Genomic DNA, 47,497 nt, shown 5'->3' with positions numbered 1-47,497 from the left:
GGACCCCAACGTCATGTACTACATCACCGTCTACAACGAGCCGATCCTGCAACCGGCCGAACCGAAGGACCTGGACGTCGAGGGCCTGCTCAAGGGCATCTACCTCCTCTCCCCGGCCACGGTCGACGGGCCCCGCACCCAACTACTGGCCTCCGGCGTCTCGGTCCCCTGGGCACTGGAAGCCCAGCAGATCCTCGCCGACGAGTGGGGGGTCTCCGCCGACGTCTGGTCCGTCACCAGCTGGACCGAACTACGCCGAGACGGCGTGGCCGCCGAGCGGGAGGCATTCCTGGATCCGGGAGCACCTGTGCGGCGCGCCTATCTCACCGAAAAGCTGGCCGATGCCCCCGGGCCGGTGATAGCCGTCTGCGATTACGCGAGCCAGGTCCCGGACCAGATCCGGCAGTTCGTCCCGAACGACTTCGCCACCCTCGGCGCGGACGGCTTCGGCTTCTCCGACACCCGCGCGGCGGCCCGTCGGTTCTTTGCCATCGACGCGCAGTCGATGGTCGTCCGCGCACTGCAGATGCTGGCGGCCCGCGGGGAGGTTGAGCATTCGATAGCTGTGGAGGCTTTCAAGAAATACCGGATCGACGACGTCAACGCGGCCGGATAGTTCCCACGCGCCAGCGGCGGCGGGTGCCGTCGCTGGCAGGGGGCGGAAGTGGGGGTCCCGCGCGGGTGTGTGCCCCCACGTCCGTGGCCACCAGAGAACACCACGGGCCGGCGAAGCGTTGGCTTCGCCGGCCCGTGGCGGCAGGTGGCCCGTGATGATTCCCGCGGCCGGCGCGGGGTGGCCGCTGGCTGCGGCTGGCGGTTCGGGCACCTTGGCCGCAGCCGGGCATCACCAGGGTGCATGCGTCGGCAGCAGGTCCGGGACAGGCCCGGACGGCGGGTGCGCCGAGGGCTACTTTCGGCGTGCGGAGGAGAAGAGGCGCGCCCAGAAGCTCCCTGGCGCGCGTTCACCACGCGTTGGCAGGACGAAATCGGGGTCGGCGCCGCCGACCGCGTAGAACGGCGCGGTCGTGTCATGCGGTGGCGTGGTCGCTGCGGGCCGGCCGTCGGCGTCTGGACGGGGTGCCTTGTCGAGAGTCGTCATGATGAATATCCTGTCTCGTTCTCTCGCATGGCGAGAAAACTTTATTGAGCTATGGAATTTAGTGTGACGTCTGGTTGCATCAAATACAAGGCCCCCTGGTGCTATTTTCCGGCCGGGGTGAATTCCGCCCGCCTCTTGACAGGTCCGGTGTGAGGTGGCTTACAGTGTGTCTGGAACAAAGATTCCACGATACAGAAGCATCGAATCAAGTTGGCGCGTCCCGCCGATGGTCAAGGGTGTCAGGCACTGCGGAAACGCAGCAGCGTGAAGGAGATGACCGCCATGGATTTGATGGATTTCAACCAGGCGACCGCACAGCGGGCCTCGGAGGCCATCCGTCCCTGCGTGGACATCGACCGCTGGGTCGACACCATTGTCGAATCCCGCCCGTATGGGACGGTCGAGGAGCTGCTGGCGACCGCACACTCTGCCGCGGCACCCTTTGAGGGCCATGAGGTCGACGCCGCACTGTCCCACCATCCCCGCATCGGCGAGAAGGCGGCCGGCCACTCCGCCGAGGCCGGCCTAAGCCGCGGGGAACAGTCCGGGCTGGCCGTTGACGCGGACATCACCGCCCGGCTCGCAGCGGCCAACGCCGACTATGAGGCCCGGTTCAACCGCGTCTTCCTCATTCGTGCCGCCGGGAGGACCTCGGCCGAGATCCTCGCCGAGCTCGACCGGCGCATGGAGAACACCCCGGAGCGGGAAGCGCAGGAGGTCGCCACCCAGCTGCGCGAAATCGCCCTGCTGCGCCTGCGCGGGATGCTCGCCGGCACCTGAGCAGCATCGCCGTCGTACTTTCTGATTTCCCGCGGGCAGAGCCGCGAACCACGCCACCATCCCAGGAGCAGCAGATGAACGCACCGCAACATCGCAGCCACATCACCACCCATGTACTCGACACCGGGACCGGGAGGCCCGCCTCCGGTGTCAAGGCCACGCTGGAGGCCAAGACGGCCACCGGCTGGCAGGAACTCGGATCAGGCACCACCGACGGCGATGGCCGGATCGGCGGCCTGGGCCCGACACAGGTTGAACCAGGCCACTACCGGATCACTTTCGACACCGGTGCCTATTTCGGGACGAAGGGCACGGAAACCTTCTTCCCCGAGGTCGTACTCGGCTTCAGCGTCGCCGACGCCAGCGAGCACTACCACGTACCTCTGCTCATCAGCCCGTTTGCATATTCCACCTACCGAGGGAGCTAGAACCATGACCGCCACCGCAGCCGATACCGGCACGACGACGAACCACGGAACCAAGATCGTGCTGGCCAAGAACCAGTACGGCAAGGCCGAGGTCCGCCTGGTGAAGATCACCCGCGACACCGCACGCCACCAGATCGAGGACCTCAACGTCACCTCCCAGCTGCACGGCGACTTCGAGGCCGCGCACACCGAGGGCGACAACGCCCACGTGGTGCCCACCGACACCCAGAAGAACACCGTCTTCGGGCTGGCCCGTGAGGGCGTCGGTTCGCCCGAGGCGTTCCTGGTCCGCCTGGGTGAGCACTTCACCGGCAGCTTCGACTGGGTCACCGGGGGCCGCTGGGCCGCCGAACAGTACACCTGGGACCGCATCGAGGACCACGACCACGCCTTCTCGCGGAACATGAGCGAGGTCCGGACCGCCGTCCTGGAGATTGCCGATGGGCGCCAGGACATCCTGGCCGGGCTCAGCGGACTGACCGTGCTGAAATCCACCGGCAGCGAGTTCCACGGCTTCCCGGTCGACCAGTACACGACCCTGCAGGAAACCACCGAGCGGATCCTGGCCACCGACGTCAATGCCCGGTGGCGCTACAACTCCGATGCCGTGGCCGCCGGGGACCTGGACTACAACGCCATCTACGCCTCGGTGCGCACCCAGCTGCTCCGTGGCTTCGCGAACACGCATTCGCTGGCCCTGCAGCAGACGATGTTCGAAATGGGCCGGCTGGTCCTGGAGGCGCATCCGGAGATCGAGGAGATCCGGATGTCCCTGCCGAACAAGCACCACTTCCTGGTGGACCTGGAGCCGTTCGGGCAGGACAACCCGCATGAGGTGTTCTTCGCCGCCGACCGCCCGTACGGGCTGATCGAGGCGACCATCCAGCGCGAGGGCGTGGCGCCTACGCATCCGATCTGGGAGAACGCCGCAGGCTTCTGCTAGGCCGCACCCCCGGGGCGCCCGCGCGAGAGCGCGGGCGTCCTCTTTCCCCCACCGTCCCTTGAGGAGGTCGGCCGTGAAGGCTGCACAACGTCGAAACCGTCGAACCACCGGCACCCCGCCACGTCCCGAGGACGAGCGCCTCCCGTGGGGCAAGACCCTGGCCTACGGGTTCCAGCATGTCCTGACCATGTATGGCGGCATCATCGCGCCGCCGCTGATCATCGGAGCCGCGGCGGGCCTGGACACCGCAGACCAGGCGATGCTGGTGGCCTGTTGCCTGTTTGTCGGTGGGCTGGCCACCATCCTGCAAACGCTGGGTATCCCGTTCTTCGGTGCCCAACTCCCGCTGATCCAGGGGACCTCGTTCGCCTCGGTGGCCACCCTGGTGGCCATCGTCAACGGCGACGGCGGCATCCAGGCCGTGTTCGGCTCCGTCCTGGCCGCCGCCGTCATCGGATTCCTGGTCGCCCCGTTCTTCGCCCGGATCGTCCGCTTCTTCCCGCCGGTGGTCACCGGGATCGTCATCACCATGATCGGCCTGTCCCTGACCCCGGTGGCCGCCAACTGGGCCATGGGCGGTGACGAAAAGGCCGACGGGTACGGGGGACTGGCGAACATCGGGCTGGCCGCCTTCACGCTGGTGCTGGTGCTGCTGCTGAGCAAGGTCGGCAACGCCGCGATCTCCCGCCTGTCCATCCTGCTGGCCATCGTCATCGGCACGCTCGTCGCCTGGGCGTTGGGCATGGCCGACTTCTCCTCGGTGGGCCACGGTCCGATCTTCGCTCTGCCCCAACCCCTGGCGTTCGGGGCCCCGGTCTTCGAGATCGGCGGCATCATCTCCATGACGATCGTCGTGATGGTCATCCTCACCGAGACGACTGCCGACATCCTGGCCATCGGCGAGATCTCCGGGAGCAAAGTCGACAAGAAACGCATCGCCAACGGACTGCGCGCCGACATGGTCTCCAGCATCGCCGCTCCGCTGCTGAACACCTTCACGCAAAGCGCCTTCGCCCAGAACGTCGGCCTCGTGGCCATCACCGGCATCAAGAGCCGCTTCGTGGTCACCGCCGGCGGAGGGATCCTCGTGGTGCTGGGACTGCTGCCCATCCTCGGCCGCGTCGTCGCCGCTGTGCCCACACCCGTGCTGGGCGGCGCAGGCATCGTGCTGTTCGGGACCGTCGCCGCCAGCGGCATCCGCACGCTGTCCAAGGTCAGGTACGACCAGGGCATGAACATGATCATCGTCTCGGCATCGTTGGCCTTCGGCATGGTCCCGATCGTCATGCCCGAGTTCTACTCCGGATTCCCCGTCTGGCTCTCGACGATCCTGCACTCGGGCATCAGCTCGGCCGCCATCATGGCCGTTGCCCTGAACCTGCTCTTCAACGAGCTGAAATTCGGCAACCCCAAGAAGCACGCTTCGGTCTTCGTGGCCTCGCCGCCGCGGATGGTGCGCCGGGACCAGCTGTGGGGATTGCGTGACGGCGACCGTCTGGATGACGGCAAGGTCGTGGACGCCGATGGCGAGGAGGTTCCGGTGGTCACCGCGGAGCAGTACACCGTGGCCCTGGCCGAACACGTCAAGGCCTGCGAAGCCGCCGGCATCTGCGCCGAACTGCCGGAGGGCCTGGAGCCCCACGCCGTGCTGCAGGCTGCGCAATCGGTCCCGTCTGCCGCGAAGGACTGAACGGCGTTCCCGTGGGCCCGGGGGCTCCCGGATGCAGCGAACGGCTCCCCGGACAACCGGGGAGCCGTTCGCATCGCCTGGATCCGCGCGGCGGCCCCTACTCCTGGGCTCCGGTCAGCGCCTCGGAGATGATGCGGGTGGCTTCGGTCAGCGCGGGGATCGCCCGCTCGGCCAACGAGTCGTCCACCCGGGTGACCGGGCCGGAGATGGAGACCGCCATGGGGGTCGGCGCTCCGGGAACGGCCATGGCAAAGCACCGCACGCCCACTTCCTGTTCCTCCTCGTCCACGGCGAAACCCACGCTGCGGATCTTCTCGATTTCATCATGCAGGGCGGGCAACGAGGTGATCGCATTCGGGGTCGGCCCGGGCATGCCAGCCTGTCCGACGAGCCGATCGATGCGTGCATCGTCCAAGACCGAGAGGATGGCCTTGCCGGCACCCGTATTGTGCAGACCGGCCCGGCGCCCGACCTCGGTGAACATGCGCATGCTGTGGGGGGAGGGGGCCTGGCTGACGTAGGTGATCTTGTCGCCGTCGAGCACCGCCAGGTTGGCCGACTCGCCGAGCTGCTGCACCAGCTGGCGCAGCAACGGCGAGGCCACCGCGCCGAGCTGGCGGTTCGCCACCTCGCCCAGGCGGATCAGGCGCGGCCCGAGGGCGTAGCGGCGGTTCGGCAGCTGGCGGACGTAGCCAATCCCCACGAGCGTGCGCAGCAACCGGTGGATCGTCGGCAGCGGCAGTGGCGTCTCCTGGGACAGCTCGCTCAGCGTGCATTCCCCACCGGCCCGTGCAATGAGTTCGAGCAGCTCGAAGGCGCGCTCGACGGACTGGACGCCGTTGGCGGGTTTGGCAGGCATGGGATCTCCTGGGTTCGGACGACGACTGCGGTCGTCGGCGGTTCGTGAAGGGGCAATTGCTCGCCACACTACCGGAATCGGGGAACGCTTTTCCGTCAGGCGAGAACAGCGCATGAAAAATTGTCGAAATTTCTCGCGCTGAGCGGTTGCTTTTCCATTCTTCAAATAATAATGTCCACTATACGGAAACAAAATCTCACGACGACGGCCCGCCGTTCACCGATCAACAGGAGGAATCGCATGGCGAATCCCAGCCCCGGATATTCACTGACACTTCGCGTCGAGACCCCGGCGACGTTCACGGCAACCAGTGAACTGGCCGCTGCCGTCGGGGCGGCCGGCGGATCCATCACGGCACTGGATGTCACCGAATCGACCCACCTTTCGATGGTCGTGGACGTCAGCTGTAACACCACCGACGCAGCCCACGGGGAACGGGTCCGCACCGCACTGGACGCCCTCGAGGACGTCACGGTCCGCAAGGTCAGCGACCGCACCTTCCTGATGCACCTCGGCGGCAAGCTCGAGGTCACCCCCAAGGTCCCGCTGCGCAACCGCGACGACCTCTCCCGTGCCTACACCCCCGGCGTCGCCCGCGTCTGCCAGGCGATCGCCGAGAACCCGGCCGACGCCCGGCGCCTGACCATCAAGCGCAACACCATCGCCGTCGTCACCGACGGATCCGCGGTGCTCGGCCTGGGCAACATCGGCCCGGAAGCGGCGTTGCCGGTCATGGAAGGCAAGGCGGCACTGTTCAAGCAATTCGCCGACGTCGACGCCTGGCCCGTCTGCCTCGCGACCCAGGACACCGACGCGATCGTGGACATCGTCAAGGCGATCGCCCCCGTCTACGGTGGCGTCAACCTCGAGGACATCGCGGCACCGCGCTGTTTCGAGATCGAGGCCCGGCTGCGTGAGGAACTGGACATCCCCGTCTTCCACGATGACCAGCACGGCACCGCGATCGTGACCCTGGCCGCCTTGGAGAACGCGCTGAAGGTCGTGGGCAAGACCATGGACCAGGTCCGCATCGTCGTCTCCGGCGTCGGCGCCGCCGGCAACGCGATCGTGCAGTTGCTGCTGGCCCGCGGAGCCACCAACATCATCGCCTGCGGACGCAACGGGGCGATCTCGCGTGCGGACGCGCACACCGAAGGCCACCGTGCCTGGCTGGCCGAGAACACCAACCCCGACAACTTCAGCGGAACGCTGCACGAGGCCCTGGTCGGCAGCGATGTCTTCATCGGCGTCTCGGCGCCGGGGATCATCACGGGTGAGCACGTCGCGACCATGGCCGATGACGCCATCGTCTTCGCCATGGCCAATCCCGACCCCGAGGTCGATCCGATCGAGGCCGGCCGCCACGCTGCCGTGGTCGCCACCGGACGCAGCGACTTCCCCAACCAGATCAACAACGTCCTGGCCTTCCCCGGGTTCTTCCGTGGCCTGCTCGACGCCGGAGCCGTGGACATCATCCCGGAGATGCTGGTCGCCGCCGCCGAGGCCATTGCCGCCCGCGTCTCGCCGGAGGAACTGAACCCCGGCTACATCATCCCGAGCGTCTTCGACCCGCACGTCGCCGCAGACGTCGCCGAGGCCGTTGCCGCCGCCGCCCGCACCAGCACGAAGTAAGGACAGCCACCATGAGCATCACCCTGACCCACACGCCCCGCGTCGCCGGGGCCGAAGAGATCCTCACCGACGAGGCCCTGGCCTTCGTCGAGCGGCTGCACCAGCGGTTCACGGGCACCCGTGACGCCCTGCTCGCGGCCCGTGCCTCAAGCCGCCGCGCCGCATCGGCCAGCGGCACCATGGACTTCCAGCCCGAGACCGCCGACGTGCGCTCCGGCGACTGGAGGGTCGCCGAGGCCCCGGAGAAGCTGCGCGACCGCCGCGTGGAGATCACCGGCCCCGCCAGCCCGGCCAAGATGGCGATCAACGCCCTGAACTCCGGCGCCAAGGTCTGGCTGGCCGACCTGGAGGACGCTTCCACCCCGACCTGGCACAACGTGGTCGACGCCCTGGCCAACCTGGGTGCGGCGGCACGCGGCACGCTGTCCTTCCGGTCCCCGGAGGGCAAGGAATACACGCTGCGCCAGGATGCGCCACTGGCCACCGTCGTCGTGCGGCCCCGAGGCTGGCACCTGCCCGAGGCCAACGTGCTCATCGACGGCAAGCCCGCCGTCGGGGCGCTGGTGGACTTCGGCCTGCACTTCTTCCACAACGCGGCCCACCTGGCCGCCTCGGGTGACGGCCCCTTCTACTACCTGCCGAAGCTGGAATCACACCTCGAGGCCCGATTGTGGAACAACGTGTTCACCTTCGCGCAGAACGAATTGGGCATCCCGCACGGCACCGTCCGCGCCACGGTGCTCATCGAGACCATCCCCGCCGCCTTCGAGATGGACGAGATCCTCTACGAGCTGCGCGAGCACGCCTCCGGCCTGAACGCCGGCCGCTGGGACTACCTGTTCAGCATGATCAAGTACTTCCGCGAGGCCGGGCCGAAGTTCACGATGCCCGACCGCGCCGACGTCGCCATGACGGCCCCCATGATGCGCGCGTACACCGATCTGCTGGTGGCTACATGCCACAAGCGCGGTGCGTTCGCCATGGGCGGCATGGCCGCGGTGATCCCCAACCGCCGCGAACCCGAGGTCACCGCGGCTGCCTTCGAGAAGGTCCACGCCGACAAGGCGCGTGAGGCAGGCGACGGGTTCGACGGCTCCTGGGTCGCCCACCCGGACCTGGTCTCGGTCTGCGAGGAGGAATTCACTGCAGTGCTGGGCGAGAAGCCCAACCAGCTGGAGAGGCAGCGCCCGGAGGTCGCCGTGACCTCGCAGATGCTCCTCGACGTCGAGTCGGCCCCCGGGGCCGTCACCGAGGCCGGCGTGCACGCCAACCTCTATGTCGCCGTCGCCTACACCGCCGTCTGGCTCTCCGGCAACGGCGCCGTGGCGATCCACAACCTCATGGAGGACGCCGCCACCGCCGAGATCTCCCGCTCGCAGGTCTGGCAGCAGATCCGCAACCAGGTCGTCGCCGAGGACACCGGCAACACGATCACCGCCGAGCTCGCCGCCACCATCCTGGCCGAGGAGGTCGAGCGGCTGCGCGCCGAGGTCGACAATGCGGAGGCGTTCGCCAGCTACTACCAGCCGGCCGCCGAGCTGATCGGGCGTCTGGTCACCGGCCGCGAGGAGGACTTCGAGGATTTCCTGACCCTGCCCGCCTACCGGCTGCTCTCCACCGAACTGGTGAAGCCATGAGTGGCGGGACCGTGCTCGACGACGGGGCCCGCTCCGCCGTGGAGGTGCGGCTGGCCGCCACCGACCGGCTGCTCGCCCGCGCCTACCCCGGCGCGTCGCCGGCCCGCCAGCCGATCCACACCGCCTACGTCCCCGCCGACGCCTTCACCGCCGACCTGGCCGCCGACTGGGGCCGCCGGGCCCTGGAGGCCGCCGCGGCCGCCGGTGGCGTGGCAGCCCTGGCCCGCGAGATCGGCGTCGACGTCGCCGCCGACCTGGTCGAGGCCAAGCTCGCCGCCGAACCGATCGAGGACCTGCGCCTGGACTTCGAGGACGGCTACGGCAACCGTCCCGACGCGGAGGAGGACGCCGACGCCGTCCGCGTCGGCCACGAGGTCAACCGCGCCGTCGCCGCCGGCACCGCCCCGCCGTTCATCGGGATCCGGTTCAAGTGCCTCGAGGCGCCCACCCGGGCCCGCGGCCTGCGCACGCTGGACCTGTTCATCGGCGCCCTAATGGAGAGCGGTGGCCTGCCCGACGGGCTCGTCCTCACCCTGCCCAAGGTCAGCACCGTCGCCCAGGTCGAGGCCATGGTCTACGTCTGCGAACGCCTCGAGGCGGCGCACCGGCTCGCGCCGAAGCGGCTGCGCTTCGAGGTCCAGATGGAGACCCCGCAGCTGATTCTCGGCGCCGACGGCACGGTGCCCTGTGCGCAGGTCATCCACGCCGGTGCGGGCCGGGTGACGTCGCTGCACTACGGCACCTACGACTACTCGGCCTCCCTGGGCATCGCCGCCGCCTACCAGTCCATGGAGCACCCCGCCGCCGACTACGCAAAGTCGGTCATGCAGGTCGCCGTGGCCGGGACCGGCGTCCACCTCTCCGACGGATCCACCAACATCCTGCCGGTGGGGGATCCGGAGCACGTGTTGGAGGCCTGGAAGCTCCACGCTCGGCTGGTCCGCCGCCATCTGGAACGCGGGATCTACCAGGGCTGGGATCTGCATCCGGCCCAGCTGCCGACCCGCTACCTGGCCACGTACGCGTTCTACCGCGACGGATTCGCCGCAGCGGCGGCCCGCCTGCGCAACTACGTGCACCGCATCGAATCCTCGATCATGGACGAACCCGCCACCGCGAAGGCGCTTGCCGACTTCATCCACCGGGGCCTGGCCTGCGGCGCCCTGACGGCGCCGGAGGTCGAATCCGCGGTGCAGATCGACGTCGAGGCGCTGCGCACCCTGGCCCTCGGCCGCCCCATGCAACCAGCAAAGGAATCCCATGTCTGAGACCAGCGTTGCCCGCGCAACGGCAGCATCGTCGTCGTACTCCGGGGCCCAGGGTGGACACCCGCCGCAGACGGACCTGCTCACCGACCGGGCCGTCGTCACCGAGGCCTACACTGTCATCCCGCGCGGTGTCCTGCGGGACATCGTCACCTCGGTGTTGCCCGAATGGACCGGAACGCGGGCGTGGGTGCTCAACCGCCCGGTCGCCGGCGGCGCCACCACGTTCTCCCAGACGATCCTGGAGGTCGCGGCCGGCGGGGGATCCGGGCATCCTGAACCGCAGCCGGAGGTGGAGGGCTTCCTGTTCGTGATGGAGGGCGAGCTCAAGCTCGTCATCGACGGCGAACAGCACGTGCTGTCCCCGGGCGGCTTCGCGTTCGTCCCCGCGGGGACCACCTGGAGTGCGCAGAACGACGGCGTCGACCCCACCCAGTTCCACTGGATCCGCAAGCGCTACCAGCCACTTCCCGGGCACACAGCCCGCGTGGTGGTCGGCAACGAACGCGACCTCACCCCGGGCGCGATGCCCGGCACGGAGAACAAGTGGCGCACCACCCGCATGCTGGATCCGCAGGATCTGGCGTTCGACATGCACGTGAACATCGTGACGTTCGAACCCGGGGCCTCGATCCCGTTCGCCGAAACCCACGTGATGGAACACGGCCTCTACGTGCTCGAGGGCAAGGCGGTCTACCGGCTCAACGCGGACTGGGTCGAGGTGGAGGCCGGCGACTACATGTCACTGCGCGCCTTCTGCCCGCAGGCCTGCTACGCCGGCGGACCGTCGAACTTCCGCTACCTGCTCTACAAGGACGTCAACCGCCAGGTGGTGCTCTAAGGCCCGGTTCTCCCGACACTGCACGACGGCGGCACCGCGGTGGCCGGGCCACCTCCTCTGGGAGGTGGCCCGGCTTCCTGGGGTTCATCGACCGCAAGGAGGACTCCCGCATCCATCGAGCGCGGTGGCGACCCCAAACTGTCGAGCAGGTCGCGGACGTCCTGCTCCGGCTCTCCGCTGTCCGCCGTGCCAGGTTCGGGATCTAATCTCGAACCCGAAACCACAGTTGCCCATGGGGCCGACTGTTAGTTGGAATGAGCGGAAGACGCGCAGTGCAGTTGGGAATTTTTCCCGGACGTGTTCGCCCTCCGACGCATCAAGGACCAGGTCCATCAGTCGTGACACCTCCGTCACGCTTTCGTCGTGTCCGGACAACTGCGGAGGAACGCGACCGGCACCGGCCGGAACGGGTTCGTCTCTGTGAGAGGCATTTATGTCCTTTTCTATGCTCGTATAAGAGAAAACTCATATGGATTCATCAACCCATGCAAGGTTCCGGCTCTTGATGGTGCCCCTTCGGGGCGTCTGCGCCAGTGACCGGCACCAGACGCCTGGATTCCGTTCGTCGAGGTGAAGAACGGCGACTACCTGTCACTGCCCGCCCACTGCCCGCAGGCCCGTGACGCCGGCGAGGGTGGGCCGAGCCCGTGTGCAAGAGCCATTCGAGGCCGTCCGGACTGTGGAAGCGTCGGAGGCCCCACCGGCGACCCGGTACCCGTCCCTGGGCAACGGCCGCGGGAACGCACCGTCAGTGGGCGCCATCCGATGTCCTGGGCTTCCCCATCCCTGCTTCCCGTCGAACGGAAAGGCATTCAGGGCCACGCAATCGAAGTAGCACCTCCGAACCGCCTGCCGCCGATGGCCCGCCTCTTGACAGCGGCCCGAGTCACTTCTAATGTTTTCAGTGTGCAGAAGAAAACTTCCACGATTCGGAATCAACTGCTTCGAAAGGACCGTGCGATGTCGTACACCGTGAACTGCTCCATCCTGTTGACCGAGCTGCCGCTGCTCGAGCGACCTGCAGCGGCCAAGAAGGCGGGCTTCGACCACGTCGAGTTCTGGTGGCCCTTCGCCGAGGCCGTCCCGTCCGACGCGGACGTGAAGGCCTTCACCACGGCCCTCGCCGACGCCGGCGTGCAGCTGACCGGCCTGAACTTCCTGGCCGGTGACATGCCGGCCGGTGACCGCGGCCTGGTCTCCTGGACCGGCCGTGACGCCGAATTCCGCGACAACATCGACGTCGTCGCGGCCATCGGCGAGGCCACCGGTTGCCGCGGCTTCAACGCCCTCTACGGCAACCGCCAGGACGGCGTCGAGCCCGCGGCCCAGGACGAGCTCGCGGTCGAGAACCTCGTCGCAGCGGCCCGCGGTATCGAACGGATCGGCGGAACCGTCCTGCTGGAGCCGGTCTCCGGCGCCCCGGCCTACCCGCTGAAGACCGCGGCCGACGCGCTGGCGGTCATCGACAAGACCACTACGGCCGGCGTGGACAACGTCAAGCTGCTCGCCGACTTCTACCACCTGGCCGTCAACGGCGACGACGTGGACGCCGTCATCGAGGCCCACGCCCACGACTTCGGACACATCCAGATCGCCGACAACCCAGGACGTGGCGCCCCCGGAAGCGGCGAACTGCCGCTGGGCGAATGGATCACCCGCAGCCGCGAACGCGGCTACCACGGCCCGATCGGACTCGAATACAAGGCAGCAGCCGAGACGGCCTTCGACTGGCTCATCCGCCAGCCCGCCTAGCCCCGGCGCATCCCCACCCACGACTTCCCCAGGAGCACCACATGAGCACCACGAACATCGCCTTCATCGGCCTCGGCATCATGGGCCTGCCCATGGCCAAGAACCTCGCAGCCGCGGGCTTCCACGTCACCGGCTACAACCGCAGCCCCGACAAGGCAGCCGACCTGGCGGCCCACGGGGGGCACGCAGCGGCGAACATCGCCGAAGCCGTCGCCGACGCCGACGTCATCATCACCATGGTTCCCGATTCCCCGGACGTTGAAGGTGTCGTCACCGGCGAGAACGGCGTCTTCGCCCACGCGAAGGACGGTGCGCTGTGGATCGACAACTCCACGATCCGTCCCGACGTCGCCGTCGCACTCGCCGACGAGGCCCGCGCCGCTGGCCTGCGGCCGCTGGACGGGCCCGTCTCCGGCGGAGAACAGGGGGCCATCGACGCCGCACTATCGATCATGGTCGGCGGCGACGCCGCCGATTTCGCGGACGCCTCACCGGTCCTGGAGGCCATCGGCAAGACCATTGTCCACGTCGGCCCCTCCGGCTCCGGGCAGACCGTCAAGGCAGCCAACCAGCTCATCGTCGCCGCCAACATCCAGGCCCTGGGCGAGGCCGTTGTCTTCCTCGAGGCCTACGGCGTCGACACGACAGCCGCCCTCCAGGTCCTGGGCGGCGGGCTGGCCGGCTCCAAGGTGCTGGACCAGAAGGGCCAGAAGATCCTGGACCGCAACTTCGACCCCGGCTTCCGCCTCGCCCTGCACCACAAGGACATGGGCATCGTCACCGCCGCCGCCCGCGAGGCCGGCGTCGTCCTCCCGCTGGGGGCACTCGTCGCCCAGCTGGTCGCCTCCACCGTCGCCACCGGCGACGGCGCACTGGACCACTCGGGGCTCTTCCGCGGAGTCGAACGCCTCTCCGGGACCACCAGCACGACGCCGGAACCGGCTCCCGCCGCCGGCTGACCCCACCCACGGGTCCAGCCACACCAGACCCGGCCGCCGGTACCCGTATTCGGCCCGTACCGGCGGCCGTACCACTTCACACCCTTTTCCAGCCCGCCCAGCGGGCCTCCCCAAGGAGAACACCATGACCACCATGCGCACCGTGGACGCCGTCGTCCTCATCCTCGAGAAGGAACGTGCCACCGAGGCCTTCGGGCTGCCCGGTGCCGCCATCAACCCGCTGTATTCGGCCATGAAGGCCCACGGCGGCATCCGCCACACGCTGGCCCGCCACGTCGAGGGCGCCTCCCACATGGCCGACGGGTACTCCCGGGCCGCCGCCGGGAACATCGGCGTCTGCCTGGGCACCTCGGGCCCCGCAGGAACCGACATGATCACCGGGCTCTACGCCGCCTGGGCCGACTCCGTGCCGATCCTGTGCATCACCGGCCAGGCCCCGGTGGCGAAACTGCACAAGGAGGACTTCCAGGCCGTCGACATCGAGACGATCGCCCGCCCGCTGACCAAACTGGCCTCCACCGTCCTGGAGCCCGGCCAGGTCCCGGGTACCTTCCAGAAGGCGTTCCAGCTGATGCGCACCGGACGTCCGGGCCCGGTGCTGATCGACCTGCCGATCGACGTGCAGATGGCCCAGATCGAGTTCGACATCGACGCCTACGAACCCCTCGAGGTCTCCAAGCCGCGCGCCAGCCGTGCCCAGGCGGACAAGATCCTGGACCTGCTCACCGCCTCGGCGCACCCACTGATCGTGGCCGGCGGCGGCATCATCAATGCCGACGCCTCCGATGCCCTGGTCCGCCTCGCCGAACTGCTCAACGTCCCGGTCGTCCCGACCCTGATGGGCTGGGGTGCCATCCCCGATGACCACCGCCTGATGGCCGGCATGGTCGGCCTGCAGACCCACCACCGCTACGGCAACGCCAACTTCCTGGACTCGGACTTCGTCCTGGGCATCGGCAACCGCTGGGCCAACCGCCACACCGGCGGACTGGACACCTATCGCGGCACCCGCACGTTCGTGCACGTGGACATCGAGCCCACCCAGATCGGCCGCGTCTTCTCCCCGGACCTGGGCGTGGTCTCCGACGCCGGGGCGGCCCTGGAGATCCTGCTCGAGGTCGCCGCCGAGCGCCGCGACGCCGGCACCCTGCCGGACTACGCCGCCTGGGCCGACACGACCACTGCGCGCAAGGGCGAGGGCCACCGCAAGACCAACTTCGACAACGTGCCGATCAAGCCGCAGCGCGTCTACCAGGAGATGAACACCGCCTTCGGGCAGGACACCACCTACGTCTCCACGATCGGGTTGAGCCAGATCGCCGGCGCCCAGATGCTCCACGTGTTCGGCCCCCGCCGCTGGATCAACGCCGGGCAGGCCGGGCCCCTGGGCTGGACCGGCCCCGCGGCCCTGGGAGTGGTGCGCGGCAAGCCCGGCCAGAAGGTCGTCGCCCTCTCCGGGGACTACGATTTCCAGTTCATGATCGAGGAGCTCGCGGTCGGCGCCCAGTTCAAGCTGCCCTACATCCACGTGGTGGTCAACAACTCCTACCTGGGCCTGATCCGCCAATCCCAGCGGGGCTTCGAGATGGATTACCACGTCTCCCTGGCCTTCGACAACGTGAACTCACCGGAGACCGAGGGGTATGGTGTGGATCACGTCAAGGTGGCCGAGGGGCTGGGCTGCAAGGCGGTCCGCGTCACGGATCCCGAGAAGTTGGCCGACGGTTTCGCCGAGGCGGGCCGGTTGGCCGAGGAGTTCTCCGTCCCGGTGGTCGTCGAGGTCATCCTGGAGCGGATCACGAACATCTCCATGGGCACCGAACTGGACAACGTCAACGAGTTCGAGGACCTGGCGGTGGACGCCGCCGACGCGCCCACCTCCCTGGTCCCGCTGGCGGCAACACCGACCCCGGTGCCCGTCGGCGCCACCGCCTAGCGCCGGCACCACGGCAGGATCAGCAGCACACACGAAGGAGTGGAAGCCATGGGAACCAGCCCCCGCAACATGACCACCGCCGGCAGCACCGCAGCGGTCGGCACCACAGGAACCCATGACCTGGTGGTGCGCGGTGAACGCGTCGCCCTGCCCGGTGGCATCGGCCCGGCCGAGGTGGGCATCAGCGGGGGGAAGATCACCGCCGTCGTGCCCCTGGGGGAGGGGCTGGACGGAGCCGAGGTCATCGACCTGGCGGACGGCCAGGTGCTGATCCCCGGGCTCGTGGACACGCATGTGCACGTCAACGAGCCCGGTCGCACCGAGTGGGAGGGCTTCGACTCGGCCACCCGTGCCGCTGCTGCCGGCGGGGTGACCACGTTGATCGACATGCCGTTGAACTCGATCCCGCCCACGGTCGACGTGGCGGCGCTCGAGCTCAAACGCGAGGTCGCCGCCGGCCAGGCCCATATCGACGTCGGCTTCTGGGGCGGCGCGATCCCGGGCAACCGGGACCAGCTGCGCCGGCTCCACGACGAGGGCGTCTACGGCTTCAAGTGCTTCCTGCTGCACTCCGGCGTCGACGAGTTCCCCGCCCTGGAGCCGGACGAGATGGAGGCGGACATGGCCGAACTGGCCGGATTCGACGCTCTGATGATCGTCCACGCCGAGGACGCCCACACCATCGACACCGCGCCGCAGAAGGGCGGCCGCGCCTATTCGGACTTCCTGGCCTCCCGTCCGCGCGGTGCCGAGAACCTGGCGATCCAGCGCGTCATCGACGCCGCCCGGCGCACCGGTGCCCGCGCCCACATCCTGCACCTGTCCTCCTCCGACTCGCTGCCGGTGATCGCCGCGGCGAAGGCGGAGGGGATCCGGCTGACCGTGGAGACGTGCCCGCACTACCTCACGCTGCTCTCCGAGGAGATCGAGGACGGCGCCACCGCCTTCAAGTGCTGCCCGCCGATCCGCGAGGACGCCAACCGCGAACTGCTCTGGCAGGGCCTCATCGACGGGACCATCGACTTCATCGTCTCGGACCACTCGCCCTCCACCGTTGACCTCAAGGAGGTCGAATCCGGGGACTTCGGCACAGCCTGGGGCGGGGTTGCCTCACTCCAACTGGGGCTTTCGCTGATCTGGACCGAGGCACGACGGCGGGGCGTCACCCTGGAAACGGTGCTGGACTGGATGTCCCGCCATCCGGCCGACCTGGCCGGGCTGGACGCCAAGGGCCGGCTCGAGGTCGGCGCTGACGCCGACTTCGCGCTGTTCTCCCCGGAGGACACCTACACGGTGGACGTCGGGTCGCTGCACCACCGCAACCCGATCTCCCCGTACCAGGGCAAGGAACTCTCCGGCACCATCTCCGGAACGTATGTTCGGGGCACACGGGTTGACTTCACCACCCCGCGGGGGCGGCTGCTGCGCCGCGGCGAGCGGTAGCAGCCGGGGCTGGATGACGCGTCCCGCGACGAGCACGATGATGGCGAGCAGCGGGATGAGCCCCTGTTTCAGGGCCGCGGACCGTTTGCCGGGGGAGGAGAGGAACAGCACCGCAGCGGCGGCGACCATGGAACCGGCACCCGCATAGACCAGGGCCAGGCCTGCCCCTTCGTGCCCCGAAGCCGTCAGCACGATCCCGATCGCCGCCACCACGCCCAGGAAGAGGTTGTAGAACCCCTGGTTGAAGGCCAGCTCCCGGGTGGCAGCAGCCTCCTCGCGGGTGGTCCCGAACACCGCGCGGGCCCGCGTCGTCCAGACCAGGGACTCCAGGTAGAAGATGTATACGTGCAGCAAGGCCGCGAGGGCGGCGAGCACCAAACCGGTGGTGGACATGCGGATTCCTTCGCGACGTGTGGCAGGAATCCACACAGTACCCTCCCGGGCCGCGACGGCGGCGTGGCTCAGGGCAGGAGCTCCAGCAGGTCCCGGGCGACGGCATCCATTCGCCCCGCGAACTGGTGGCCCCCCGATTCATGTGTCCGGACCGCCGCCGACGGCAGCAAGGCGGCGTGCCGGGCCAGGTGCCCGACGGGGACCACGTCGTCGTCGCGGCAGTGGGCGAGCAGGATCGGGACCTCGGCGGGGAGCCGGGCGGATGAGGGCAGAGCGTAGTCCTCGACATCCCACCCGTCGGGACCCCAGAACGGCATGGCCAGCAGGACCAGTGCCCGCGGGGGCGGTGCGGTGGCCTCCTCGGCCAGGTCCAACAGCGCGATGGAGGCGCCGAACGAATGGGCGATGACTGCCACGTCCGCGCCCATCGTCGCGCGGTGCCGGCGCATCGCCCCCCGCCAGGCGTCCACTGACATGTCCTCGGCGGGCAGGCGGGCCATGGACACCCCGGTGCCGAGGGCCCGGCGCAGCTGCGCCGCCATCGGCTGGTCCGCAACCCGGCCGCCGGCCCCATGCATGAAGAGGATCTCCATGGCCCGATGGCCCCCGGGCGCGGCTAGACCCCGAGTTCTTCGCGCAGGCGGGCGACGTGGCCCTGGGCGTTGACGTTGTATTCGGCGGACTTCACCGTGCCATCGGGGTTCACGACGATCGTCGAACGCAGCGTGCCGGTGTGGACCGTGCCGCCGAATTCCTTGTCGCCGTAGGCGCCGTAGGCCTTGGCCGTCTCGTGCCCCGGGTCGGAGAGCAGCGGGAACGTCAGGGACTCGTCGGCCGCGAAGGCCTGGAGGTCCTCCAGCGGGTCGGAGGAGATACCGACGACGTCGTAGCCGGCCGCTGCCAGGGAGGAGAGGTTGTCGCGGAAATCGCAGGCCTCGGTGGTGCAGCCCGGGGTGGCGGCCTTCGGGTAGAAGTACACGACGACGGAGCGGCCGGCGAAGCCGGCCAGGCTGACGGTGTTGCCCCGGGCGTCGGACAGGCTGAACGCCGGTGCCTGCTGTCCGGGCTTCAGGGGGGTGCTGGTCTCGGTCATGTCGACTCCTCGAATTGTCGGATGGTGATATCTGTTTTCCAGTATACGAATACAACGGGTGTTCGGTAGGGGTTCACCCAAAATCATCCCCACGACGGATTGAATTGTCCGAATCGCGGAGTAGGGTTTTTAGTGCCCCGGACGGCTGCAGCCGTCCGGGCCGTACCCCGCCGACGCGATCCAGCCACCGGTGGGGCTTGCCCCGAAGGACCTTTCTGCATGCTGTTGCGCCTCATCCTCAAGTACTCCAAACCCTACGTCCCGTGGATCATCGCGGTGCTGGTCTTCCAGCTTGCCACGACCATGGCCACGTTGTTCCTCCCCAGCCTCAATGCACGCATCATCGACGACGGCGTGACCAAGGGTGACACCGACTTCATCTGGCACACCGGCGGCATCATGCTCGCCGTGGCGTTCATCCAGGTGCTCACCGCGGTGGCAGCCGTCTACTTCGGCGCCAGGACCTCCATGGCCGTCGGCCGGGACATCCGCCGCGGCGTCTTCCATTCGGTCGCCGGTTTCTCCGCCCGGGAGGTCAACCAGTTCGGGGCGCCGACGCTGATCACCCGCGGAACCAACGACGTCCAACAGGTCCAGATGCTGGTGCTGATGGGCTTGAACTTCATGGTGTCGGCCCCCATCATGTGCGTGGGCGGCATCATCATGGCCCTGCGCGAGGATGCCGGGCTCTCCTGGCTCGTCTGGGTCTCGGTCCCGTTCCTGGTCATCATCGTCGGCATCCTCATCCGCTTCCTCATGCCGCTGTTCCGCCTCATGCAGGAGCGGATCGACAAGATCAACGGCGTGCTGCGCGAACAGATCATCGGCATCCGCGTGGTGCGCGCCTTCGTGCGTGAACCGTATGAGACCGAGCGCTTCCACACCGCCAACGAACGCCTGACCGAGGTCGGGGTGAAGGTGGGCCAGCTCTTCGTGCTCATGTTCCCGCTCATCGGCATGATCCTGCACCTGGCCACCGCAGCGGTGCTCTGGTTCGGTGGACACCGCGTTGCCGACGGGAACATGGAGGTCGGCTCGCTGACCGCCTTCCTGCAGTACCTGCTGCAGATCCTCATGGCCGTCATGATGGGCACGTTCATGGCCATGATGATCCCGCGCGCCGCGGTCTGCGCCGAACGCATCGACGAGGTCCTGAAGGTCGAGCCCTCGCTGCGCGACCCCGAGACACCGCTGGTCGACGCCCCGCTGCGCGGCGTCGTCGAATTCCGCGGTGTCTCCTTCGGCTATCCCGGCGCCGAGGAGCCGGTGCTGAAGAACCTGGACTTCACCGCCGAACCGGGCCGGATGACGGCCATCATCGGCTCCACCGGTGCCGGCAAGACCACTTTGCTGAACCTGATTCCGCGGCTGTACGACGCCGATGCCGGCGAGGTGCTCATCGACGGCGTCCCGGTTCCGCACCTGACCCGCGACCAGCTCTCCGAGCGGATCGCCACCGTGCCGCAACGGCCGTACCTGTTTTCCGGCACGGTGGCCTCCAACCTGCGCTTCGGCGCCGAGGACGCAACCGATGACCAGCTGTGGGAGGCGCTGCGCATCGCCCAGGCAGACGACTTCGTCCGGGCCAAGGAAGGAGCACTCGACTCCGCGATCGCCCAGGGCGGAACGAACGTCTCCGGCGGCCAGCGCCAACGCCTCTGCATCGCCCGGGCCCTGGCGGCGCAGCCCAAGGTCTACCTCTTCGACGACTCGTTCTCCGCACTGGATGTCTCCACCGATGCCCGCCTGCGGGCGGCATTGAAGGGGACCACGCGGGATGCGACGGTCATCGTCGTCGCCCAGCGCGTCTCCACCATCATCGACGCCGACCAGATCCTGGTGCTCGACGACGGGGAGATCGTGGACCGTGGCACGCACGAGCAGCTGTTGGAAACCTCGGCCACCTACCAGGAAATCGTCGAATCCCAGATCAGCGCGGAGGAGGTGGCCTAGATGGCGGACAAGAACCCGACCACCGAGGTCGAAGCGACCGAGGACTTCGCCGACATGTCGATGGACGACGGATTCGGCGGACAGCAATCGGTCCGCAAGGCCAAGCACTTCTGGCCCTCCGCCAAGCGCCTCGTGGGGCTGCTGGCCCCCGAAAAGGCGGGCATCGCCGTCGTGCTGGTGTTCGTCGCCGCCGGCGTGGTGCTCAACGTCATCGCCCCGAAGATCCTCGGCAAAGCCATGGACGTCATCTTCTCCGGCGTCATCGGCTCCCAGATGCCGGCCGGAGCCTCCAAGGACCAGGTCATCCAGGGGCTGCGGGCGCAGGGCCAGACGGATCTGGCCGACATGCTGGGCCGGATGAACCTGGTCCCGGGCGTCGGCATCGACTTCCACGAACTGGGCATCATCATCTCGATCGTGCTGGCCATGTACTTCGTGTCCAACGTGTTCATGTGGGCGCAGGGCTACCTGCTGAACAAGCTCGTCATGCGCGTGGTCTACAAGCTGCGCAAGGACGTCGAGGACAAGCTCAACCGGCTGCCGCTGAACTACTTCGACACCCGCCAGCGCGGCGACCTGCTCTCGCGGGTGACCAACGACGTGGACAACATCCAGACAGCGCTGCAGCAGGCGTTCTCCCAGCTGATCCAGTCGCTGCTGACCGTCATCGGCATCGTCATCATGATGTTCATCGTGTCCTGGCAGCTGGCCCTGATCGCCCTCATCGCGTTGCCGCTCTCCGGGGTCGCAGCGGCGGTCATCGGCGGCAAGGCCCAGGGCCTGTTCGCCGCCCAGTGGAAGTCCACCGGGTCGCTGAACGGGCAGATCGAGGAGTCCTTCTCCGGGCATGACCTGATGAAGGTCTTCGGCCGCGAAGACGACTCGGTGGCCCGGTTCGACGAGCGCAATGAGGAACTCTACAAGGCCTCCTTCGGCGCCCAGTTCGTCTCCGGCACCATCTTCCCGGTCATGCAGTTCATCTCCTACCTGGCCTACGTGGGCATCGCCGTCGTCGGCGGATTGCGCGTGGCCTCCGGGCAGATGAGCCTGGGCGACGCGACGGCGTTCATCCAGTACTCGCGCGAGTTCACGCAGCCGCTGGGCCAGATCGCCGGCATGGCGAACCAGGTCCAGTCCGGTGTGGCCTCGGCCGAGCGCACCTTCGAACTGCTCGACGCCGACGAACAGGACCCCGAGACCGCGACGGCCCACCTGGCCGCCCGGACCGAGGGCCACGTCGAGTTCAACGGCGTCACGTTCTCCTACGACCCGGCCAAGCCGCTCATCGAGGACCTCTCCTTCGAGGCGCACCCCGGCCACACGGTGGCGATCGTCGGACCCACGGGCGCCGGCAAGACCACGCTGGTGAACCTCGTGATGCGCTTCTACGAGCTCGACGGCGGGAACATCACCCTGGACGGGGTGGACATCACCGCCCTCTCGCGTGCAGAACTGCGCTCGAAGGTCGGCATGGTCCTGCAGGATGCGTGGCTGTTCAACGGCTCCATCATGGACAACATCCGCTACGGCCGGCTCGACGCCACCGACGAGGAGGTCCACGAGGCGGCCCGCGCCACCTACGTCGACCGCTTCGTCAAGGCGCTGCCCGACGGCTACGACTCGGTCATCGACGACGAGGGCACCAACGTCTCGGCCGGCGAGAAGCAGCTGATCACCATCGCCCGGGCGTTTTTGGCCAACCCCTCGCTGCTCATCCTCGACGAGGCCACCTCCTCGGTCGACACGCGCACCGAGGTCCTGGTCCAGCACGCCATGGCGGCGCTGCGCACCGACCGGACGAGCTTCGTGATCGCCCACCGCCTCTCCACCATCCGCGACGCGGACACCATCCTGGTGATGGAGGCCGGGCGGATCGTCGAACAGGGCAACCACGAGGCGCTGTTGGAGGCCCGTGGCGCCTACCACCGGCTCTACATGTCCCAGTTCGCCGGCCCCGCCGAGGACCCGGATGCCGAGGCCGATGCGGACGCCGCGGCGGCTCCGCCGGCCGGCGTGGCCGCGGGGATGATCGCCGATGACGAGGGTCCGGCGGCCGACGCCGACGGGCCGTCGTCTCCCGGAACGGCCACCTGAGCCACGGCCACCGAACGCGCCCGCCGCACCACCCGAACATGCCGCCAACGGCATGGACGGGTCCACGGCGGGTGCGTTCTGCCGTTCACGGCAGCTGCCGGTAGTCTCGGCGGATGACGAAGACTCCGGCACCCCGCCCTCCCCGCCTGCCCGCCTTCGACGCACCGGCGGGCCGCCCGTCGGGGGACCTGACGGCAGTGGATCTTGACGGGCGCAGCGACGGGCTGCTCTTCGAGGCGGACGACGCCGACGGGCAGGATCTGCAGGACACTGTCTTCACCGACTGCACCCTGCGCAGGGTCTCCCTGGAGGGGGCCGACCTGGACCGGGCCACGTTCGGCAACTGCTCGATCACAGATCTCTCGGCCGCCTCGCTGCGGGCCTCCGACAGCGGGTGGTGGAACACCCGGCTCGAGCGCACACGCATCGGATCGGCCGAACTCCATGGAGCCAACGTCCGGGCCGTGATGTTCGACGGCGGGAAGCTGGACCTGGTGAACCTGCGCGGGGCCAAGCTGCGTGATGTCCTCTTCCGTTCGCTGATCATCGACGAGCTCGACCTCGGGGACGTCCAGGCCGAACGGGTCGCCTTCGAGGACTGCCGCATCGGCATGCTCGCCCTGCACGGGGCGCGGCTCAAGGACGTCGACCTGCGGGGCGCCTCCCTGGCCGGATTGGCCGGGGTGGCGGGATTGCGGGGCGCGACGATCGGCGAACTCCAGCTCCAGGATCTGGCACCCCTGCTGGCGCACGAGGCGGGACTGCGGGTCCTCTAGCGTTCGCTAGGCTGGAAGCATGCAATCCACCCAGCATCCGGCCGCTCCGGGTTCCTCTCCCCGTGCGCCACGACCGCGCCGGGGGGCACGTTTCACTCCTGGGCGCTTCCGCATCGGCGACGCCGTCATGGTGCTGGCCTACGCGGTGCTCTTCGTCGCCGGAGCCGCCTCACTGCTGACGCTGATCCCCGGCTTCAAGGAAACCTTCAACACGGCGGAATCGGCCGCCGCTGCGGTGAACTTCATCATCTACGCCGTCCTGTTCACCGGGGCCATGATCATGGCGTTCCCCACACTGGTGCACTCCTTCCGCACCTTCGCCCGTCACCCGTGGGCGAAGGCCTTCATGGTTCCCGGGGCCTGGGTGGCGAACCTGATCGTGACCACGATCGTGCTCGTTTCGCTCGGCGGCGCTGTCAAGAGCGAGAACCAGCTGGCCATCGAGGGGATGACCACGACCGTGCCGTTCCCCACGATGCTGGTCATGGCGGTGGTCATGGGCCCGTTCGTGGAGGAATACATCTTCCGGCACCTGCTGATCGGCAAGCTCAGCCGCAAGGTCAACGTGTGGGTGTGCGTGGTCATCTCGATCGTGCTCTTCGCCGGCATGCACTTCCTGGGCAGCGGATCCTTCGATCCGATGGCTGCGGTTCCGTATGTGAGCCTGGGCGCGGTCATCAGCGTCGCCTACGTGCTCACCGGCCGCTCCCTGGCGTATTCGTATCTCATCCACCTGTTGAACAACCTCATTGCCCTCTCCGTGGCCTACTTCCTGTTGCCCCTGGTATCCGGCGCATGAGCGGTGCCGTTCCCTTCGCCGGACATGCCCGTGGTTCGGCGGGCTACCGGCGGATGATCCTGGCACTCTTCGCCGCCGGCGTCGCCACGTTCTCCCAGTTGTATTCGGTGCAGGGGGTCCTGCCCGCCCTGTCCCGGGCAGCGGGCGTCTCGGAGGCCCGGGCCGCTCTCGCCGTCTCCGCCGCGACGCTGGGATTGGCCGTTTCGGTCATCGGATGGTCGGTCGTCGCCGATCGTGTCGGCCGGTTGAGGGCCATGCAGGTCGCCGTCGTGGCCGCCGTCGTACTGGGCCTGCTGGTCCCCGCATCCCCCGGGTTCGGGGCACTGCTGGGGTTGCGTTTCCTGGAGGGCGTGGCCCTGGGCGGGATCCCCGCCATCGCCCTGGCGTACCTCAGCGAGGAGATCCACGCCATGCATTCGGCGATCGCCGCCGGAACCTACATCTCCGGCACGACCCTCGGCGGCCTGGCCGGACGGCTGATTGCCGGACCGATCTCCGAACTGGTGAGCTGGCGGGTGGGCGTCCTGGTCGTATCCCTGCTGGCCGCCGTGGCCGCGGTGGCCTTCATCGCGCTGGCGCCGAGGCCGCTGGGCTTCACGCCGGTGCCACGGCGCACGCCCGGGGAGCCCGGGCTGGCACGCAAGCTCTGGGTCAACCTGGCCAACGTCCGCCTGCTCGCCCTCTACTCGCAGGGCCTGTTGCTGATGGGCGGCTTCGTCGCCGTCTACAACTTCCTGGGCTTCCGCCTCGAGGCCCCGCCGTTCCTGGTCCCGGCCTCGCTGACGTCGTTGGTGTTCATCGCGTACCTGTCCGGGACGTGGTCCTCCCGGCAGGCCGGGGTGCTGGTCAACCGGATCGGCCGGTTGCCGGCCCTGCTCGGATCGATCGCCACGATGGCCGTGGGGGTCTGCGTGACCCTGGTGCCGCACCTCGCCGTCGTCCTCGCGGGGCTGGTGCTCTTCACCGCTGGGTTCTTCTCGGCCCACGCCATCGCCAGCGGGTGGGTCCCGCTGATCGGGAGGACCGGGCGGGCCCAGTCGGCGAGCCTGTACAACCTGGCGTACTACACTGGCTCCAGCCTGTTCGGCTGGGCGGTGGGCCTGGCGTTCGCCCCTTATGGCTGGGGTGGTGCCGTGCTGTTCGTGCTCCTGTTGCAGGGCCTGGCCGCCGTCCTGGCCGCCCTCTTCCTGCGGGCCTCCGGGGCCCGACCCGTCGGAACGGTGGCCCCCCATGGCCGATGAGCAGCGCGCGCGGCCGGCGCAGGTCCCCACCGGGCTCGGCGGCACGATCCTGGCCCTCGCCGTTCCCGCGTTGGGCGCCCTGATTGCCGAACCGCTGTTCCTCATGGCCGATACCGCCATCGTGGGACACCTCGGGCTCAACCAGCTGGCCGGGGCCGGGCTGGGCACCACGGTGCTGCAGACGGCCGTTGGGCTCATGGTCTTCCTCGCCTACTCCACCACCCCGGCCGTGGCCCGGTGGCTGGGCGCCAAACGACTGGACCGGGCCCTGGCCGCCGGACGCGACGGGCTCTGGCTGGCACTGGGCCTGGGGGTGCTGCTGGCCGTGGCCGGGTGGTTCGCCGGACCCGCCCTGCTCTCCAGCATGGGTGCCACCGGTGAGGTGTACGGCTTCGCGCTGGATTACCTGCGCTTCTCCATGCCGGGGCTTCCGGCGATGCTGCTGGTCCTGGCCGCCACCGGGGTGTTGCGCGGGCTGCAGGACACCAAGACCCCGCTGTGGGTCGCCGGTGCCGGATTCGGGGTCAACATCGTGCTGAACCTGGTCCTGGTCTACGGTGCCGGGCTGTCCGTGGCGGGGTCGGCCATCGGCACATCACTGGCCCAGTGGGGCATGGCAGCGGTGTACCTGGTGCTGCTGGTGCCGCGCCTGCGCGCCGCCGGCGTGCCGCTGCGCCCCCACCTGGCGGGCGTCAAAGGCACGGGCAAGGTCGGCAGCTGGCTGATGTTGCGCACGTTGAGCCTGCGGGTGGGGATCCTGGCCACCGTCTGGGTCGCCACGTCCGACGGCGCCCTGACCCTGGCGGCCCACCAGCTCGTGTTCACCATCTTCACGTTCATGGCCTTCGCCCTGGACGCCCTGGCCATCGCCGCCCAGGCGCTGATCGGCAAGGAACTCGGTGCCGGGGAGAAGGCCCGGGCCGGTGCCCTGACCCGGGTGATGACCCGGTGGGGCCTGCTCTTCGGTGTGGGCACCGGCGTCGTGCTGGCGCTCGTGGCCCCGGTGCTGGGCGCCCTGTTCACCTCGGACACCGAGGTCCAGCGGGCCGCGGCGATCGGCTTGTGGGTGCTGGCGGCCTCCCAGCCGCTGGCCGGTCTCGTCTTCGTCCTGGACGGGGTGCTCATCGGCGCCGGGGATGCCCGCTACCTCGCCGTCGCCGGGGTCATCGCCCTGGTCCTGTATGCGCCGCTGCTGGCCGGGGCGGCGTTGCTGCCGCTGGTGCCCGACCTGCCGATCCTCTGGCTGTGGTGCGCCTTTGGCGTGGGCTACATGGCGTTGCGCGCGGTGACCCTGCTCTGGCGCATCCGCAATGACCGGTGGATGTCCCTCGGTGCACCTGCCTGAACCCGGGCCACGGCGATTCCCACTAGGATCGTAGGGTGCCTGCCGTAACCGCCTCCCCTGAAGTAGCCGCCGCCGTCTGGAAGCCGCTGATGTTCCGCGCCGTCATCGCGGTGGCCTTCGGCGCCCTCTCGGTGTTCTGGCAACACCCCGGCGAGGCCTTCGTCGCCTACTCGTTCGGCGCGTACCTGGTGCTGACGTCCAAGTCGGCCTGGGACTTCGCGGTGGCACCCGTTGTTCCCTCGCCGGTCCGCGGGCTGCTGGGAGGGGCGGCCATCGCGTGGTCCTTCTGCGCGATCTTCATGCTCATCTTCGCCAGCACGACGGCGATGTCCCTCGCCGGGGGCATCGGGTTGGCCGTGGCCGGAATCCTGGAACTCGTGGTCTATTTCCGCCATCGACGCGATCTGGTGCCGGCCAGGGAATTCCTCATCACCGGTGTCGTTTCCACGGTGACCGGACTCCTGTTGCTCGTGTGGCCGGGGCTGGATGCGCACGGGATCTTCGGCGTGGCCGGTGGTGGGGCGATCATCATCGCCGTGTTCCTGCTCATCGCCGCCTTCGGCTATCGCCACGATGCACACGAGCGGTCCACCGGGCGGTAGACTGGAGCCGTCCCAAATTCTTCCAGGAGGCATCCCCGTGGGTTCCAACCCGTCCCAGCAGAAGCGCTCATGGCAGCAGAGCATCAAGGCGCCGTTGATCTTCTCACTGGTCGCGGGCATCGTCGCCGGCGTGGTCGCTTCCATCGCAGCCACCGGCGGTGGGGACAACCCCCTGCGGATGGACATCGGCCTCATTGCCTTCGGCGTGGCCTTCATCGCCAGCCTCCTGGTGATCTCCGTGCTCACCATGGCCGGCAAGGAAAACCCCGAAGAACTCAGCAAGGGCTCCGGCGTGAACCTGTCCTCGGACAAGCCGACCAAGAGGCCCGGCCAGAAGTAGCCGCCCGGCCCCGTCTAACCGGCGGTTTCGACACCGTCCTTGCCGCCCCATTCCTCGAGGAACTGCTCGCGGGTCATCTCCGCCAGGTCCCGGCGGATCAAGGCCACCAGGCCCTCGGCCTCATCGATGTTATTGCCCGTGATGCGCAGGATCTCCGCGTCGTTGTCGATGCGCCGGACCACTGCGGTCGCGCCCATCGCATCCGTTCCGTCGCCACCGAGCACTGCATCCGCCAGCCCCACGAACCAGCGGCCGGCCGCCTTGAGCGTCCCGTCGGAAGCGTGTTCCAGATCCACGTCGTAGTTCTCGGAGGCGTGGTGCTCCTGCGGTTGTTCAGAGGTGTTCACGGTCTCTTCCTTCCTGGCCGGTGCTGCGTGGCGTGTCACGTGGGAACAGTCTAGGACCGTTTGGCCGCTTGGCGCTGGCGGTAGGCACGCACATGTTCGCGGTTGGCGCAGTTGCCCGTCTCGCAGTAGAGCTTCGATCGGTTGCGTGAGAGGTCCAGCACTGCTGCGTCGCAGTCCGGGGCGGCGCAGACGCGTAAGCGATCCAGTTCGCCCGAACGCAGGACGTCCACGATGGCCATGGCGGCTTCCACGGCCATGCGTTCGGCCAGCGGGGCGGCGGGGCTGGTCGCGTGCAGGTGGTAGTCCCAGTGGTCGTGCTTGACCAGCTGGGGCAGGGCGCGGGCATTGCGCAGGATGTTGTTCACCATGATGACGGACTCGTCCTCGTCGGCCAACCACAGGGTGCGCAGGGTCTCGCGTACGTGCCGGACGCTGCGGAGTTCCGGCGCATCATGGGTCCGCGATCCGGTGAACTCCTCCTGTTCGACGAAGACGTCCAGGTCGGCCACCGTCAGCAGGTCGTCGGCGTTCGGGCGCAGCGTATTGACCAGGTTCACGATCGTTTGCAGGGACTGCTCGGTGTCAGGGGCAAACATCATCTTGACTCCTTCTTCTCCACGTCATGTCAACGGAGTATGCTCGTATCAGTAGTATACGGAGTTTTGCCCCTGACATGTGGTGTCGGGGTGGGGGATGCCCCCGCGCACGCTCCGACCGAGAATTTCCACCCAGGAGCGCACATGTCCACGCAGACCACACGCCGTGTCCACGGCGCCACCCATCCGGCGGCCACCGGAGTGTGGATCGCGTTGTTCTCCTCGGCGGTCTTCGGCATCTCGGGATCCTTCGCCACTTCCCTGCTCGAGGCCGGCTGGAGCAGTGGTGCCGCGGTGGCGTCCCGGATGTTCGGGGCCTTCCTGGTCCTGCTGTGGCCGGCCCTGCTGGTTCTGCGCGGGCGGTGGGGGTCGGTCCTCGCCAATTGGAAGCCGATCGCGCTGTTTGGCCTGTTCGGGGTCGGCATCTGCCAGTTCGCCTACTTCCAGGCGGTTGGACGGCTGAGCGTGGGGGTGGCGCTGCTCCTGGAGTACCTGGCGCCCGTGCTCATCGTCCTGGCCTTGTGGGCCCACACCCGCAGGACCCCGCGGGTGCTGACCATTGCCGGCACGCTGCTCTCCCTCGGCGGACTGATGCTGGTGCTGGACCTGACCGGTCCGCAACGCGTCGACCCGATCGGGGTCCTGTGGGGGCTCGGTGCCGCGGTGGGCCTGGCCGTCTATTTCTTCGTCACCGCCAAGGCCAACGACTCGCTGCCGCCCCTGGTCCTGGCCACCGGCGGGCTGCTCGTCGGCGCGGTGCTGATGCTCCTGCTCGGCGCCACGCGCCTGCTGCCCTTCACCGCAACCTTTGGGGCGGTGGGCTTCGCCGGGTTCGAGACCCCCTGGTGGGTGGCCCTGGCCGGATTGATCATCCTGGCCACTGTCCTGGCCTACGTCTCCGGCATCATGGCGGCCCGTTCGCTTGGTTCCAAGGTCGCCTCCTTCATCTCCCTCACCGAAGTGCTCTTCGCCGTCCTGTGGGCCTGGCTGCTGCTCGGGCAGCTGCCCGCGCCCATCCAGTTGCTGGGAGGCGTCGCCATCGTCGGCGGTGTCCTGCTGGTGAGGGCAGACGAGCTCAAGGGGCCCTGACCGGGACGTCCGCGCCGGTTCCACCCGCGGCGGATGGACCCCGGGCGGATCGCTTCACATCCCGGGTCCAACTACCCTTGACCCCGCTGCAAACGACGTCCACACTGGTTGCACATGGCGCAGTGTTGCGCACCATGCGCAACGATTGGCACGAGGCCGGCGCCGGGATCCGATCAGGGAGTGATCATGTCCGAGGCCACCGATACAGGCGCATTCCGCACGTCCAGCCAGGGTTCCGCCGTCAATCCGAACCCCGCTGTCACGTTGTATACGCGGCTGCGCAAATCCCCCTACTTCTGGAAGTCCCGGGAGCACGGTGTCGCCGCCTACAGCGTCTACAACCACACCTACCACCCGCGCCACTACGGCGATCCCGTCTCCGAATACTGGTCCCTGCTCAACGACGTCACCCTGTGGGACGTGGGCGTGGAACGGCAACTGGAGATCAGCGGACCGGATGCCTTCGACTTCACCAACTACCTGATCCCGCGCGACCTGGGCCAGTGCGCCGTCGGACAGTGCAAGTACGTCTTCATCACCGCCGCCGACGGCGGCATCGTCAACGACCCGATCTTGCTGCGGGTGGAAGAGGACCGGTTCTGGCTCTCACTCGCCGACAGCGACGTGCACCTCTGGGCCATGGGACTGGCCCACGCGGGCCACTGGAACGTGACCGTGAAGGAAGTCGACGTCGCGCCCGTCCAGATCCAGGGCCCGAAGGCCAAGGGGCTGATGAGCGACCTGTTCGGCGAGGACATCCTGGAGCTGGGCTACTACTACCTGCAACGCCGGACGCTGGGGGACCTCTCGGTCGTCGTCTCCCGCACCGGATACACCGGCGAAACCGGGTATGAGATCTACCTGGAGAACGCCAGCCGCGACGGCGGGAAACTGTGGGACATGGTCTGGGAGGCAGGGCAGGCGCACGACCTGCGGGTCATCGGCCCCTGCCATATCCGCCGCATCGAGGCCGGCATGCTGGCCTACGGCTGTGACATCACCCTGGACACCAACCCGCTGGAGGTCGGCTACGACTACAACTGGATGGTCAACCTGGACCAGGAGGCGGACTTCGTCGGCAAGGAGGCCCTGGGCCGCATCCGTGCCGAGGGCATCAGCCGGCTCATGGTCGGACTGGAGATCGACGGCCCACCGCTGGGCAGCTACAACGACGGTTCGATGATCGAGCCGTTCCCGGTCTCCGAGGCCGGAGGCGACGAACTCGGACAGGTCACCAGCGCCTGCTTCTCGCCGAGGTTGGAGCGCAACATCGGCTTGGCCATGGTTCCCATCGGGCTCAGCGCGGAGGGCACCACCGTCGCGGTCCACACCCCCGAGGGCGTTCGCCAGGGCGTGGTGGTGCGCAAGCCGTTCATCGACCCGACCAAGGAGACGCCCAAGGCCTGATCCAACGACCAGCAGCGGAGGAGAAGAGCATGAACCAGCCCACGGAATCAACGCCCCTGCCCGAACGGGCCGAGATCGTCATCATCGGTGCCGGCATCGTGGGCAGTTCACTGCTCAAGCACCTCGCCGCAGCCGGGAAGCGGGAGCTGCTCCTCATCGAGCAGGGCCCGCTTCCCGACCCCGGAGGATCCACCGGCCACGCCTCCAACTTCATCTTCCCCGTGGACCACCACCGCAACGTCACCGAACTGACAGTGGAATCCATGCGCCAGTTCCAGGACCTCGGCGTGCTGAGAACTTGCGGGGGCATCGAGGTCTCCCGCGACGACGCCGGCCAGGACGAGCTGCGCCGCCGCCTGTCCTCGGCGAAATCCTGGGGCGTCGACGCCGAGCTCATCGGCCCGGAGCGCGTCGGTGAACTGGTCCCGATGGTGGACACCTCGCTGATCACCGGTGGATTTCACACCCCCTCTGCAGCAGTCGTCGACCCGGTGCGCGCCGGGGCGCTGTTGCGCCAACCGGCACTCGACGCCGGGGCCGCCCGGATCGCCGAGAACATCGAGGTCACCGGGCTGCTCACCGAACAGCCGGCCTCCGGGGGCCCGGCACGCATCACCGGGGTACGCACCACTGTCGGCGACGTGGCCACCGAGAACGTGGTCATCGCCTGCGGGGTCTGGTCCCCCAAAATCGGGGCCCTCGCCGGCGCCAGCATCCCGCTGACCCCCGCGGTGCACCAGATGATCAACCTCGGGCCCATCGCCGACTTCACGGCCAGCGGCGTGGAAATCGACACCCCGATCATCCGCGACATGACGGCCAAGATGTACGAACGCCAACGCTGGGGCGAGCTGCAGATCGGCTCCTACGCGCACCGGTCGATACTGCACGACGCCGAATCCCTGGCCCGCGTGGGCACCGTTCCCCTCTCGCCCACCCAGCTCCCGCTCAGTGAAGCCGACTTCGCCGGTCCGCTGGAGCACGCCCGGCAGCTGTTCCCGGTGCTGCGCGACCCATCGCTGCAACGCACCCTGGCCATCGACGGGCTGCTGTCCCTGACCCCGGATGGCGGGGCGTTGTTGGGACCCACCCCGGAGGTCGACGGTCTCTGGTCGGCATCCGCCGTGTGGATCCGTGAGGCCCCGGCCGTGGGGAGGTACCTGGCCCAGTGGATGACCGAGGGCTCCGCCGAGGTCGACCTGCACGCCGACGACATCGCCAGGTTCCACCCCTCCCAGCGCACCCGCTCGTTCGTGCGCGCCCGCGCCACCGAGGCCTTCCCCAAGACCTACGGGATCGTGCACCCGCGCGAACAATACGCCAGCGCGCGGAGCCTGCGGCGCTCGCCGATCCATCCACGGCATCTGGAGAACGGTGCGGAATTCTTCGAAGCCGCCGGATGGGAGCGGCCGCAGTGGTTTGCCTCCAACGCCGACCTGCTCGAGGAATTTGGCGAGGCAGTGCCGCGGCGCGGGCACGAATGGGACGCCAGGTGGCACTCGCCGATCAGCGTTGCCGAGCACCTGTGCCTGCGCGAACGCGGGGCCATGATCGACCTGTCGGCATTCGCCCAATTCGACGTCGCCGGGCACGGGGCCATGGACTTCCTGCAATCACTGGCGATGGCCCAGGTTGACCGACCCGTTGGCCGGATCATCTACACCCCGCTGCTGGACCCTCGCGGCGGCTTCCGCTCCGACCTCACCCTGGTGCGGCTGGGCATCGGGCACTACCGCGTCATCACCGGTGCCGGCGACGCGGGACGGGACTTCGCGTGGCTACGTCAACACCTGCCCGCGGACCGTTCGGTCCACCTGGCCGACCTGACCTCGGCAACGGCGACCGTCGGACTCTGGGGCCCGCGGGCGCGTGAGGTGTTGGCGGCGGTGAGTGCCGATGACGTCTCCGACGCGGCCTTCGGCTTCGGCACGGCGCGGGACATCACCGTCGGCGACATCCCGGTCCTGGCGCTGCGCATCTCCTACGTGGGCGAGCTGGGGTGGGAACTGCACACCAGCGTCGACCAGGGGCTGCGGCTCTGGGATGCGCTCGCCGAGGGCGGACGACCCCTGGGCATCCGGCCGGCGGGGATCGGTGTCTACGGGACCAGCGCCCGGCTGGAGAAGGGGTACCGGTTGATGGGGGCCGAACTCTCCGCCGACTACAACCCGGTCGAGGCCGGCCTGGCACTGCCGCGGGTCAAGGATGCGGAATTCATCGGAAAGGACTCCTACCTGCGGGCACGGGAGGGCGAACCCGCAGCGGTGCTGTGCACCCTGGGCCTGGACGCCCAGCCACCGGAGGCCGGCACGCCACGCTTCCCCACCGGCAACGAACCCATCCTGGACTCCGCGGGGAACGCCATCACCGATGCCTGCGGGCGACGCTCCTATGTCACCAGTGCAGGTGACGGCCCGTCGGCCGGCAGCTACCTGCTGATGGCGTACCTGCCGCCGGAGCACGCGAAGGAAGGCAAACACCTGCACGTCGAGTACTTCGCCCGCCGGTATCCGGTCACCGTCCTCAGCGCGGGCCGCACTCCGGTGTTCGACCCGGAGAACCTCAGGATGAAGGGCTGAGCCATGCCCCGGCACGTGGCCAAACCGTACGATTCCTGCTGGTAGCGTGAGCGCCATGACGGCACAGAGCGAACGCGTGGCCAAGGGCGGGATCCAGTCGGTGGATCGTGCCGCCGTCGTGCTGGAATACCTGGCCCGTGAAGGGGCCAGCACCGTCAGTTCGGTCGGCCAGGAACTGGACGTCCACAAGTCGACGGCCTTCCGCATCCTCAACACGTTGCTGGACCACGGGCTGGTGGAGCAGCGTTCCGACAGTGCGGAGTACCAGCTGGGGGAGGGCCTGGTCCGGTTGGCCCAAGCCGTTCCCGCGACCCACAGTTTCAGCCCGCGCGTTCACGAGGCCTGCGGCTGGCTGGCCGGGCAATGCGGGGAAACCGTGACCCTGAACGTGACCGAAGGCGGGGAGTCGGTCACCATCGACCAGATCCTCCCCGGATCGTCGGTGGTCAGCCGCAGCTGGCTGGGCCGGCGGACCCCGCTGCACTGCACGTCACCGGGCAAGGTGTCGCTGGCCCTGCAGGACGACGCCGCCCGGGGGCAATTGCTCAAAGGACGGTTGAAGCGGTATACCCCGGCCACCATCACCGATCGCCAGGCGCTGGCCCGGGAACTGGACGCCACCGCCGAGCGTGGCTATGCGCTCGCCCTGGAGGAGTTCGAGGAGGGGCTGACCTCGGCTGCAGCCCCTGTTTTCGGGGCCGACGGCTCGATGATCGCGCAGATCGGCGTGGCCGGACCGTCCTACCGGCTGGGCGACGAAGCGCTGGCCAGCACCGTGGTTCTGGTGCAGGAAGCCGGGCGCCGGGCGTCCGCCTAGCGGAATGCCAGGGGGATGGCTTGCCGACAGATCTCCGGAAGTCGAAGCTAACCCAGATCAGCCATCGGTTTCCAACCCATCCACCGATGCCCACCTGACGTGGTGGCGTCCGCGCGCGGTCTCTGCAGGGCGACGCCGATTGCAATCACCAGGACGGAAGGGCCGGGGACGACGTCGAAATCCCTGGCCAGTAACAGGCCCGAGGTCAGGACGTGAAGCCCGGTTTCCTCGGGAACCCCGCGGCACGACGGTGCGGATTTCGGAGATGTCGGTGGCCTGAAAGTCCTCACGACGCCGCATGCGCCGATCGGAATCCGCGCCGGGTGGCGAAGTTGTTGAGCGCGTGGTTGCGCAACCCCTCGTCGCCAGCCAAGTCTGCGGCGACTGCCACCTGAAGCGGAAGAGCGCGCTTAATGGCGGCAGCGCGCTGCAGCAATTCTTGGGAAAAATCCTGCTTCAGGTCGCCGGTGGAATATGACCCCAGCAAGGGGGCGACGTCAAGGGCTTCATCCCCCAGACAGAGGTTGTCGGGGTCGATCAGACCGATCCCGGTGTCACTGATGAGGATGTTGTGTGGCCCGAAGTCCCCGTGGCAAAGCTTCATCTCGTCGTTTTCCATGCTGAACATCATGGCGACCGTGTCACGTGCGGAAGCCCTGACCGGTGGAGCGATATCCTCCATGAGCTGCTCCAGCAGGTCTGCAAAGTCGCGACCGCCACACCACTGCGGTGACTCCGGAATGCCAGTGTCCAGGTGGGCCTCCACGGATCGGAGCGAGTCCAGCAGGGGGAGGATGATGTGGCGGTCACTGGCCCACGAGGTTGGAACCAGGGGTGTGCCCGGTAACCGTGTTGTCCCGAAAGCTGACCATTCGGCGGCGTGGAAACCATCTGCGATGACCCGGGGCGTGGAGCCCCTCAGATCGAATTCCGAAAATTTCTGCATCACGGCGACCTCGGCGTATATGGCGAGACGACGGTTTCGACCATGCCTGACCCGGTAGACGGCATCCTCGAGCATGACGGCAGTGTGGAAGGCGCCGTGCCGAATTTCGGTGTTGCTCCAGTCATGCCGAGGCCAGACTTCCTCCAGCTCATCAAGGAGAGACGGCGTGAGGTCCGATTGTGTGTGACTCATGACCCGATTTCGCTTCACCTTATTCACCGGCTGAGAACGAATATGCCGTCCGGAGCATTGATCGGCTCCGGGGTTCCCGCCGCAGCGAAGACGCTGACGGACCACGGTGAATCGGATGCGTAAGCGCCGAGATGCCAGTCTGCATACCGGTGTTCCAAGGTCAGCCCGGTCATTTCCGCCGCAGCGTCCTGGTCGGCCGGGCCGCCCGGCACTTCCGACGTCGTCCCGGTTACGAGCAAGCCGCCCGGGACCAGGATGCCTTCAATACAGGCAAACACCGCCGGCAGCTCGTCCGCAGGGACGAAGGACGGGACATTGCCGGACAAGAGGACGACGTCGTAGGAAGGAGGAAGGCCGCTGCCTGCCAGCTGCTCTGGTGTGGCTTGCGTGGCGGAGAGGGGCCGAAACCACTCGGGGTCGTGAAGTTCCCGGGCAACCCGGAGGACCGTCTCCGTGGGGTCGATCCCGTAGGCGTCGTGGCCACGTTTCCGCAAACCCCTGACCGTTGCGCCGATGCCGCATCCGATATCCAGGATGCGCGCCCCGCGACGACTGAGCATGTCAATGAAGCGCACGTCGACTTCCAGGTCGGTACCGGACTCGACGTGTTTCCTCATTTTGGCTGCGTAGCGACCATAATCCCGTTGTTCGCCCATGGACCGAGTCTTGCATGCGGAACGCCGGGGATGCCCAGCTAGCGGGCGTCCGCGCCCGCGCCGTCAAGTTCCGCCCGCCGTCGGCCGTCTCCCCTGACCCAGAGCCGATAGGCGATCACCAGCAGGACAATCCACGCGGCTCCGACATATAGCGCTGTCCGGGTGTCCTCGAAGAAGCCCAGCACCACCAGGACCAGCACCATGAAGGCCAGCGCCGCATGGCTGGCGACCGGCCACCCGGGCACCGGGAAGGCCGAAGGGGCCGCACCCTCACGTGCGAGTTCACGTTTCATGGCGATGTGCGCCAACAGGATCATGATCCAGACCCAGACAGTGGCGAAGCTGGCGATCGAGGCGATCACCAGGAAGATCCTCTCCGGGATGACGGCGTTGAGGACCACGCCAACGAGCAGCGTGCAACCCATGATGGCAGCCGTCAGCAGCGGGACTCCATTGGCGGAGACCTGGGCGAAGGCCCGCGGGGCCTGCCCCTGGTGGGCCAGGCCGAAGAGCATCCGCCCGGCACTGAAGATGTCCGAATTGATGGCGGAGACCGCGGCGGTGATGACCACTGCATTGAGGATCGAGGGTGCTGCCGGGATGCCGAGTTGGGCGAAGATCGTCACGAACGGGCTGCCCTCGGAACCGATCTTGTCCCAGGGAAACAGGGACATGATCACGGCCAGGGTCCCCACGTAGAACAGCAGGATGCGCAGCGGGACCGTGTTGATCGCCTTCGGGATGCTGCGTCCGGGGTCGCTGGCCTCGCCGGCGGTGATGCCAATGGTCTCGATGCCGCCGAAGGCAAAGACGACGACGGCGAGGGAGGCGATGATCCCGCCCACGCCATGGGGCATGAACCCGCCGTGCTGGATGAGGTTCTGCGGTCCCACTGCCGTTTCGGCCTGCAGGTGGAACCCGAAGACCATCAGGGTGATGCCCCCGCAGATCATCGCGAGGATGGCCACGACCTTGATGAGGGAGAGCCAGAATTCCAGTTCGCCGAAGACCTTCACGCGCATCGTGTTCAGACCGGCGATGACGAAGATGATCGCCAGGACCCAGATCCAGCGGGGGACGTCGGGGAACCAGAACCTCAGGTAGACGCCGAACGCTGTCACATCGGCCAGGGCCACGATCGCCATCTCGAACGCAAAGGTCCAGCCGGTGATGAAACCGGCCAGTGGACCCAGATACCGGCTGGCGTACTGGCCGAAGGATCCGGGGACGGGGTGGCGTACCGCCATTTCGCCCAGGGAGCGCATCACCACGAAGACTGCCGCGCCGGCAACGACGTACGCCAGCAGGACGGCTGGCCCCGCCTTCTGGATGGCCTCCGCCGACCCGTAGAACAGGCCGGTCCCGATCGCCGATCCCAGGGCGATGAAGTGGATGTGTCGGGCGCTCAGGCCGCGGGTGAGGCCACGGGAGGCCGGTGGGTTGGTCATGACGGCCTCAAGAATACTGCGTTTCGTGCCGTGCCCGGGCGTCTGGCTACTTCCCGAAGCCGCGCAGGCGCAGGCTGTTCAGCACCACCAGCACCGAGCTGGCGGCCATGGCTGCGCCGGCGATCATGGGGTTGAGCAGCCCGAACGCGGCGACCGGGATCCCGATGGTGTTGTAGAGGAACGCCCAGAACAGGTTCGTCTTGATCGTGCCCAACGTCTTGCGGGAGAGCTCGATCGCCTGTGGGATCTGGGCCAGGTCGTTGCCCATGACCGTGATGTCCGCCGCGGCGATCGCCACGTCGGTGCCCGAACCCATGGCCAGCCCCAGGTCGGCCTGGGCCAGGGCGGGGGCGTCGTTGACGCCGTCGCCGACCATCGCCACCACGGCGCCGGCGGCCTGCAGCTCGGCGACCTTGTCGACCTTCCCGGACGGCAGGACCCCGGCGAACACGTCCTCCGGCGCGATCCCGACCTCGGCGGCCACCAGCCGGGCGACGTCGGCGTTGTCCCCGGTCAGCAGCACCGGGCGCAGCCCGAGCGAACGCAGCCGGGCGATGGCCTCCGGCGAGCTGGCCCGGATGGTGTCGCGCAGCCCGATGACGCCCACAGTGGCGCCGTCGACGGCGACGAGCACCGCCGTCGTGCCTTGTTCTTGGGCCGTGCGGAGGGCCGTGAGCGTGGCCTCATCGGGGTCGACGCCGTTTTCCCGCAGCCAGGCGGGTTGCCCGGCGAGGACGACGGCGGTTCCCACCGTGGCGCGCACGCCACCCCCGGGGGAGGAGGTGAAGCCGGAGACCGTAGTCGCCGCTGCGCCGGGACGTTCGGCCGCGGCGGCGGCGATGGCGTGGGCGATGGGGTGTTCGGATCCGGATTCGGCGACTCCGGCCAGGGCCAGGAGGTCGTCCTCGCCAAGGGTGGACGTGGCGATGACGTCGGTGACCGCGAGCCGGCCCTCGGTGACCGTCCCGGTCTTGTCCAGCAGGACGGTGTCGACCCGGCGGGTGTCCTCGAGGACCTCGGGACCGCGGATGAGGATGCCCAGTTGGGCGCCGCGGCCGGTGCCCACGAGCAGGCCGATGGGGGTGGCCAGGCCCAGGGCGCACGGGCAGGCGATGACCAGCACCGAGACGGCGGCGGTGAAGGCGGATTGCACGTCGCCGGTGAACACCAGCCAGGCGATGAATGTGAGCAGGGCGATCGCCAGCACGATCGGCACGAACACCGCGGAGATCCTGTCCGCGAGCCGGGCGATCGGTGCCTTGCCGGTCTGGGCGTCGGAGACCATGCGGCCCATCTGGGCCAGGGTGGTGTCGGCGCCGACACGGGTGGCGCGGATGAGCAGGCGGCCCGAGGTGTTGATGGTGGCACCGGTGACGGTATCGTCCACCCCCACTTCGGTGGGTGCGGATTCGCCGGTGATCAGGGAGGTGTCGATGGCGGAGGCGCCCTCGAGGATGTAGCCGTCGGTGGCGATCTTCTCCCCGGGACGCACCACGATCTCATCTCCCGGCACCAGCTCGGCGGCCGGGACGCGGACCTCCACGCCGCCGCGCAGCACGTTCGCCTCCTTGGCCCCCAGGCTGAGCAGGGTCTTCAGCGCGTCACCGGCCGAGGACTTGGCGCGGGCTTCCAGCCAACGGCCGAGCAGCAGGAAGGTGGCCACGACGCCCGCTGTCTCGAAGTAGAGCTGGTGGTCGGACATGTCCATCGCCGACCCGTGGGCGGTCAGGGTCGGATCGATGACCAGCTGCCAGAGGGAGAAGAGGTACGCGGCCAGCACGCCGATCGAGACCAGCGTGTCCATGGTGGAGGAGAGGTGCCGGGCGTTCACTGCCGCCGCGCGGTGGAACGGCCAGGCGGACCACCAGGTCACGGGGGTGGCCAGGGCCAGGGCCACCCAGCCCCAGTGCGGGAACTGCAGTGCGGGGACCATGGAGATGAGGAACAGCGGGAGGGTGAAGATCGCGCCGACGATGAGGCGGGGGCGCAACTCATCCGCCGTGCCGCCGTGCTCCAGGTGGTTGGTGTGGTCCCCGGGGTGTCCCGACGCCTCAGGGTCCTGGCCGCCGCCATGGCCGGAGTCCGCGTGGGGGTCGGCCTTCACCCGGGCGCCATAGCCGGCGGCCTGGATGGTCTCCAGCAGGTCGGTGTCCGAAACCCCTGCTGGGGCCGTCACCCGCGCCGATTCCAGCGGTAGGTTGACGTTGGCCTGCACGCCCTCGATCTTGCCGAGCTTGCGCTCGATCCGCCCGACGCACGAGGCGCAACTCATCCCCTGGATGTCCAGGTCGATGACCCGGGCTCCGTCGGTGGTGAGGGCTTCGTGCTCTTCCATGGGGTGCTGCTCCTTCGGCAAGGGCGGGGAAGTGGGGGATCCTGCGGTGTCAGGCATGGGTCAGGCGTTGTTGCCGACCACCGTGTAACCGGCCTCGGCGACGGCCTCGGACAGGGTGGCCTCGCTGATCGGTCCCGCGGATTCGACGGTCGCCGTCGAGATGCCGCCGGCGTTGAGGTCGACGTCGACCTTCGAGACGCCGTCGATGCCCGTGATCTCCTCGGTGACGGAGGCGACGCAGTGTCCGCAGGTCATGCCGTCGATGCTGATGGTGGTGGTGTTCATGTTGATGCTCCCTCGGGTGTTGGTGGTCGGGGTGGGCAGGTCAGCGCAGCAGGCGGCCGATGGCGGCGGATGCCTCGCGGACCTTGTCGTTGACGATCTCCGGGTTGCCGGTTGCCAGTGAATCCTGGGCGGCGCCGACCACGCAGTGGCCGATGTGCTCCTCGACTAGGCCGAGGCTCACCTTGTGCAGGGCGGCGTTGACCGCTGAGATCTGCGTGAGGATGTCGATGCAGTACTTCTCCTCGTCGACCATGCGCGCGATGCCGCGGACCTGCCCCTCGATGCGGCCGAGCCGCTTGAGCAGGGCCGTCTTGTCGGCGGTGTAGCCGTGTTCGCGGTGTTCGTCGGTGGTGGTCGTCGCGCTGTCCATGCCCTCAACGTATACCCCAGTGGGGTATCTCGTCAAGTACCCCACGGGGGTATTAAGGCGGGATGGTGACGGCGGTGCCGGGCCGCCGTCGTGCCCCGGGTCACGCCTGGGCCGGGCCGCAGTGTCGGACGGCCGGGGCCCCGGGGCGCGTTGCTATGCTGGCTGGCGTGACATCCACCCAGCTTTCGGTCCGCCAGATTCCCGCCGACGACCACTTGGCCCATCTGGCCTCCCACCCCGAGGCCAGCTTCATGCAGCTGCCGGCCTGGGCGCGCGTGAAGGGCGAATGGCGGGCGGAATACCTTGGCTGGTTCGACCCCACCGGCACCCTGCGGGCCTCGGTGCAGGTGCTGCACCGTCCGGTCCCGAAACTCAAGTACACGTTGGCCTACCTGCCCGAGGGGCCGGTCGCCGACTGGAACGAACTGGAGCCGGGCGACGTCACCGCCCCGATGCTGGCCCACTTCAAGGCCAGCAAGGTCTTCCTGGCCCGCATGGGCCTGCCCGCCGTGGAGCGCAGCTGGGCCGCCGGAGTGGTGCGCAAGGCACTGTCCGCCGGTGGGCATGCGCTGATGACCGAACTCGACACGCTGCACGCCGATACCCGCGCCGTGGCGCTCGCCGATGCCCTGCGCGCCGAGGGATGGACCAAGCAGGAGGTCAGCGAGGACTTCAACGCCGGCCAGCCCGAATTCCAGGCACGCATCCCGCTGGCCGGAGCCGACGGCGAAGCGCTCGACGTCGACGGCGTGCTGGCACAGATGAACCAGAACGCACGGCGAGAGACCCGCAAGGCGGCCTCCGGCCCGCTGGAGGTCCAGGCCGGCAGCGTCGAGGACATCGAACGCTTCCACGCCCTGTACCGGGAAACCGCAGAGCGCGACGGGTTCACCGGGCGGCCCACCAGCTACTTCACCACCATGTTCAATGCCCTGAACGAGCACGCACCCGGCACCTGCACCCTCTACTTCGCGGTGCATGAAGGCCGCGACCTGGCCTCCGCCATCCGCGTCTCCAGCGGCCAGGGCGCCTGGTACGTCTACGGCGCCTCCTCGGCGTCCGAGCGCAAGCTCTTCGCCCCCAAGGCGCTGATCCACCGGATGATCATCGACTCGCTGGCCGACGGCTGCGCGTTCCTGGACCACGGCGGCGTCTCCGCCACGCTGGACAAGGAACACCACCTGGCAGGGCTCACCCTGTTCAAGACGACCCTGGGCTGCAACGTCGTGCAGACGTTGGGGGAGTGGGACAAACCCCTGAACAAGCCCATGACCGCGGCCTTCAACCTCTATATGCGGGCCCGCAACCGCCACTGAACCGGAGGGTACCGCCGCCCGGGCTTCGGACATAGAGTGGCACCATAGGCACCGACACCGGGAGGCAGCCATGGGCGACTATCGCGCATACACCGACGAGGAAAAGGCCAGCTACGTGGCCCCCGCGTGCAATTCGTGCGGCCAGCACCGCCACATCGTATGGGAGGACAAGGGCACCGGGGCGGCCCATTGGGTTCCCCGTGACGCCGGCTGCTCCAACGAGGCCTGCACCGCCTGAACGGCTGGCCGGCCTGTCCACGGCAGCCGCCGGGGCTTCCACCTCCGGCACCCTGCCCCTTACACTGTGCCGTAGGCCACAGGGGTTGTTTCGATTCCCCGTGGTCGCGATGCGCCAGGATCCTCCTGTGCGGCAACCGGCGCCTGGATGGTGGTAACTCATGGCCTTGACGTCTCCGGCTTCGCCGGTGCTGCAGCAGCAAGCCGCGCGCGCCCATGCCCGTCTGGCCTCCGGCGGGCCGGCCCTGTCCGGTTGGGACGACCCCGGGTTCCCGAAACTGCGGCCCGTGGTCCACGACTCCTGGGTGCGTTCGCTCGGCTTCCACCGCGATCCCGCGCGCGCCCGGGCCCTCAGTGGCCTGAGCGACCCCCAACTCGACGAATTCCGCCGCACGCACCCCCTGGCCTCCGTGATGCCGGTGTTCGACCGGCTCCTGGTCCAGCCGGCACGCGACACGGGCATCCTCGTGGCCGTCGGGGACGACGCGGGTCGTCTGCTCTGGGTGGAGGGTGACCCCACGGCCCGCCGTGCCGCCGAGCTGATGTCCTTCGTGCCGGGGGCCGACTGGTCCGAACGGGCCGTCGGGACCTCGGCGCCCGGCACGGCACTGGCGACCGGATCCGGGGTGCAGGTCAGCGGTGCGGAGCACTTCAGCCCCGAAGCCCACCGCTGGAGCTGCTCGGCGGTCCCCATCCACTGCCCGCTGACGGGCCGTTTGCTCGGCGTGGTGGATCTGACGGGCAACGACGACGCCGTGGCCGGCCACTCGCTCGCCCTCCTGCAGGCAGCGGTCGCCGCTGCCGAGTCGCAATTGCGCCTGGATGCCCTCGACCTGGCCGCCCGCGGGGCCTCCTCGGGGACCCCCGGGCGTGCCCCGTCGGTGATGCCGGCCGCCCCCGTTGCGGGGCCCGCACGGCTGCGGGTCCTCGGATACGACGATCCCGTGCTCGAACGCGGTCCGGCGCGCCGGGTCCTGGGGGGACGGCACATCGAGATCCTGACCTTGCTGGCCTGGCACCACGGCGGCCTGGATGCCGCCGAACTCGCCGGGCTGCTCTTCGGCGACACCAACCAGCAGGTCAGCGCCCGGGCGGAGATGGTCCGCCTGCGCAAGGCCCTGGGGCAGGAGGCGTCGGCCATCGGCCTCGATTCGCGCCCCTACCGTGTCGCGCCCACGGTGGGTACCGATGCGCGGGACGTCCTGCGCCATCTGGCCGCGGGGCGCCACCGGCAGGCGCTGGACACCTACGGCGGCCCGGTCCTGCCCCGGTCCGACGCGCCGGGCATCGCGGACATCCGGGTCGAGGTCTCCGGTGCCCTGCGCGAGGCCATGCTCAACGACGCCGACCCCGGGATGCTGCTGGAATACCTGGACTTGCCGGAGGCCGCCGATGACGTCGACGGACTGAGGACAGCGCTCCAGATCCTGCCGCCGCGCTCACCCGGCCGCTCCGTCGTCGTCTCCCGGCTCCAGCGCCTGGAAGCGGAGCTCGCCTAGCCTCCCGGCGGACATGCAACGTTGGTGCAACCCCTGCTGGCATAGCGTGATCCACATCACGCGGAACCAGCCGATGCGTCCACGGGCCCTGCGGCCCGCGGCCGCTCCGGGCCACCAACAAAGGAGTTGTCATGACCGTCTACGCCGCCCCCGGAACCGATGGCGCACTACTGGACTTCAAGCCCCGCTACGACCACTACATCGGCGGTGAATGGAAGTCACCCGTGAAGGGCGGGTACTTCGAGAACATCACCCCCGTCACCGGGCAGGTGTTCTGCGAGGTCGGCCGCGGGACGGCGGAGGACATCGAGGCGGCCATCGACGCCGCCGAGGGCGCTGCCCCCGCCTGGGGCCGCACCTCCCCGGCCGAACGGGCACTGGTGTTGAACCGGATCGCCGACCGCATCGAGGAGAACCTCGAGAAGCTGGCTGTCGCGGAGACCTGGGACAACGGCAAGGCGGTGCGCGAGACGCTGAACGCCGACCTCCCGTTGGCCGTGGACCACTTCCGCTATTACGCCGGGGCCATCCGCGCCCAGGAGGGCCGGCTCTCGCAACTGGACGAGAACACCACCGCCTACCATTTCCACGAGCCGCTCGGTGTGGTCGGACAGATCATCCCGTGGAACTTCCCCATCCTCATGGCCGTGTGGAAGCTCGCCCCGGCACTCGCCGCGGGCAACGCCGTCGTGCTCAAGCCCGCCGAGCAGACGCCCGTGTCCATTCTGGTCCTGATGGAGATCATCGGCGACCTGCTGCCCCCGGGCGTGCTGAACGTCGTCAACGGGTTCGGCCTGGAGGCCGGCAAGCCGCTGGCCTCGAACAAGCGCATCCGCAAGATCGCGTTCACCGGCGAGACCACCACGGGACGGCTGATCTCCCAGTACGCCTCGCAGAACCTCATCCCGGTCACCCTGGAACTGGGCGGGAAGAGCCCGAACATCTTCTTCGAGGACATCGCCGCCGAAAACGACGCGTTCTACGACAAGGCGCAGGAGGGCTTCACCATGTTCGCGCTGAACCAGGGTGAGGTCTGCACCTGCCCGTCGCGCGCCCTGGTGCAGGAGTCGATCTACGACAGGTTCCTCGCCGACGTCACAGCACGCACCCAGGCGATCAAGCAGGGCAACCCGCTGGACACCGACACCATGATGGGCGCCCAGGCGTCCAACGACCAGCTGGAGAAGATCCTCTCCTACATGGACATCGGCCAGCAGGAGGGCGCCAAGATCCTCACCGGTGGCGCCCGCGCCGACCTCGGCGGGGACCTCTCCGGCGGCTACTACGTCCAGCCGACGATCTTCGAGGGCGACAACTCGATGCGCATCTTCCAGGAGGAGATCTTCGGGCCGGTGGTCTCCGTGGCCCGTTTCAGCGGCTACGACGACGCGCTGAAGATCGCCAACGACACCCTCTACGGCCTCGGTGCCGGCGTCTGGTCCCGCGACGGGTCCACCGCCTACCGTGCCGGCCGCGAGATCCAGGCAGGACGTGTCTGGGTGAACAACTACCACGCCTACCCGGCGCACGCAGCGTTCGGCGGGTACAAGTCCTCGGGCATCGGACGGGAAAACCACCTGATGATGCTGGACCACTACCAGCAGACCAAGAACCTGCTGGTCTCCTACAACCCCAACAAGCAGGGGTTCTTCTAAACCGCGCATTTCCCCACCCGGAGGCCGTCGGCGTGCGCCGGCAGCGTAGCTGGAGCGCGCCCGAGGCCCCTCAACGACAGGAAATACCCATGAGCACCATGAAAGCAGCCATCGTCCGCGAGTTCGGCCAGGACCTGGACGTCGACAGCACCGAGATCCCCGAGCCCGGCCCCGGCCAGGCGCTGGTGAAACTGGTCGCCTCCGGCGTCTGCCATACCGACCTGCACGCCGCCGGCGGCGACTGGCCGGTCAAGCCCAACCTTCCCCTCATCCCCGGTCACGAGGGCGTCGGCTACGTCGAAAAGATCGGGGAGGGCGTGACCGAGGTCAAGGTCGGCGACCTGGTCGGCAACGCCTGGCTCGCCAGCGCCTGCGGAAGCTGCGAGTTCTGCGGCACCGGCTGGGAGACGCTCTGCGAGTCCCAGGCCAACGGCGGGTACTCCATGAACGGATCCTTTGGCGAGTACATGCTGGTGGACGCCAAGTTCGCCGCGCACATCCCCGAGGGCGCAGACCCGTACGAGATCGCCCCCGTGCTCTGTGCCGGCGTCACCGTCTACAAGGGGCTCAAGCGCACGGAGGTCAAGCCCGGCCAATGGGTGGTCATCTCCGGCATCGGCGGACTGGGCCACATCGCCGTGCAGTACGCCGTCGCCATGGGCATGCGGGTCGCCGCGGTCGACGTCGCCGAGGAGAAGCTGGCCCTGGCCCGCAGCCACGGCGCCGAGGTCACCGTGAACGCCTTCGCCGCGGATCCCGCCGAGGCCATCCAGGAGGCCACCGGGGGAGCCCACGGCGTGCTGGTGACGGCTGTCCACCCTGCGGCGTTCGGCCAGGCGATCGGCATGACCCGCCGCGGCGGGACGATCGTCTTCAACGGGCTGCCCCCGGGCGAGTTCCCGGCGCCGATCTTCGACATCGTGCTCAAGGGCCTGACCATCCGCGGGTCGATCGTGGGCACGCGCCAGGACATGATCGAGGCCCTGGAGTTCTACGCGGCGGGCAAGATCAAGCCCACGTTCCACACGCGGCCACTGGAAGACGTGAACGCGGTCTTCGACGAGATGCGCCACGCGAAGATCGATGGCCGCGTCGTCATCGACTACGTCGGCGCGGCCTAACCGGCAACCAGCGGCATCCGGGCCCCGGTCCTGCAGCGCCCCCGCGGCGCTGCAGGACCGCGGCTTCGGACCCAGCAGAAAGGGAAACGACCATGGACACGGTGCTCGACGCCCGCCCCACCATCGAGGGGGAGGACTTCACCCGGGTGCGCCTGAGCGCCGACGCCCAGGCGTTGCTGCGCACCTTGTGGGCCCGCCACGGCCCGCTGATGTTCCACCAATCCGGAGGCTGTTGCGACGGTTCCTCGCCCATGTGCTTCCCCGACGGCGACTTCATCACGGCCGAGGCGGACATCCGGCTGGGCGTCTTCGACCTCACGGACGACGACGGTGCACCCCTGGGCGAGCTCGACTTCTGGATGTCGCGGGAACAGTTCGAGTACTGGAAGCACACCCGGCTGACCGTCGACGTGGTCAGCGGCCGCGGTTCCGGATTCTCCGTCGAGGCACCGGAGGGCAAGCGCTTCCTGATCCGCAGCGAGCTCATCGGGGCCTGAACCCGGGGCCCGCCGTCGGGGATGACAAACCTTCCTTCCTCCGCGGTCCCGTCCTACGATGACATCACGCGCGTGCCCCGTGTTCCGGGGCGCCTGGCCTGTTGCGCCGACCCCGCGAGGCATCCGGGTCGACGGCCGGTGGTTTCCCCTGGGGGCGGATCCACGCGGGACCCCTGGGGGTCCCGCCTGTCGCCGCCCGACCTCT

43 protein-coding genes and 1 pseudogene are annotated in these 47,497 nt (G+C 68.5%); 31 read left to right on the top strand and 13 right to left on the bottom strand.

All coding sequences use genetic code 11. The annotated features are described in order from the left end of the window. On the top strand, positions 1 to 616 hold a 616-nt coding region (locus tag ACN0TP_RS09250), incomplete at its 5' end, for a transketolase-like TK C-terminal-containing protein (RefSeq protein WP_417218553.1). Between the two features lie 291 nt (positions 617 to 907). On the opposite strand, the gene ACN0TP_RS09245 is transcribed toward ACN0TP_RS09250, so the two are convergent. Beyond that, on the bottom strand, positions 908 to 1,099 hold the full coding sequence (locus tag ACN0TP_RS09245) for a hypothetical protein (RefSeq protein ID WP_417218552.1): 192 nt from the start codon (positions 1,097 to 1,099) through the stop codon (positions 908 to 910). Between the two features lie 282 nt (positions 1,100 to 1,381). On the opposite strand from ACN0TP_RS09245, the gene uraD reads away from it, so the two are divergent. The 4 genes from uraD (at position 1,382) to ACN0TP_RS09225 (ending at position 4,940) form a co-directional block, all read left to right on the top strand. Continuing rightward, positions 1,382 to 1,879: a 2-oxo-4-hydroxy-4-carboxy-5-ureidoimidazoline decarboxylase gene (gene uraD / locus ACN0TP_RS09240; RefSeq protein ID WP_417218551.1), complete on the top strand. Its 498-nt coding sequence runs from the start codon at positions 1,382 to 1,384 to the stop codon at positions 1,877 to 1,879. Positions 1,880 to 1,953: 74 nt separating this feature from the next. Then, complete coding sequence (gene uraH, locus ACN0TP_RS09235; RefSeq protein WP_417218550.1) at positions 1,954 to 2,307, top strand: hydroxyisourate hydrolase; 354 nt, start codon at positions 1,954 to 1,956, stop codon at positions 2,305 to 2,307. A 4-nt stretch (positions 2,308 to 2,311) separates the two neighbouring features. Beyond that, positions 2,312 to 3,250: a factor-independent urate hydroxylase gene (pucL, locus tag ACN0TP_RS09230; RefSeq protein ID WP_417218549.1), complete on the top strand. Its 939-nt coding sequence runs from the start codon at positions 2,312 to 2,314 to the stop codon at positions 3,248 to 3,250. A 73-nt stretch (positions 3,251 to 3,323) separates the two neighbouring features. After that, positions 3,324 to 4,940 carry a nucleobase:cation symporter-2 family protein gene (locus ACN0TP_RS09225; protein WP_417218548.1) on the top strand — a complete coding sequence of 539 codons (1,617 nt, stop codon included), beginning with the start codon at positions 3,324 to 3,326 and terminating at the stop codon, positions 4,938 to 4,940. A gap of 97 nt (positions 4,941 to 5,037) precedes the next feature. On the opposite strand, the gene ACN0TP_RS09220 is transcribed toward ACN0TP_RS09225, so the two are convergent. After that, complete coding sequence (locus tag ACN0TP_RS09220) at positions 5,038 to 5,799, bottom strand: IclR family transcriptional regulator (RefSeq protein WP_417218547.1); 762 nt, start codon at positions 5,797 to 5,799, stop codon at positions 5,038 to 5,040. Positions 5,800 to 6,039: 240 nt separating this feature from the next. Here ACN0TP_RS09220 and ACN0TP_RS09215 point away from each other — a divergent pair, with 240 nt between their 5' ends. The 8 genes from ACN0TP_RS09215 (at position 6,040) to allB (ending at position 17,264) form a co-directional block, all read left to right on the top strand. Next, positions 6,040 to 7,431, top strand: coding sequence for an NAD-dependent malic enzyme (locus ACN0TP_RS09215; RefSeq protein WP_417218546.1), 1,392 nt, complete (start codon positions 6,040 to 6,042; stop codon positions 7,429 to 7,431). 11 nt (positions 7,432 to 7,442) lie between these two features. After that, complete coding sequence (aceB, locus tag ACN0TP_RS09210) at positions 7,443 to 9,068, top strand: malate synthase A (RefSeq protein WP_417218545.1); 1,626 nt, start codon at positions 7,443 to 7,445, stop codon at positions 9,066 to 9,068. Then, positions 9,065 to 10,336 (top strand): DUF6986 family protein, encoded by a 1,272-nt coding sequence (locus ACN0TP_RS09205; RefSeq protein ID WP_417218544.1) that lies wholly within the window; start codon positions 9,065 to 9,067, stop codon positions 10,334 to 10,336. The genes aceB and ACN0TP_RS09205 overlap by 4 nt, the downstream gene beginning before the upstream one ends. After that, the gene (locus ACN0TP_RS09200) at positions 10,329 to 11,174 is read left to right on the top strand and encodes a bifunctional allantoicase/(S)-ureidoglycine aminohydrolase (RefSeq protein WP_417218543.1); all 846 of its coding nucleotides are present in this window, start codon (positions 10,329 to 10,331) and stop codon (positions 11,172 to 11,174) included. The genes ACN0TP_RS09205 and ACN0TP_RS09200 overlap by 8 nt, the downstream gene beginning before the upstream one ends. A 960-nt stretch (positions 11,175 to 12,134) precedes the next feature. Then, positions 12,135 to 12,926 carry a hydroxypyruvate isomerase family protein gene (locus tag ACN0TP_RS09195; protein WP_417218542.1) on the top strand — a complete coding sequence of 264 codons (792 nt, stop codon included), beginning with the start codon at positions 12,135 to 12,137 and terminating at the stop codon, positions 12,924 to 12,926. A 41-nt stretch (positions 12,927 to 12,967) separates the two neighbouring features. Continuing rightward, entirely contained in the window at positions 12,968 to 13,885 is a 918-nt protein-coding gene (locus ACN0TP_RS09190; RefSeq protein ID WP_417218541.1) for a 2-hydroxy-3-oxopropionate reductase, read from the top strand. A gap of 124 nt (positions 13,886 to 14,009) precedes the next feature. Beyond that, positions 14,010 to 15,821, top strand: a complete 1,812-nt coding sequence (gcl, locus tag ACN0TP_RS09185) for a glyoxylate carboligase (RefSeq protein WP_417218540.1) — start codon at positions 14,010 to 14,012, stop codon at positions 15,819 to 15,821. Positions 15,822 to 15,890: 69 nt separating this feature from the next. Then, complete coding sequence (allB, locus tag ACN0TP_RS09180) at positions 15,891 to 17,264, top strand: allantoinase AllB (RefSeq protein ID WP_417218565.1); 1,374 nt, start codon at positions 15,891 to 15,893, stop codon at positions 17,262 to 17,264. A 42-nt stretch (positions 17,265 to 17,306) separates the two neighbouring features. Here the strand turns inward: allB and ACN0TP_RS09175 are convergent. From ACN0TP_RS09175 to bcp, 3 genes and pseudogenes are all read right to left on the bottom strand, one after another. Next, a pseudogene (locus tag ACN0TP_RS09175) lies at positions 17,307 to 17,657 on the bottom strand (DUF1304 domain-containing protein); the annotation flags it as partial. Between the two features lie 68 nt (positions 17,658 to 17,725). Continuing rightward, positions 17,726 to 18,250, bottom strand: a complete 525-nt coding sequence (locus ACN0TP_RS09170) for an alpha/beta hydrolase (protein WP_417218539.1) — start codon at positions 18,248 to 18,250, stop codon at positions 17,726 to 17,728. 23 nt (positions 18,251 to 18,273) lie between these two features. Then, positions 18,274 to 18,750: a thioredoxin-dependent thiol peroxidase gene (gene bcp / locus ACN0TP_RS09165; RefSeq protein ID WP_417218538.1), complete on the bottom strand. Its 477-nt coding sequence runs from the start codon at positions 18,748 to 18,750 to the stop codon at positions 18,274 to 18,276. 219 nt (positions 18,751 to 18,969) lie between these two features. On the opposite strand from bcp, the gene ACN0TP_RS09160 reads away from it, so the two are divergent. The 8 genes from ACN0TP_RS09160 to ACN0TP_RS09125 all read left to right on the top strand — a co-directional run bounded on the left by ACN0TP_RS09160 (position 18,970) and on the right by ACN0TP_RS09125 (position 27,900). Beyond that, positions 18,970 to 20,703, top strand: a complete 1,734-nt coding sequence (locus ACN0TP_RS09160) for an ABC transporter ATP-binding protein (RefSeq protein WP_417218537.1) — start codon at positions 18,970 to 18,972, stop codon at positions 20,701 to 20,703. Positions 20,704 to 20,757: 54 nt separating this feature from the next. Continuing rightward, a complete protein-coding gene (locus tag ACN0TP_RS09155) occupies positions 20,758 to 22,797 on the top strand; it encodes an ABC transporter ATP-binding protein (protein ID WP_417218564.1) in 2,040 nt (679 codons plus the stop codon). Between the two features lie 113 nt (positions 22,798 to 22,910). Continuing rightward, positions 22,911 to 23,573 (top strand): pentapeptide repeat-containing protein, encoded by a 663-nt coding sequence (locus ACN0TP_RS09150; RefSeq protein WP_417218536.1) that lies wholly within the window; start codon positions 22,911 to 22,913, stop codon positions 23,571 to 23,573. 19 nt (positions 23,574 to 23,592) lie between these two features. Beyond that, a complete protein-coding gene (locus tag ACN0TP_RS09145) occupies positions 23,593 to 24,372 on the top strand; it encodes a CPBP family intramembrane glutamic endopeptidase (protein WP_417218535.1) in 780 nt (259 codons plus the stop codon). Next, entirely contained in the window at positions 24,369 to 25,613 is a 1,245-nt protein-coding gene (locus ACN0TP_RS09140; RefSeq protein ID WP_417218534.1) for an MFS transporter, read from the top strand. The genes ACN0TP_RS09145 and ACN0TP_RS09140 overlap by 4 nt, the downstream gene beginning before the upstream one ends. Beyond that, the gene (locus ACN0TP_RS09135; protein WP_417218533.1) at positions 25,603 to 26,958 is read left to right on the top strand and encodes an MATE family efflux transporter; all 1,356 of its coding nucleotides are present in this window, start codon (positions 25,603 to 25,605) and stop codon (positions 26,956 to 26,958) included. The genes ACN0TP_RS09140 and ACN0TP_RS09135 overlap by 11 nt, the downstream gene beginning before the upstream one ends. 35 nt (positions 26,959 to 26,993) lie before the next feature. Next, entirely contained in the window at positions 26,994 to 27,560 is a 567-nt protein-coding gene (locus ACN0TP_RS09130) for a DUF308 domain-containing protein (RefSeq protein WP_417218532.1), read from the top strand. Between the two features lie 37 nt (positions 27,561 to 27,597). Continuing rightward, entirely contained in the window at positions 27,598 to 27,900 is a 303-nt protein-coding gene (locus ACN0TP_RS09125; protein WP_417218531.1) for a hypothetical protein, read from the top strand. A gap of 14 nt (positions 27,901 to 27,914) precedes the next feature. Here ACN0TP_RS09125 and ACN0TP_RS09120 read toward each other — a convergent pair whose 3' ends face one another. Together ACN0TP_RS09120 and ACN0TP_RS09115 are read right to left on the bottom strand one after the other, a co-directional pair. Beyond that, positions 27,915 to 28,247, bottom strand: coding sequence for a hypothetical protein (locus tag ACN0TP_RS09120; RefSeq protein ID WP_417218530.1), 333 nt, complete (start codon positions 28,245 to 28,247; stop codon positions 27,915 to 27,917). A 50-nt stretch (positions 28,248 to 28,297) separates the two neighbouring features. Continuing rightward, entirely contained in the window at positions 28,298 to 28,846 is a 549-nt protein-coding gene (locus ACN0TP_RS09115) for a CGNR zinc finger domain-containing protein (RefSeq protein ID WP_417218529.1), read from the bottom strand. Positions 28,847 to 28,987: 141 nt separating this feature from the next. Between ACN0TP_RS09115 and ACN0TP_RS09110 the strand changes: the two genes are divergently transcribed. The 4 genes from ACN0TP_RS09110 to ACN0TP_RS09095 all read left to right on the top strand — a co-directional run bounded on the left by ACN0TP_RS09110 (position 28,988) and on the right by ACN0TP_RS09095 (position 34,735). Continuing rightward, positions 28,988 to 29,932: an EamA family transporter gene (locus ACN0TP_RS09110; protein ID WP_417218528.1), complete on the top strand. Its 945-nt coding sequence runs from the start codon at positions 28,988 to 28,990 to the stop codon at positions 29,930 to 29,932. A gap of 186 nt (positions 29,933 to 30,118) precedes the next feature. After that, positions 30,119 to 31,339 (top strand): glycine cleavage T C-terminal barrel domain-containing protein, encoded by a 1,221-nt coding sequence (locus ACN0TP_RS09105; protein WP_417218527.1) that lies wholly within the window; start codon positions 30,119 to 30,121, stop codon positions 31,337 to 31,339. Between the two features lie 29 nt (positions 31,340 to 31,368). Continuing rightward, the gene (locus ACN0TP_RS09100) at positions 31,369 to 33,918 is read left to right on the top strand and encodes a GcvT family protein (RefSeq protein WP_417218526.1); all 2,550 of its coding nucleotides are present in this window, start codon (positions 31,369 to 31,371) and stop codon (positions 33,916 to 33,918) included. A gap of 55 nt (positions 33,919 to 33,973) precedes the next feature. Then, on the top strand, positions 33,974 to 34,735 hold the full coding sequence (locus tag ACN0TP_RS09095; protein WP_417218525.1) for an IclR family transcriptional regulator: 762 nt from the start codon (positions 33,974 to 33,976) through the stop codon (positions 34,733 to 34,735). Positions 34,736 to 35,021: 286 nt separating this feature from the next. Here the strand turns inward: ACN0TP_RS09095 and ACN0TP_RS09090 are convergent, their stop codons facing one another. Genes ACN0TP_RS09090 through ACN0TP_RS09065 form a run of 6 tightly spaced genes read right to left on the bottom strand, consistent with a single transcriptional unit; the run spans position 35,022 to position 40,967 of the window. After that, positions 35,022 to 35,873 (bottom strand): phosphotransferase family protein, encoded by an 852-nt coding sequence (locus ACN0TP_RS09090; RefSeq protein WP_417218524.1) that lies wholly within the window; start codon positions 35,871 to 35,873, stop codon positions 35,022 to 35,024. A 23-nt stretch (positions 35,874 to 35,896) separates the two neighbouring features. After that, a complete protein-coding gene (locus ACN0TP_RS09085; RefSeq protein ID WP_417218523.1) occupies positions 35,897 to 36,529 on the bottom strand; it encodes a class I SAM-dependent methyltransferase in 633 nt (210 codons plus the stop codon). A 38-nt stretch (positions 36,530 to 36,567) separates the two neighbouring features. Next, positions 36,568 to 37,977: an amino acid permease gene (locus ACN0TP_RS09080; RefSeq protein WP_417218522.1), complete on the bottom strand. Its 1,410-nt coding sequence runs from the start codon at positions 37,975 to 37,977 to the stop codon at positions 36,568 to 36,570. 46 nt (positions 37,978 to 38,023) lie between these two features. Next, the gene (locus ACN0TP_RS09075) at positions 38,024 to 40,312 is read right to left on the bottom strand and encodes a heavy metal translocating P-type ATPase (protein WP_417218521.1); all 2,289 of its coding nucleotides are present in this window, start codon (positions 40,310 to 40,312) and stop codon (positions 38,024 to 38,026) included. Positions 40,313 to 40,372: 60 nt separating this feature from the next. Beyond that, the gene (locus tag ACN0TP_RS09070) at positions 40,373 to 40,597 is read right to left on the bottom strand and encodes a heavy-metal-associated domain-containing protein (RefSeq protein WP_372697632.1); all 225 of its coding nucleotides are present in this window, start codon (positions 40,595 to 40,597) and stop codon (positions 40,373 to 40,375) included. Between the two features lie 40 nt (positions 40,598 to 40,637). After that, positions 40,638 to 40,967: a metal-sensitive transcriptional regulator gene (locus ACN0TP_RS09065; RefSeq protein WP_372697631.1), complete on the bottom strand. Its 330-nt coding sequence runs from the start codon at positions 40,965 to 40,967 to the stop codon at positions 40,638 to 40,640. Positions 40,968 to 41,134: 167 nt separating this feature from the next. On the opposite strand from ACN0TP_RS09065, the gene ACN0TP_RS09060 reads away from it, so the two are divergent. The 6 genes from ACN0TP_RS09060 to ACN0TP_RS09035 all read left to right on the top strand — a co-directional run bounded on the left by ACN0TP_RS09060 (position 41,135) and on the right by ACN0TP_RS09035 (position 47,292). Beyond that, a complete protein-coding gene (locus ACN0TP_RS09060) occupies positions 41,135 to 42,283 on the top strand; it encodes a lipid II:glycine glycyltransferase FemX (protein WP_417218520.1) in 1,149 nt (382 codons plus the stop codon). Between the two features lie 70 nt (positions 42,284 to 42,353). Continuing rightward, positions 42,354 to 42,521 carry a hypothetical protein gene (locus ACN0TP_RS09055; protein WP_372697629.1) on the top strand — a complete coding sequence of 56 codons (168 nt, stop codon included), beginning with the start codon at positions 42,354 to 42,356 and terminating at the stop codon, positions 42,519 to 42,521. A 160-nt stretch (positions 42,522 to 42,681) separates the two neighbouring features. After that, positions 42,682 to 44,019: a GAF domain-containing protein gene (locus ACN0TP_RS09050; RefSeq protein WP_417218519.1), complete on the top strand. Its 1,338-nt coding sequence runs from the start codon at positions 42,682 to 42,684 to the stop codon at positions 44,017 to 44,019. Positions 44,020 to 44,150: 131 nt separating this feature from the next. Beyond that, entirely contained in the window at positions 44,151 to 45,674 is a 1,524-nt protein-coding gene (locus tag ACN0TP_RS09045; protein ID WP_417218518.1) for an aldehyde dehydrogenase family protein, read from the top strand. A gap of 89 nt (positions 45,675 to 45,763) precedes the next feature. After that, a complete protein-coding gene (adhP, locus tag ACN0TP_RS09040; RefSeq protein WP_372697626.1) occupies positions 45,764 to 46,795 on the top strand; it encodes an alcohol dehydrogenase AdhP in 1,032 nt (343 codons plus the stop codon). Between the two features lie 92 nt (positions 46,796 to 46,887). Continuing rightward, entirely contained in the window at positions 46,888 to 47,292 is a 405-nt protein-coding gene (locus ACN0TP_RS09035; RefSeq protein ID WP_372697625.1) for a DUF779 domain-containing protein, read from the top strand. The last annotated feature ends 205 nt before the right edge of the window (positions 47,293 to 47,497 follow it).

Source organism: Arthrobacter sp., from assembly GCF_048266065.1.
GTDB lineage: Bacteria > Actinomycetota > Actinomycetes > Actinomycetales > Micrococcaceae > Arthrobacter_H.
This window is presented reverse-complemented; position numbering and strand designations above follow the sequence as displayed.

Coding starts and splice junctions, on each gene's coding strand:
- ACN0TP_RS09080 (WP_417218522.1), bottom strand. CDS start 37,977: ATGACCAACCCACCGGCCTCCCGTGGCCTCACCCGCGGCCTGAGCGCC.
- ACN0TP_RS09045 (WP_417218518.1), top strand. CDS start 44,151: ATGACCGTCTACGCCGCCCCCGGAACCGATGGCGCACTACTGGACTTC.
- ACN0TP_RS09145 (WP_417218535.1), top strand. CDS start 23,593: ATGCAATCCACCCAGCATCCGGCCGCTCCGGGTTCCTCTCCCCGTGCG.
- bcp (WP_417218538.1), bottom strand. CDS start 18,750: ATGACCGAGACCAGCACCCCCCTGAAGCCCGGACAGCAGGCACCGGCG.
- uraH (WP_417218550.1), top strand. CDS start 1,954: ATGAACGCACCGCAACATCGCAGCCACATCACCACCCATGTACTCGAC.
- uraD (WP_417218551.1), top strand. CDS start 1,382: ATGGATTTGATGGATTTCAACCAGGCGACCGCACAGCGGGCCTCGGAG.
- ACN0TP_RS09245 (WP_417218552.1), bottom strand. CDS start 1,099: ATGACGACTCTCGACAAGGCACCCCGTCCAGACGCCGACGGCCGGCCC.
- ACN0TP_RS09055 (WP_372697629.1), top strand. CDS start 42,354: ATGGGCGACTATCGCGCATACACCGACGAGGAAAAGGCCAGCTACGTG.
- ACN0TP_RS09035 (WP_372697625.1), top strand. CDS start 46,888: ATGGACACGGTGCTCGACGCCCGCCCCACCATCGAGGGGGAGGACTTC.
- ACN0TP_RS09140 (WP_417218534.1), top strand. CDS start 24,369: ATGAGCGGTGCCGTTCCCTTCGCCGGACATGCCCGTGGTTCGGCGGGC.
- ACN0TP_RS09070 (WP_372697632.1), bottom strand. CDS start 40,597: ATGAACACCACCACCATCAGCATCGACGGCATGACCTGCGGACACTGC.
- ACN0TP_RS09195 (WP_417218542.1), top strand. CDS start 12,135: ATGTCGTACACCGTGAACTGCTCCATCCTGTTGACCGAGCTGCCGCTG.
- ACN0TP_RS09170 (WP_417218539.1), bottom strand. CDS start 18,250: ATGGAGATCCTCTTCATGCATGGGGCCGGCGGCCGGGTTGCGGACCAG.
- ACN0TP_RS09065 (WP_372697631.1), bottom strand. CDS start 40,967: ATGGACAGCGCGACGACCACCACCGACGAACACCGCGAACACGGCTAC.
- ACN0TP_RS09205 (WP_417218544.1), top strand. CDS start 9,065: ATGAGTGGCGGGACCGTGCTCGACGACGGGGCCCGCTCCGCCGTGGAG.
- ACN0TP_RS09085 (WP_417218523.1), bottom strand. CDS start 36,529: ATGGGCGAACAACGGGATTATGGTCGCTACGCAGCCAAAATGAGGAAA.
- ACN0TP_RS09150 (WP_417218536.1), top strand. CDS start 22,911: ATGACGAAGACTCCGGCACCCCGCCCTCCCCGCCTGCCCGCCTTCGAC.
- gcl (WP_417218540.1), top strand. CDS start 14,010: ATGACCACCATGCGCACCGTGGACGCCGTCGTCCTCATCCTCGAGAAG.
- ACN0TP_RS09095 (WP_417218525.1), top strand. CDS start 33,974: ATGACGGCACAGAGCGAACGCGTGGCCAAGGGCGGGATCCAGTCGGTG.
- ACN0TP_RS09075 (WP_417218521.1), bottom strand. CDS start 40,312: ATGGAAGAGCACGAAGCCCTCACCACCGACGGAGCCCGGGTCATCGAC.
- ACN0TP_RS09115 (WP_417218529.1), bottom strand. CDS start 28,846: ATGATGTTTGCCCCTGACACCGAGCAGTCCCTGCAAACGATCGTGAAC.
- ACN0TP_RS09135 (WP_417218533.1), top strand. CDS start 25,603: ATGGCCGATGAGCAGCGCGCGCGGCCGGCGCAGGTCCCCACCGGGCTC.
- adhP (WP_372697626.1), top strand. CDS start 45,764: ATGAGCACCATGAAAGCAGCCATCGTCCGCGAGTTCGGCCAGGACCTG.
- ACN0TP_RS09220 (WP_417218547.1), bottom strand. CDS start 5,799: ATGCCTGCCAAACCCGCCAACGGCGTCCAGTCCGTCGAGCGCGCCTTC.
- allB (WP_417218565.1), top strand. CDS start 15,891: ATGACCACCGCCGGCAGCACCGCAGCGGTCGGCACCACAGGAACCCAT.
- ACN0TP_RS09215 (WP_417218546.1), top strand. CDS start 6,040: ATGGCGAATCCCAGCCCCGGATATTCACTGACACTTCGCGTCGAGACC.
- ACN0TP_RS09110 (WP_417218528.1), top strand. CDS start 28,988: ATGTCCACGCAGACCACACGCCGTGTCCACGGCGCCACCCATCCGGCG.
- ACN0TP_RS09190 (WP_417218541.1), top strand. CDS start 12,968: ATGAGCACCACGAACATCGCCTTCATCGGCCTCGGCATCATGGGCCTG.
- aceB (WP_417218545.1), top strand. CDS start 7,443: ATGAGCATCACCCTGACCCACACGCCCCGCGTCGCCGGGGCCGAAGAG.
- pucL (WP_417218549.1), top strand. CDS start 2,312: ATGACCGCCACCGCAGCCGATACCGGCACGACGACGAACCACGGAACC.
- ACN0TP_RS09105 (WP_417218527.1), top strand. CDS start 30,119: ATGTCCGAGGCCACCGATACAGGCGCATTCCGCACGTCCAGCCAGGGT.
- ACN0TP_RS09090 (WP_417218524.1), bottom strand. CDS start 35,873: ATGAGTCACACACAATCGGACCTCACGCCGTCTCTCCTTGATGAGCTG.
- ACN0TP_RS09200 (WP_417218543.1), top strand. CDS start 10,329: ATGTCTGAGACCAGCGTTGCCCGCGCAACGGCAGCATCGTCGTCGTAC.
- ACN0TP_RS09050 (WP_417218519.1), top strand. CDS start 42,682: ATGGCCTTGACGTCTCCGGCTTCGCCGGTGCTGCAGCAGCAAGCCGCG.
- ACN0TP_RS09155 (WP_417218564.1), top strand. CDS start 20,758: ATGTCGATGGACGACGGATTCGGCGGACAGCAATCGGTCCGCAAGGCC.
- ACN0TP_RS09160 (WP_417218537.1), top strand. CDS start 18,970: ATGCTGTTGCGCCTCATCCTCAAGTACTCCAAACCCTACGTCCCGTGG.
- ACN0TP_RS09100 (WP_417218526.1), top strand. CDS start 31,369: ATGAACCAGCCCACGGAATCAACGCCCCTGCCCGAACGGGCCGAGATC.